General features: G+C 58.1%; 45 protein-coding genes and 7 pseudogenes (1 of these 52 running past the window's edge). 10 read left to right on the plus strand and 42 right to left on the minus strand.

The window, feature by feature from the left end:
- Together J6524_RS37675 and J6524_RS10045 are read right to left on the minus strand one after the other, a co-directional pair.
- Positions 1-577 carry the 5' end (the start) of a trypsin-like serine peptidase gene (locus J6524_RS37675; RefSeq protein WP_225670166.1) on the minus strand. 611 nt of this gene lie to the left of the window's left edge, so only the first 577 of its 1,188 coding nucleotides appear in the window; the start codon lies at positions 575-577; its stop codon lies beyond the left edge, outside the window.
- A 12-nt stretch (positions 578-589) separates the two neighbouring features.
- On the minus strand, positions 590-2,215 hold the full coding sequence (locus tag J6524_RS10045; RefSeq protein ID WP_225670167.1) for a S8 family peptidase: 1,626 nt from the start codon (positions 2,213-2,215) through the stop codon (positions 590-592).
- 548 nt (positions 2,216-2,763) lie between these two features.
- Between J6524_RS10045 and J6524_RS10050 the strand changes: the two genes are divergently transcribed.
- A complete protein-coding gene (locus tag J6524_RS10050) occupies positions 2,764-3,033 on the plus strand; it encodes a hypothetical protein (RefSeq protein ID WP_225670168.1) in 270 nt (89 codons plus the stop codon).
- Between the two features lie 90 nt (positions 3,034-3,123).
- The gene (locus J6524_RS10055) at positions 3,124-3,735 is read left to right on the plus strand and encodes a hypothetical protein (protein ID WP_225670169.1); all 612 of its coding nucleotides are present in this window, start codon (positions 3,124-3,126) and stop codon (positions 3,733-3,735) included.
- A 40-nt stretch (positions 3,736-3,775) separates the two neighbouring features.
- On the opposite strand, the gene J6524_RS10060 is transcribed toward J6524_RS10055, so the two are convergent.
- Together J6524_RS10060 and J6524_RS10065 are read right to left on the minus strand one after the other, a co-directional pair.
- A complete protein-coding gene (locus tag J6524_RS10060) occupies positions 3,776-3,922 on the minus strand; it encodes a hypothetical protein (protein ID WP_225670170.1) in 147 nt (48 codons plus the stop codon).
- A gap of 11 nt (positions 3,923-3,933) precedes the next feature.
- Positions 3,934-4,377 (minus strand): hypothetical protein, encoded by a 444-nt coding sequence (locus J6524_RS10065; protein ID WP_225670171.1) that lies wholly within the window; start codon positions 4,375-4,377, stop codon positions 3,934-3,936.
- Between the two features lie 254 nt (positions 4,378-4,631).
- Here J6524_RS10065 and J6524_RS10070 point away from each other — a divergent pair, with 254 nt between their 5' ends.
- Positions 4,632-5,237, plus strand: coding sequence for a helix-turn-helix domain-containing protein (locus J6524_RS10070; protein ID WP_225670172.1), 606 nt, complete (start codon positions 4,632-4,634; stop codon positions 5,235-5,237).
- Here the strand turns inward: J6524_RS10070 and J6524_RS10075 are convergent.
- The 8 genes and pseudogenes from J6524_RS10075 to J6524_RS10105 all read right to left on the minus strand — a co-directional run bounded on the left by J6524_RS10075 (position 5,230) and on the right by J6524_RS10105 (position 13,895).
- Positions 5,230-6,122, minus strand: a pseudogene (locus tag J6524_RS10075) (AbiJ-related protein). The gene J6524_RS10070 and the pseudogene J6524_RS10075 overlap by 8 nt on opposite strands.
- Positions 6,123-6,127: 5 nt before the next feature.
- Positions 6,128-7,006, minus strand: a complete 879-nt coding sequence (locus J6524_RS10080; protein WP_225670173.1) for a toll/interleukin-1 receptor domain-containing protein — start codon at positions 7,004-7,006, stop codon at positions 6,128-6,130.
- A 192-nt stretch (positions 7,007-7,198) separates the two neighbouring features.
- The gene (locus J6524_RS37345) at positions 7,199-7,321 is read right to left on the minus strand and encodes a hypothetical protein (RefSeq protein ID WP_283843289.1); all 123 of its coding nucleotides are present in this window, start codon (positions 7,319-7,321) and stop codon (positions 7,199-7,201) included.
- Positions 7,322-7,447: 126 nt separating this feature from the next.
- The gene (locus J6524_RS10085) at positions 7,448-8,083 is read right to left on the minus strand and encodes a hypothetical protein (RefSeq protein ID WP_225670174.1); all 636 of its coding nucleotides are present in this window, start codon (positions 8,081-8,083) and stop codon (positions 7,448-7,450) included.
- Positions 8,080-10,080 (minus strand): Eco57I restriction-modification methylase domain-containing protein, encoded by a 2,001-nt coding sequence (locus J6524_RS10090; protein ID WP_225670175.1) that lies wholly within the window; start codon positions 10,078-10,080, stop codon positions 8,080-8,082. Before J6524_RS10090 ends, J6524_RS10085 begins: the two co-directional genes overlap by 4 nt.
- Entirely contained in the window at positions 10,017-11,174 is a 1,158-nt protein-coding gene (locus J6524_RS10095; protein ID WP_225670176.1) for an N-6 DNA methylase, read from the minus strand. The genes J6524_RS10090 and J6524_RS10095 overlap by 64 nt, the downstream gene beginning before the upstream one ends.
- Before the next feature lie 637 nt (positions 11,175-11,811).
- Positions 11,812-12,855: pseudogene (locus tag J6524_RS10100) on the minus strand (IS5 family transposase); the annotation flags it as partial.
- A gap of 93 nt (positions 12,856-12,948) precedes the next feature.
- Positions 12,949-13,895: pseudogene (locus J6524_RS10105) on the minus strand (IS630 family transposase).
- A gap of 157 nt (positions 13,896-14,052) precedes the next feature.
- Here J6524_RS10105 and J6524_RS38230 point away from each other — a divergent pair.
- Positions 14,053-14,483, plus strand: a pseudogene (locus tag J6524_RS38230) (BP74-related protein).
- A gap of 120 nt (positions 14,484-14,603) precedes the next feature.
- Here the strand turns inward: J6524_RS38230 and J6524_RS10120 are convergent.
- Positions 14,604-17,198: a caspase family protein gene (locus J6524_RS10120; RefSeq protein ID WP_225670179.1), complete on the minus strand. Its 2,595-nt coding sequence runs from the start codon at positions 17,196-17,198 to the stop codon at positions 14,604-14,606.
- 1,963 nt (positions 17,199-19,161) lie between these two features.
- Here J6524_RS10120 and J6524_RS10130 point away from each other — a divergent pair.
- Positions 19,162-19,857 (plus strand): outer membrane protein, encoded by a 696-nt coding sequence (locus tag J6524_RS10130; RefSeq protein WP_225670180.1) that lies wholly within the window; start codon positions 19,162-19,164, stop codon positions 19,855-19,857.
- 782 nt (positions 19,858-20,639) lie between these two features.
- On the opposite strand, the gene J6524_RS10135 is transcribed toward J6524_RS10130, so the two are convergent.
- From J6524_RS10135 to J6524_RS10145, 3 genes are all read right to left on the minus strand, one after another.
- Positions 20,640-21,647, minus strand: coding sequence for a cytochrome-c peroxidase (locus J6524_RS10135; RefSeq protein WP_225670244.1), 1,008 nt, complete (start codon positions 21,645-21,647; stop codon positions 20,640-20,642).
- Positions 21,648-22,107: 460 nt separating this feature from the next.
- Positions 22,108-22,830: a helix-turn-helix transcriptional regulator gene (locus J6524_RS10140; protein ID WP_225670181.1), complete on the minus strand. Its 723-nt coding sequence runs from the start codon at positions 22,828-22,830 to the stop codon at positions 22,108-22,110.
- A 284-nt stretch (positions 22,831-23,114) separates the two neighbouring features.
- Positions 23,115-23,309, minus strand: coding sequence for a hypothetical protein (locus tag J6524_RS10145; protein WP_312002373.1), 195 nt, complete (start codon positions 23,307-23,309; stop codon positions 23,115-23,117).
- Positions 23,310-24,436: 1,127 nt separating this feature from the next.
- Between J6524_RS10145 and aepX the strand changes: the two genes are divergently transcribed.
- Positions 24,437-25,306 (plus strand): phosphoenolpyruvate mutase, encoded by an 870-nt coding sequence (aepX, locus tag J6524_RS10155; RefSeq protein WP_225670245.1) that lies wholly within the window; start codon positions 24,437-24,439, stop codon positions 25,304-25,306.
- Positions 25,307-25,723: 417 nt separating this feature from the next.
- A pseudogene (locus J6524_RS10160) lies at positions 25,724-26,373 on the plus strand (phosphocholine cytidylyltransferase family protein); the annotation flags it as partial.
- Between the two features lie 786 nt (positions 26,374-27,159).
- Here J6524_RS10160 and J6524_RS10165 read toward each other — a convergent pair.
- The 22 genes and pseudogenes from J6524_RS10165 to J6524_RS10270 form a co-directional block, all read right to left on the minus strand.
- The gene (locus tag J6524_RS10165; RefSeq protein ID WP_225670182.1) at positions 27,160-27,951 is read right to left on the minus strand and encodes a class I SAM-dependent methyltransferase; all 792 of its coding nucleotides are present in this window, start codon (positions 27,949-27,951) and stop codon (positions 27,160-27,162) included.
- A gap of 897 nt (positions 27,952-28,848) precedes the next feature.
- A complete protein-coding gene (locus tag J6524_RS10170; RefSeq protein ID WP_225670183.1) occupies positions 28,849-29,316 on the minus strand; it encodes a hypothetical protein in 468 nt (155 codons plus the stop codon).
- Between the two features lie 563 nt (positions 29,317-29,879).
- Positions 29,880-30,818: a sugar phosphate isomerase/epimerase family protein gene (locus J6524_RS10175; RefSeq protein WP_225670184.1), complete on the minus strand. Its 939-nt coding sequence runs from the start codon at positions 30,816-30,818 to the stop codon at positions 29,880-29,882.
- Positions 30,819-31,315: 497 nt separating this feature from the next.
- The gene (locus J6524_RS10180; RefSeq protein WP_225670185.1) at positions 31,316-32,032 is read right to left on the minus strand and encodes an ABC transporter permease; all 717 of its coding nucleotides are present in this window, start codon (positions 32,030-32,032) and stop codon (positions 31,316-31,318) included.
- A 110-nt stretch (positions 32,033-32,142) separates the two neighbouring features.
- The gene (locus J6524_RS10185) at positions 32,143-33,111 is read right to left on the minus strand and encodes an ABC transporter permease (RefSeq protein WP_225670186.1); all 969 of its coding nucleotides are present in this window, start codon (positions 33,109-33,111) and stop codon (positions 32,143-32,145) included.
- Complete coding sequence (locus tag J6524_RS10190; protein ID WP_225670187.1) at positions 33,108-34,760, minus strand: ATP-binding cassette domain-containing protein; 1,653 nt, start codon at positions 34,758-34,760, stop codon at positions 33,108-33,110. The genes J6524_RS10185 and J6524_RS10190 overlap by 4 nt, the downstream gene beginning before the upstream one ends.
- Positions 34,761-34,768: 8 nt before the next feature.
- Positions 34,769-36,322, minus strand: coding sequence for an ABC transporter substrate-binding protein (locus tag J6524_RS10195; protein WP_225670188.1), 1,554 nt, complete (start codon positions 36,320-36,322; stop codon positions 34,769-34,771).
- Positions 36,319-36,510: a hypothetical protein gene (locus J6524_RS10200; RefSeq protein WP_225670189.1), complete on the minus strand. Its 192-nt coding sequence runs from the start codon at positions 36,508-36,510 to the stop codon at positions 36,319-36,321. The genes J6524_RS10195 and J6524_RS10200 overlap by 4 nt, the downstream gene beginning before the upstream one ends.
- A 95-nt stretch (positions 36,511-36,605) precedes the next feature.
- Positions 36,606-37,781, minus strand: a complete 1,176-nt coding sequence (locus tag J6524_RS10205) for an alpha-D-ribose 1-methylphosphonate 5-triphosphate diphosphatase (protein WP_225670190.1) — start codon at positions 37,779-37,781, stop codon at positions 36,606-36,608.
- A complete protein-coding gene (locus tag J6524_RS10210) occupies positions 37,768-38,475 on the minus strand; it encodes a phosphonate C-P lyase system protein PhnL (RefSeq protein ID WP_225670191.1) in 708 nt (235 codons plus the stop codon). Before J6524_RS10210 ends, J6524_RS10205 begins: the two co-directional genes overlap by 14 nt.
- 8 nt (positions 38,476-38,483) lie before the next feature.
- Entirely contained in the window at positions 38,484-39,305 is an 822-nt protein-coding gene (locus J6524_RS10215) for an ATP-binding cassette domain-containing protein (RefSeq protein ID WP_225670192.1), read from the minus strand.
- On the minus strand, positions 39,305-40,216 hold the full coding sequence (locus J6524_RS10220; RefSeq protein WP_225670193.1) for an alpha-D-ribose 1-methylphosphonate 5-phosphate C-P-lyase PhnJ: 912 nt from the start codon (positions 40,214-40,216) through the stop codon (positions 39,305-39,307). The genes J6524_RS10215 and J6524_RS10220 overlap by 1 nt, the downstream gene beginning before the upstream one ends.
- A complete protein-coding gene (locus tag J6524_RS10225; protein WP_225670194.1) occupies positions 40,213-41,289 on the minus strand; it encodes a carbon-phosphorus lyase complex subunit PhnI in 1,077 nt (358 codons plus the stop codon). The genes J6524_RS10220 and J6524_RS10225 overlap by 4 nt, the downstream gene beginning before the upstream one ends.
- Complete coding sequence (phnH, locus tag J6524_RS10230) at positions 41,289-41,825, minus strand: phosphonate C-P lyase system protein PhnH (protein ID WP_225670195.1); 537 nt, start codon at positions 41,823-41,825, stop codon at positions 41,289-41,291. Before phnH ends, J6524_RS10225 begins: the two co-directional genes overlap by 1 nt.
- Positions 41,822-42,259: a phosphonate C-P lyase system protein PhnG gene (gene phnG / locus J6524_RS10235; RefSeq protein ID WP_225670196.1), complete on the minus strand. Its 438-nt coding sequence runs from the start codon at positions 42,257-42,259 to the stop codon at positions 41,822-41,824. The genes phnH and phnG overlap by 4 nt, the downstream gene beginning before the upstream one ends.
- Before the next feature lie 31 nt (positions 42,260-42,290).
- Complete coding sequence (gene phnF / locus J6524_RS10240) at positions 42,291-43,046, minus strand: phosphonate metabolism transcriptional regulator PhnF (protein ID WP_225670197.1); 756 nt, start codon at positions 43,044-43,046, stop codon at positions 42,291-42,293.
- Positions 43,047-44,279: 1,233 nt separating this feature from the next.
- Positions 44,280-45,638, minus strand: a complete 1,359-nt coding sequence (locus tag J6524_RS10245) for an IS701 family transposase (RefSeq protein ID WP_225670198.1) — start codon at positions 45,636-45,638, stop codon at positions 44,280-44,282.
- Positions 45,639-45,668: 30 nt separating this feature from the next.
- Positions 45,669-46,841 carry a phosphonopyruvate decarboxylase gene (gene aepY, locus J6524_RS10250; RefSeq protein WP_225670199.1) on the minus strand — a complete coding sequence of 391 codons (1,173 nt, stop codon included), beginning with the start codon at positions 46,839-46,841 and terminating at the stop codon, positions 45,669-45,671.
- Between the two features lie 115 nt (positions 46,842-46,956).
- Complete coding sequence (locus J6524_RS38260) at positions 46,957-47,463, minus strand: ParB N-terminal domain-containing protein (protein WP_225670200.1); 507 nt, start codon at positions 47,461-47,463, stop codon at positions 46,957-46,959.
- 89 nt (positions 47,464-47,552) lie between these two features.
- Positions 47,553-49,739: an NADP-dependent isocitrate dehydrogenase gene (locus J6524_RS10260; protein WP_225670201.1), complete on the minus strand. Its 2,187-nt coding sequence runs from the start codon at positions 49,737-49,739 to the stop codon at positions 47,553-47,555.
- Between the two features lie 40 nt (positions 49,740-49,779).
- Positions 49,780-51,144 (minus strand): DUF6002 family protein, encoded by a 1,365-nt coding sequence (locus J6524_RS10265; RefSeq protein WP_225670202.1) that lies wholly within the window; start codon positions 51,142-51,144, stop codon positions 49,780-49,782.
- Positions 51,145-51,231: 87 nt separating this feature from the next.
- Positions 51,232-52,023: pseudogene (locus J6524_RS10270) on the minus strand (isocitrate lyase/phosphoenolpyruvate mutase family protein).
- A 784-nt stretch (positions 52,024-52,807) separates the two neighbouring features.
- On the opposite strand from J6524_RS10270, the gene J6524_RS10275 reads away from it, so the two are divergent.
- Positions 52,808-53,014, plus strand: a complete 207-nt coding sequence (locus J6524_RS10275) for a hypothetical protein (RefSeq protein WP_225670203.1) — start codon at positions 52,808-52,810, stop codon at positions 53,012-53,014.
- 128 nt (positions 53,015-53,142) lie between these two features.
- Here the strand turns inward: J6524_RS10275 and J6524_RS10280 are convergent, their stop codons facing one another.
- A complete protein-coding gene (locus J6524_RS10280; protein WP_225670204.1) occupies positions 53,143-53,304 on the minus strand; it encodes a hypothetical protein in 162 nt (53 codons plus the stop codon).
- 505 nt (positions 53,305-53,809) lie between these two features.
- Between J6524_RS10280 and J6524_RS10285 the strand changes: the two genes are divergently transcribed.
- Positions 53,810-54,526, plus strand: coding sequence for a LuxR family transcriptional regulator (locus J6524_RS10285; protein ID WP_225670205.1), 717 nt, complete (start codon positions 53,810-53,812; stop codon positions 54,524-54,526).
- 133 nt (positions 54,527-54,659) lie between these two features.
- Here the strand turns inward: J6524_RS10285 and J6524_RS10290 are convergent, their stop codons facing one another.
- From J6524_RS10290 to J6524_RS37915, 3 genes are all read right to left on the minus strand, one after another.
- Positions 54,660-54,827 (minus strand): hypothetical protein, encoded by a 168-nt coding sequence (locus J6524_RS10290; RefSeq protein ID WP_225670206.1) that lies wholly within the window; start codon positions 54,825-54,827, stop codon positions 54,660-54,662.
- 865 nt (positions 54,828-55,692) lie between these two features.
- Positions 55,693-56,172, minus strand: a complete 480-nt coding sequence (locus J6524_RS37350; RefSeq protein WP_312002377.1) for a helix-turn-helix transcriptional regulator — start codon at positions 56,170-56,172, stop codon at positions 55,693-55,695.
- Positions 56,105-56,353 carry an autoinducer binding domain-containing protein gene (locus J6524_RS37915; protein WP_376712008.1) on the minus strand — a complete coding sequence of 83 codons (249 nt, stop codon included), beginning with the start codon at positions 56,351-56,353 and terminating at the stop codon, positions 56,105-56,107. The genes J6524_RS37350 and J6524_RS37915 overlap by 68 nt, the downstream gene beginning before the upstream one ends.
- Before the next feature lie 106 nt (positions 56,354-56,459).
- On the opposite strand from J6524_RS37915, the pseudogene glnQ reads away from it, so the two are divergent.
- Positions 56,460-56,699 (plus strand): annotated as a pseudogene (gene glnQ, locus J6524_RS10305) (glutamine ABC transporter ATP-binding protein GlnQ); the annotation flags it as partial.
- Between the last annotated feature and the right edge of the window lie 972 nt (positions 56,700-57,671).

Raw genomic sequence — 57,671 nt, forward strand, 5'->3', positions numbered from 1 at the left:
CCAGCCAAGCGGTCCCCTGGACCCAATTTGGTTGAATGCCCATACGATCCTTCACCATCACTGCGCCTGTGGCGCTCGCAACGCTGACCAGATCGTTTTCGTAATCGCTGCGGAACGTCAGCCAGAACTCCGAGCCCGGATGCTTTTGGCCATCGATTGGCTCGATGGAATCGCCCTCGACATTCAGCGCGGGACGGCCGCGCACTCGCATGACAGACTCCAAGGCGTAGGCGCCCTCGGCGGACACCTCCCCCAGCGAGCCGCCGGCACGCAGCTGTGCCAGCACTTCGTTCGCACGAGCCACGAGTTGGGCCGCGATCGCATCGGCCTCGATATTGAGATCTCGTCCGGCAACCGGGCCGGCCGCCGCGGCGTGCCGCCCTGACTCGCGCTTTAGCGCGTCTGCGATTGCCCTGGCGTCTGCGTCGTTTGGCAAGCCGGCGCTACTACTCGACTGCTGCACGCCGCCGCCAGTCGATTCGAGCGTGCTCTCTCCCGCGACGCCGAACATGCGGAACGCCCGCGGGGCGACGCGCTCCAGACGTCCCGCGATGACTTCGTCGATATTGATGGGCACCGGCCAGGCTCCTCAACTTAAGCGCAGTATGTCGAGTCCAGTTCCGAGCTTTGCACGCAACGCGGGCGACAGTAACGGTGGCGGCATGCTTTCGACATGGGCCCGCAAGGTCCTTACCGCGCGTAGTCGATCGAATGCGGCGCAGGCAAGCTCAGCGGCATGCTGACGGTCGTCAACTACCGGGCCGACGGCCTCCACCCCGATACCAAACGTCCGAACGAGCAGATCCTTCAATTCGTCAGAACTAGGCCCCGCAGCGGCCTCCGTTCCGCCGTAGGCAATCGCAACGGACGGATCCGCCTTCAAGAGGGCAAGCGCATCAATGATGCCGGCGCCAAAGTTCTCGCGATCAAAATCGCCTGGCACCTGAGCCGTTGCGGCCACGAGCGAGCGAAACAGCCATTGAAGCGAACGGCCTTCGGGCAGCTTCGCAATGAGAGCATCTCGTCCGTGAAAAGCGAGCCACAGCGCGGCTATACCGGCGGTCAACGCCGTCGCAAACGAGGTGCCCTGCCCGCCGCTCGCGGCGAGCTCGCCGCTCGGATGTTTGGCATCGGCCCGCAACACGAATTCGGCCGGCGCCGAGAACGCCACTGCTGGCCCGAAGCACGATCCCCTCCACGGTTTGAACGCTTCGTTGATTCCGCCCAGCGCAATGACCTCGGCATAGCGAGCAGGCCAGACCACTTCGTTCACGCAATTGCCCGCCGCGGCGAGCACGATGATGTTGTTACGAACAGCCTTTTGGACGGCAGCGTGGAGCGCGCGACTTGGGATGCCGCCAAGGCTCATTGTGATGACATGGGCGCCTTTCTCAACCGCGTGATTGACGGCCTGTGCGACCGGACTCTGGTCGAGCACCGAGACGCTTTCGGTGCATCGAATCGGGACGAGGGTTGCAAGCGGTGCCGAACCGGTCATTGCACCCGGCTCGGGGCTTGCTACGACGCTCGCAGTACCGGTGCCGTGCCCCGGATTTAGACCAGTTCTCAGAGGATCGATCGGGCGTTCGCCCACCTCAACGAAATTCGCAGAACGAGGGTCGGCGTCAAGGTTGGGTGGCAGTTCTGCATGCTGTGGCGCTACGCCGGTGTCGGGCTGAAACACCAGCACATCCTTGCCCTTGGCAAGGCGTCCTTCCGAAATCGCAAGCTCCCAAGCCTGCTTGACCAAGGATTTGTTAATCGCCCAGTTTCGGTCGGCCGGCTTGTCCTTCTCAGAATCGGCCCAGCACCAAAACGTCCAATCAGCGCTTTCCGGCGCACCTGGATCCGGAGGCTCACAGTCGCAGTCAAAGTAGTTGGTCCCAAGATCGGGCTCGACCGTTTCCGCACCAAGCAGATCACGAAGCCTTGTCGCCGCTTCAAACAAGTCGGCACGGTCTGGACGCGTGACATGAGGAACGGAAAGGCGCCGAAACTGCGCCAAATCCGATGCATTCGGGAACAACGGAAAGACGCTGACCTGGATCGACAGAGCTTGTTGGACGGTACGGACGATGGCCTCGTCGCTGACCGGCTGACGCAGCTCGATCACGAATCGAACCGGGCGCCCGGCTCCGCTCTGGCCGGCCTGCTCTTGACGCCACGCCGTCAACAACGCCGCCAAGTCGGCATTTTCAACCGCCACTTCAGTCACTGGTAATCTCACTAAAAATAATTTGGATCAGGCACTCCCAACATATTTCCACGAGTCTCATACAACTTCAAGATGCTCCGACGCGACGAAACTAAGTTGCGTTCCAGCTCCCAAACGTACGAGGCGACGGCAACGGCGATGATTTCCAGCAAATTTCAAGGAGAATGGCACAAAAACTGCGCCCTTCCTTCGTGAGCCGCTGCTTGAGCCTGATTACGGGGTCCGGACCAGAAACGACGTCGCGAAGGCGCAACTAACGAAACCGAAAGACGCTGAAAAATCGAGCTCGGCGAGTTCACGGATGTGCTCAATCGTCCACACGGTCGAGCTCATCGGGGTCCTGAGAACCTTCCGGCACGTCTGTCAAATCGATCGACACCGAACCGAACAACGCTTCGGCTATGGCCCGAAGACCGGCCGCTGGAAACCGCTGTGATTAAGCTGGCACAGCTTCATTGATGAAGTGGCTGGATCAATTTGTAGGCCGTAGCACTCAAAAGCTTCCGAACGGACCGCATGCCCTTTTGCTTGCATAGGATCTCTGTTTCATGCTGTTCGAGATTCTCGATCGCGAAAATCGATATCGCCTAGCCCCAGGGTTCAGCGATGCCAACGCAGACAGCGCTCCCGCCCTCCCTTGCTCCCCGACTCATCAGTCGCGAGGCTGCCGCCGCTACATCTGCGTGGCACCCGACACGTTTAACGAGATGGTGAAGACGGAAGCCAAAAAAGTGAAGTCGCGCTTCATTGAACTGAAATTCGAAGGTGGAAGTACAGCCATCGGCGGTAACGGCAGCGGTGCTGCATACGAGTACTAGAACATTCATACAACAAACGGTTGAAGCTACTCAGCACTGCGATAACCCCGTCCCATTGCCATTCTTTATTCGTCAGCGGAGGGCTCCGCCATGATGTGCGCCCGGATATTGCCTGTTTTTTTATTCGTGCTGTCGGTGACATGGGCTAGCGCAGAGGAAGCGCAAACCGATTTCGTCGCGGCCAACATCAAAGTCGATCCGGTTATGCAGCCGAAGCAGCCAGGCGACGCCTTCAAGGAATGCGCTAACAACCCGGCATGCAGCGCGGTCCTCAAGGGCGCGGCGTCATATCTCAGTGTGTCGCCCACCTTGATCACCGCGGTGCTCGCCGTCATTCCGCAGGCCAAGAGAGAGGGCGAAGAAGGGCATTTCACTATCCAGTTGCCGCAGGGATACGTCTACTGCCGGGCGTCGATCCGCACCGTGTCTGTGGTTCCGGCGACAGGAGACAGGGCGTCGCTGATGTCCGCGACGACTAACGATCATGGCGTCGGCATCTACACATGGGCCCCGAAACAGGGCGTGGGGCAAGGGAGAAGCTGGGTCGAGGCTGATTATACAGTCTGCGGTGTAAAAACTGACCTTGCCGACAAATACCGCGCCGAAGGCAAATGCAAACCGCCCGGCAAAAATATCATCAACTGCCGTGGGGCAACGGGCGTCAACCACGGCCTGCCCGCTTGCGGCTCGGTAGATGACTGACGACATTATTTGCGACGGTACATCGATCGCGGAAGGCGGCCTATTTGAAATAGCGTCCAGGCGCATTGGGCCGCCCAAGCGCAATAATTCCGATCGGCTCGATCGTGGGAAAGAAGCTCACGCCGTCGGGCTCGGCGATGCGAAAGCGCTCGTGCAAGGCCCCGTCGGCCTGGATGGCCGATGTCATGGAGTGGAAAGTCAGGTCTTTGAAGACTCCCTGGCGACCGGCATGGACCACAGTTCGTCGATGAAGTGCACCGCGATACACGCGGGCGCGATTATGAAGAGGACATACACAAATAGTTTGATCGCTTTCGCGAGGCTGTCGCGCGGGTCCGGCGGATCGACGAATGCGCCGGGGAGTTTGTTGTACCAGGGTAGATTTGCATGGAGGCGCCAGTGTCGATCCACGATCATAAGTAGGAAATATGAAACGAGCGGTATTGCGAGCACACCGATCAGGATCGCGGAAGCTGTTTTCGAGTGCGGCACGATCTGCTTGATGATGGGTGCGCCGGTCCGCTCAAGCCAGAACAGATTAAAGAAAAACGAAAACAGGGCCGCGCCGACCACACCATACACTAGCGCCGGACTATCCACTTTTTGCCCCTCATCAGGATCGCGCGATTCTTGCATCGGCAATGGGATTTGGCAATCGGCTGGTCGTGCTTTTATCGCCGATACCTCTGGGTGTGTTATTGATTAGAGCGGCTTGACGGGCCTTAGGAATGAGAGACACAGGTGGGCCTTCGACCGCTCGCCGCGGGCTCGTGGGCGGTCCAGACTGTGCGAGGGGCACGCGTGAGCTTAGGGTTTCCCGCGAATGAAGGGTTTTTCGGTCTCTTTTGGCCGGCGAGGATCATGCATCCTTTTCACTCTGAAAGGAGCCCGTGTTGATGACGATGCAAGACCTGTTAGACAAGATCACACCACTGCCGGGGAGAGTTGTCGATGTCCCAACGGTGCCGCCCATCGAACTGGTGGATTTCGTGGTGCGGTGGAACCGCGGGCTGCGGCCATGGAAGGCGACGACACTCGCCGGCCTCTCCGGCGTCTCGATCTCGACCGTGGAGCGGATCGAAGGCGGCGAGCGCGTGAGCGACGACGCTCTGGACAGAATCGCCCGGGCGTTCGGCTATGAGGCGGGATATTTCACGGCGCCGAGGTATCCGACGCCTACGAGGATGATATCGCGCGTCTGCAAGAAGGGCTCGATCTCGCGTCATTTATGCTGTCGGATATCGCCGAGCCCCCCGCCGTCGGAGCGAGGTCGGCGCGATCTCTACAACGAGATCCTCACATGTGTCGGCAACCTCGAGCGGCCGGGGCCTGACCGACCTGTCGGGGGTGATGCCGGCTCCGCAAGAGCGTTTGCCCGGGACTGGAAGTTCGCGGTCGTCTCGATCTCGCCGCGGCTCACCGACCCCGGCGCGACGAAGCGGCGGCACCTGATGGTCGACCGCCGCGTCGTAGGATTGCCATCAGGGCCAAGGACTACGTGACGCGCCTGCCTCTTCGGCCAGCGAGAATTGCAAGCATATTGACGACCGACCAGGTTCCTTCGGCGCACAATGCAGCGGTTCTGAAATCGGCGAACCGCTTATGCTGCAGCGCCAACGCCAGGCGGACCGCCGCCTTGGCGTGAGCGCGCGCTTCTTCGTTGCTCGAACCTTTCAGCTCCGCTTCGAAAATCGCCTCGAGCATCCGCTTGGCATCGGTATCGCTCGGGGTCTTGTCGTCGATAAGCGGATGCCGGGCGGGATCATAATGCTCTTGCGCGACGGAGATCAGCACCTCGCGGCAGAGGAGCCCGACGGCCTGATATTGCTCCTCCGTCTCGGCGCCATCGAGCCGGAGCCGCATCTCCTGGAGCTGGCGGTCGACTTTCTGCCACCCGGTCGGCTGCTCGAAGACAACCGCGCGGCGGGCGGATTGCGCGACAAAGATCGGCCTGCCGGAAATGGTCTTTCCGGGGACGATCTGATAGCCGTCAGGTGTCAGCGCCTCGTTGTAGCCGCGCACGAGCATTGACACTGCATCGTCTGCAGGCCGCACGACCGGGTGTACAGTCTCGCAGAGAAAGCGGAGAAACTCTGCGTCCGGTCCATACATCAGATGAACCGTCGATCGTAGAATACCCAGTCTGAATCCCAATCGCTATTGCGCACACAATGCTGATAGATGTCGCCGGCGGCGTCTTGGTAGCGACGGTCGAACGATGGCAGCTTCGATAAATCGTAAATTCTTGCCAGGAATTCGTCGTCCTGCAGCCGGCCGGCCCAGCTTACTTTGACAATGCTGAAATGATCGACAATGGTGCGGCGCGTAACCTCCGAGATCTCCTTTGGAGCTTCTTCCGCATCGTAGGTCATCGATGTTTTGTCCATAGTGACTAGGCCGGCGCGAGCACAGCCAAGCGCTCGCAGATGAATTGTGCGATCTGCGACGGGCTGAACCTGCGCGCGTCGACGTAGCCGTCGGTCTTGAAAATGCCATCGACAGCGCCGTCGTCGGTTCGCACGAACATTATGCGGGCATTGCCGCGCTCCATAATAATCTCCCTGATCGCCCTGAACTCAATGCCGCACCAGTCCTTCCTTTGGTAGTCGGCCCCGAGGAACACGACGATCAGCTTCGAGCGGCGCCGATAGATCTCTTGCAGCAATGTGTCGAGCGACGGCCGTGCCAGTTGCGACACGTAGTTGCTGTCGTAGAAGTAGGAGTTCGGCCCGATTCTTCTCTCCAGCTCGCGCGCGACTTGCTCGACGATTGCCCTCACCTCTCCTGGAAAAGAAAGCGCCACGTCGAAATTATGTCTGTTTATATCGACGGTCTTGGTCGCCTGCCCGGTCCATGACGGCAGCGTAATGCGCCGCGCGGTATGCAATTCCTTCGCAAGGTTGACGTCCTTGACCGCCCAATGCGTTCGGTTCATCTCCCATTTGCCAATATCGAGCTCGAAGGTGAGCTGTTCCAAATCGTCCGCGGACAGAAAGGAATCGATCGGCTGAAGCTCGTATTCGATGCGCACCTGCCCCTGCCGTTTGGCGATATCACGGATCAGGCCGAAATTCGGCGCGAGCTGGTTGAATGCTTCATAGGCGAAGATACATGGCAGCCGCTTGAGTTCCGAGACCGCGGCTTCGTCGAGCGCTCCGAACCGCTCGGTGATCGCGTTTTCGGTGTATTCGCGGACACAGCGCGAGAATTCGATGTGCCAGGGCTCGCCATTCCAGGCCTCGGCATTGGAGGAAACAAGGAGATTGTACATCGAGACGACCGTTGTTGCCGGTTTGGGGATTGGGCTTGGTGCTTGGAGGCGTCACCGGGGGGTCTTATCGGAATTTTCACGCCCGCGCACTGATTCGATAGTCCAAGCTTCGACGAAGACGAACAGAAATCTCCGCTGAGGCCGTTCGGCTGAGGCGTTCGGCAAGGACAAGCGCAGATCGCCAGTGGCCTATTAGGGGTCAAATAGCCCATCGAGTCCGGGCCATTCGTCAGAACCCGCCCGGCTCTCGCGCTGATGATCGCCGGAGCGATTGGCGCCCGCCAGCGGCACGATACCGTAGGGCACAAAGAGCATGGCGACAGATCTCCAGCCTTGGGTTTGAAGCATGGCAGCGGCCCGCGCATTACCGGAGGCCTCAAGCGTGTCGCGCGGCACTTTTCTCTAGCCGCACGGATTTGGCCAAGCTCTTGATCTTTACCACTAAGCGACGAAAATGTGATGGATGAGAAAAGCGCCTAGGGTTCCGCCGCGCTGGTGTGGTGTCTCACGCATGTGCGGATTTGTTGGTTCTATGGATGAGGGCGTGAGCCGCACCGGTTGCGTCGTCCCGAGGTCAGTCGCGTGACGAACGATGGCCGCTAAAACGTTGCCGATGGCAGCATCGACTTTGCCGTCGAGTACATACCCCAGCATCCCTCCATGGCGCACCACGGCACCATATTGCCCGGTCACGAACCGCATCATACCAAAGACAACGTACTCGTTTGCGTAGGTTCGAACGCCGGGATTTTGTGGAACGTTGAGGCGCTTACATTCTAGGCAAAAATAAACGTCCTCGCGGTTCACGAGCGGAGAAAACGCAATATCAAGCCTTCCCTGATCTTGGCCTGCAGCCGGTTCAAGCTCGACCATCTGTGTATCAATCCGGAAGGGCAAGTCGCTGGCATTCCGATTCTGTCTAAGTACCTTGCAAAAGGCCTCGGTCGCGGGATCTTCCAATGCGTCAGGTGCTAAGGGCGGCATGGCTCGCCATGAGGCGGCAACCAGCTGAAAAATATTGGGAAGGAGCGAGTCAATGAGGCCGATCCACTGTGAAGGATTACCGACAACAGTCATGCCATGACCCGGTGGCTATGCATCAGAATCGTCCCAGCAATCTCGTCCGCGTCGTTGAGTGCGGCCGTCTCGGTCCAATAACGATGACCAATGCTTTTGAGCAAATACAGCTTGTCCTGGTCGAATACAGTAATGCCGCGAGCGGCGGTCACGGCCCGCTCAATCGGATTGGCTGCCTGTCGCAATCGGTAAAAAGTGTGCAACACGTCCGCTTCCACCGGTTGGGCCAAAGCATCTGAGCGAGGCGACTTGCGCAATACCGCGATACCGATTCCTAATTGGTCTGAAGCCACGGCGAAGCCTGTCACGATGTACTCGGTTCCTCGTACCCAGCTATTCAAAGTTTCGCATAGTCGCCGGGTGTAGAGATCGCGTTGCTGTCTCGTCGAATGCGCTACCGTCGGCACCGGCATCTTGGCCTTCGTAGGCTGGATGCTGGGGATGACGACGTTTACTGTGTCGGACAGAAGAACTTGTTCGTTTGGCTGGATGTCGAAATAACTCTCAATCAAAGGATCAATCGCAGCACTGGCAGCAGCGACGGCGCTGTCGCGAAGGATAAGATTTTCCATTGCGCGCCTTGTATGGGTAGCGATTAGGCGCGCAACTTCGGCGACGATCTCGTTGTGCCGGGACGACTCTTTGAAGTCTTCAGGAAAAGGCATTGGTAAGCGGAGGATTTCTTCGACATGTCCTTCCGGACGGTACATCCCCCAGCTCGCTGCGGTATGAAACATATAGTATTTCGCGAGTCGCGAACGTAAGTAGGCAGCGAGGAACATGAGAAGCGTGCGGTGCTTGTCGGGGCCGTGGATGCCCCTCAAGGCGTGTCGAAAGCTCACCGGAAAATCGCAGAAGGCAATTCGCTGGAAGCCCTTTGTGATCAAAACGTGAGGCGCATTGAAAATTTCGGTGCTGGTATTGGATCGGCTCCGAACTGTGACATTGGCTGAGCGGAGCGTTTTGCATTCTTCCGGTAGCAGGAAGAGATCGATCGCCGGGCTCGTCGCATCGATGAAGAGCTTCGACGGCAGCCGCACCACTTTCGCTTTCTTTGGATCATCGTTCTCTCCGAGCGGTTGGAATCCTTCAGCCATCACCCACGGTTTGTCGCCCCCCTCACGTGGACTCTTCACGCGATCGCGCAGCCGCGAATAAAGGGATAGGCGATCGATCAGCCGCAGGTCGCGTGGCGTTGCCCAAAAATGTTGTTTCCAAGTCTGCGGCGCGTCGGGACCGTCTAAATCCTTCACCAATTCGGCCAGCGAAATGGACGAGCGATCGATTGGCGAAACAGAGATGATTTCCGCCTGTGTTGCGGCCCAATCGACTTTGGGGGCGAGATATTCAATTTTGCTGTTAAGGCTCGTCGGGCGCTCAGGCCGGTACCGGACGACGATCGCTGGGTGGATGGCCTTCTCGAAAAGGAAGAGCCGATAGTCGGCGAGGTTGAGGACCCTTGCGACGCCATGCTCCGTGAGCCAGGCCTTTTGGAACGCAACTGCTTTGCCGCCGTGATTGAACAAGGTGCCGTGAGGCAGAACGAAGCAAACGCACCCCTCTTCCCTGACCGCTTTTGCAGCCTTCCAGACAAAAGCGGCAGCGATTTGTTTATCCGGAAGCGGCTTCCCATTTTCGGCGCACCAACGTCCTGCAGGCGTGTCGGGCCCCGCAATACTGCCCCACGGAGGATTGCCGACAACAACCGACGGGACCGCAGAAAGCTTGAGGTTGGACGAGAAGAAGTCCACGCATTGAATGTTTGGCGTTTGATTGGGTGCATCCGAAGAGACGAGATGAGGTAGAGCACGGCCCTTGCCCTGCAGGTCCCGGATGTCCCGGGGGGTCAGCTGATCGAGGTAAGCAAGATAGAGGCTAAACGCCGTGATGCGGCAAGCTGTGGGGTTGATATCAACGCCAAACAAGCTGTCGGTCAGAGCTGCATCAGCTCTTTTGCCCGTCGATCGTTCCTCGCGTTCGGATTGGCAAACTTCCACTCCTCAGCCATGCGATTGAATAGACCGACCAAAAAAATTCCAGAACCACATGCTGGATCAAGATACTTCTTGCCGATCAGTGGGCCACTTTGATGCAGGGCTACATCGAGGACAATCTCCGCCAGAAAACGGGGCGTATAAAACGCGCCTGTTTCATTGGTCGCCTTCAGAAAGTGCTCGTAGATGGCGCTGATGGTTTCAATTGGGATCGCGCTGAAATCATAAGGCCAAAAGGTCCTCTGACCGCTGCGAACATGAGTGCCCTCGAAAAAATCTCGTAGCGTTCTGACATGTTGGTGCGTGATTTTCCGCGCCTCGGCTTCAAGATCGTCGCTAAAGAGGTCGCCGTTAAAATCGTTCTGCAAGTGCGAGAAAATTTCGTAGAGCGCTGTCTTGGCATTCCGAACAGGCTGGAGGCTTAGCACGTCACGAAGGTGCGAAGCATTTTCGATACCGATGGACGAAAGGTATTTTTCGCCAATCACCTGCCTGTCGAATAGGTAGCAAGTAAATACGACGCGGCAGAGCAACGCGTCGAGAACCTCAGGAGAGATATTCCTGTTTGTTATCTCGTCGAGGACATCACGCGTGTCTTTGAGGTTGCTTAGAAGGTCCCGGTCGATACGTTGGTTGGGATCGAAAGAGCGAACGTATTGTCGGAAAAAGTCACCGGACTCCACGGACACGATGAAGCTTTGAAGCCCTTCGGCTACACGGTCGAGTTCGGCGACGAGGCTCGGCGGCCGATCGTGGATTTCGTGCTCGGGCACGGGCCGGGACATTGCGGAGTAGACGTGAATCTTGTCGCCCGAGACGAGAACGAGGATCGGTGCGCCGCCGTGGTTCCAAAACTGCCGCTGGATGGGAACAATCGTGTTGAGCGCGAGGCTTTCAACAACCTTAAAATAGATGAGTGGCGTATTTTCTGCGCAAAGAATTCCATCGAGCGCGAGAAGGTCGAACGCGCGCCGCAAGACATGGGCATGCGGCATCGTCGCGCTAAGCCCATCCTTGCTATTGAAGAACACGGGCGGCGCTCGATCGGCCAGGCCGAACTCGGAGATCCAGCTTGCAGAAAGTGGCTGCTGAATCATCTGCTTCGTTCTATTGCGCGTTCGTGCCGCATCCGTGTCTCGTCTTTTGAGTCTCTAGAATTATGATAGACGGCGCCTCGGCGCCTGTCATCGACTGGATCGGAAGCGGCGAAGCGGCCGCGGTCACAACCCACCTCTCAAGGCAGGTCTTCCTTTTCCACATCGCGCTTTAGATTCGATCAGCCGCTCGTCGGGTGTGGCTCTTGGTGGGCGGTCGCCCCGTCCTGGCGGCGCCCATCCCATTTTACGCTCTGCGGCCGCGGTCAGGATCACGCGGCTTGCCTTGATATGCACGGCTGCAATTACGCCTCTTTGCCTTGGCAGCCGAGCATGGAGACGCCCAGGATCGCGGCCATACGCAATGATGCAAAGCTTGCCGCAAGGCTGGGCTAGCCGCGGCCATTTACGATCTCCTCGACAGTACAATTCGTTTGTTCTATCTTTGTTCTCTTCGGCGAGAAAGTCAATGGCCTTTGCGAGAACCCGCACTTCGGCGGGTTTCAGCCCAATCTGGCGGGGTTCCTGTTTCAATACCTGGACATCGACCGATGCTGACAACCGACGAACGTCTCAATGGTCTGCGATGGGACAAAACCTTGCGGGTTTTCGGCGGCCTTTTCGCGATTTGAGTTTGCCATGAAGCAGTGCGGCTAAAGGCCCATGCGACGCGATCACGGCCACGGAAGCGGGTCTTCTCTTGCCCCGCAATCGTCTTGATCCAGCCGAATGCCTCCTCGATCCGCTTGCGGATGCGCTGGCTGACGGCATAGCCGCCGTGCCGGGTCGTTCGCCCGTCAATCGCAGAGCTACGGCCGCTGGTGTTCTGTGCCACATGCGGCGTCACGTTCATCGAGCGCAGCTCGTTGACGAAGTCTTCCACATCGTAGGCTTTGTGGGCGCCAAGCGTGATCGCTGTCGGCCGGTCGGCACGAGGCTCGATCATGTGCAGCGCGGCCACCCGCTCGGCATGCCCATCGGCTTGCGTCAGGCAGGCGTCCACCAGCAGATCGTGGCGGTTCTCCATCAGCCCGTGCCCAATGAAGCACAGCTTCGTCTCCTTGCCTTTGCCCTTGCGATACAGCCTGGCGTCTGGATCGGTGGTCGAAGCATGGGTGTCATTCGAGCGTTTCTGGCCGTGGAAGTCCGCATCGGCATTGCAGCCGCCGCCTTGCGCCGGCGGCTCGCCGGAGCCGTCCTTCGGCTTGACACTCTTCATCGAGGCCCAGGCCTCGATCAGCGTGCCATCGACCGAGAAGTGATCACTCGATAGAAGCCTCTTCACCCTGGGCTGCGCCAGCATCGCCGCCAGGAACTTCGCCGCGATGTCGCCTTCCAGCAGCCGGTCGCGGTTCTTCGAGAACACCGAATAGTCCCAGGCTGCGTCGTCGACGCCGATGCCGACGAACCAGCGGAACAGCAGGTCGTATTCCAGTCGCTCCATCAGAAGCCGCTCCGAGCGGATCGAATAAAACGCCTGCAACAGCATCGCCCGCAGCAGCTTCTCCGGCGGGATCGACGGCCGCCCAATTGGCGAATAGAGCGCGGCAAACTCTCGCTCCAGCGCCGACAGCGCTTCGTTCACAATCGTCCGGATCGCTCGTAGCGGATGATTACGCCGCACCCGCGCCTCCAGGTCGACGTAGCTGAACAGCTCGCCCGTTCGATTGTCGCCGCCGCGCACGCACCATCTCCGAATCTCGTCGGAGCCAATGAATTACGGTCGCCGGTCGGCGGCGAGCGCCTTTTTTCAACGGCCTGCTAGAGCGGGATGAGATTAGGTTTGGTCATATCCAGCGTTGGCGAAGTAATTGGCGCATTCGGCCGGTGAGACGGTGTTGAGGATCGGAGCGATAGCATCGTAGACCGCCTCGGTGGTTCGCTGTGCGGCTTTGCGCAGCCAGTGTTTGAACTTGGCGAAGAACTGCTCGATCGGGTTCAGATCGGGCGAGTATTTGGGCAGATAGAAGAGCCGGGCGCCGACGGCACGGATGGCGCGACGCACGGCAGTGGACTTGTGCGAGCCGAGATTGTCCATGATCACGATGTCGCCGGGCTGCAAGGTCGGGACCAAAACCTTCTCGATGTAGAGTTGGAAGGCTTCGCCGTTGATCGGGCCCTCGATGAACCACGGAGCGGTGATGCGATCGTGGCGCAAAGCGGCCATGAAGGTCATGGTTTGCCAGCGGCCGTGCGGCACCTTGGCTTTGATGCGTTGGCCGCGCGGTGCCCAACCCTGCAGCGGCGCCATATTGGTTTTGGTCCAGGTCTCATCGATGAACACCAGGCGGGAGGGATCGATCCGATCCTGATACTTGGTCCACTGTGCCCGCCGACGGGCAACGTCGGGACGGTCCTGCTCGGCGGCAATCAGCGTCTTTTTTTGTAACTGAGCTTCTCCGCGTGGACGAACTCCTACATCGTGCGGTAATCGACCTTGAGGCCACGCTCAGTGAGCTCGCCCACCAGCCCGCGCACGGTAAAATCCGCCTCCCGGCACCGTTGCATCAGCCATTCGCGGTGCGCTCCCGCAATCTTCTTTGGCCTATAGCCACCGATCTGGTCCGGCTTGACGCTGCCGGTCTCGCGGAAGCGCCGTACCCAGTTGATCGCTGTGCTGACGCCCACCCCAAACTGGGCCGCCGCCTGATGCCGCGACAAGCCGCCCTTGATGACGGACCTGACCACCCGCTCGCGAAGATCTTCCGAATAGGCTCGCCCCATCCATGCTGGCCTCCTTCCCAGCCAGCATGTTGAATCAGAACCGACCTGATTTGGGAATCCTCAATCGATTCAAACTAGACCCATCCCGCTCTAGGTTTGAATCCTTCCCCTTTGGGCTACAGGACTTCCTCGACGAAAGGCAATCGCGATGTGGAGAATGCTTCTGCCAGCGGCGTCAATCGCGTGGCTTGCAGCGCTGACGGTTGCCGAATCTGCCGCGCAGCCGACGACCGACGTTGCCCGTTTCTCGTTCCGCCAAACCGGAACGGACAAACAGATCAAGCACTTCATCTTCGAGGTCCGCGGAAAGCCGGCCATCGACGAGATGCGGACGATCTTGGCCGACCCGAGCTCGACAAAGCGAAATGTGTCAGGCGTGATCGATCAATCTCCGGCAGTCTACAACCCGCAATGGCATTTCATCTGATGCCGGAGACCGTGAAGCCCTTTGAGCTGCAGATCGAGGTCTGCGACGCCAACGTGATGTACGTCGAAGCCCATCTTGACGAGGTGGGAGGAGCATTCCTGCCGAAATCGTTTTGGTGTCCCTGGTCTTCGGAATTGGAGTTCGAAGTGCCGGTGCATTGATGAGGCCCACCTCACCCTCATTTTCTTGCGGTGCCCTGGGTTACGTGGCTGGCAGAAGCTGAGCCGGAGTGCGGTGGCAGTCATTCGTAGGCCCGCTTGCAAATGCGTGTCGTCGTGGAGTTAACCGCAACCCTCGCAGGCCTTTCGAGTCCATGCGATCACCTTGGCCAACGCGATGCGCAGCTCAGGCTCGGCTTCGTCGTGCCACCGCCCGAGAATCCTAGAGAGTACCGGCCGCCGGAGGCTCTCATCCAGCAGCGATAGCCGAGCGGCCGCAACGTCGGCTTCAAAGTTGCGGCGCTCCGCATCGTGCCGGGCGCGCACAAGCCGACCAATCACGGCTCCGTCCAAGGCGGGTGCGCTCACGCCACGGTACCACTGGAGCGCCAAACCGCGAAGGACTGCTGCCCTGGTCGAGAGGTCGGGCCGACCCATAGCGGCATTTGCGAGTCGCTGCGCAACCTCTTCGGGCAAGTCGGTCACGGCTGCAGCCCTACCAAGAGCCCCAAGCGCGTCCTCGTCACCGGCGATGATCACCATCTCACCACGATAATTGCTCGCCCGCGGTGGAAACCGCGATGCCGGTGACAGCCTTGCAGTGAGGATCGCGAGCCTGCTCGGGCTCAGCGCGCCATCGAGCGCAGCCAGATGTCCGAGGCCCCGATGGAAGTCGCTCATGGTGCGCTGGGCGCTCTCCTGTTCGGCAGCCCATCGGCGGATCTCGGCGACCGAATTCCGGTCGAGATGGTTTACGTTCGCGGCGAGTGCCGCGAATGCGGCAACCGGTGCAAAATCATCCATTCCCGACGAAGAGGTCATCCGCTCGATCAAGGCCGTCACAAGGCCGAGCGTTAGCGGCTGACCTGGCGCGATCGCCCGTATCAGTTCCGATACAGGCGATGCCTTCGACAGGTCGAGGCCCTCTCGGCGCCCGACGGTTTCCAAATATTCGAGGGTCTGGCCTGTCAACAGACCTCGCCGCCCCATTTCAGCGAGAGCAAGAGCGGCGAACTGCTGCCCTGCGTTCGCCGGTTCACCAGGATCGGCTTCGGCGAGACTTCGAAAGTCGTTCAGAAACAGGGTTTCGATGCGCCCTCGTCGCTGCTTGTCCTCGATCAGGAGGGCGGCGGCGAGCCGGCCGTGGGCTGCGCACCAACCACGGTCCAAAGCGTCCAGCGCGGACGTTAGCGCGTCCTTAAGTGTAGAGCGGCTCGGGGCGTCCGAAAGGATTCTCGCTAGGGCATGAGCATAGGCCGAGAACTCCGACGCACGTCGATCCGGATCTTTCTGATGCGCCCACCGATATGCCGCGATGCGGCTCAGTTCGAACACACTGGCCGCACGCCCGTTCGCGTCCAATGGCGCGGTTGCCGCGAGCCAAGTTGCATCCCTGGCGAAGACCTCCGTTTCGGCCGAGAGAATCCTAAAATCCATATCACTAGCGGGCGTGGCGGAGCAGTCGAGGTCTGGTTTCCGATTCAGAGGATAAACCTGGCCACCAATCACCACCGTGGAATCGCCAGACAGTGAGGCCAGGAAAACCACTTCATCGCTCGGAGGCGCGTCGTCGTCGGGCCGAAGGGCGGCGGACTGACCGGCAGCCATCATCGACGCGGACGCGAACCGCGGGCGCGCGAGGCCGCCCTCCAGATCGCGCAACCAAGGTCTGAGGCCGCGCGAATCGAGGTGACCGATCAGACCGCGCATGGAGGCCCTGCCGAGCGCGGCGGCAAAACTATCCGCAGTCGGTTTCAGGTCGGCCAGAACGAAACCGGTGTCGACTTCAGCCCCGAGGTGAAGCGGGAGGGCCACATAGGTCGTGCTCAGTCCCGGACGGACCAGGATTTCGCCCGTTCCCGAAACCGCAAGATGGTAGACCATGCCGTCAATCGCCACGATCGTGACCGCGGCGGCAACTGCGCCGATACTGAGAATTCTGCGCACGCGCCGACGGACCGTTTCGGCAACGGACAGTTCGCGTCCGAGCGACCGGCTCGCCACAACGGGAAGTTTTGTGGCGGACACCGACAGCCCACCTGCAACGGGTTCCTGACGCTGGCCCGCCTTGAGGGCAGCAGCATTCAGCGGGACCTGCTCGCGAAGTCGCGGCAAGAGAGCCGCCTCGAGATCGACCAGGCCCATGCTGTCGGCTATATCCGAGTCCGTTGAGAGGGCTCGGATGAGAACGTCAGAGAATAGGGAGCGCCTTAGCTTGTCATCCTCCCAAGCAATTTGGTCGGCCCGCGACGAAGCAATCACCAAACGGGCAGCGCTACCGCTCAAATTCGAGAAAAAACGAGCTCCCGCGGCGATCGATTCTGCGTGGCAGCAATCTATCAGCACGAGGATCCGAGCTGCACGGACCGAGCCCAGCAGGGCATCAATCATTGGTCCATCCAGGCTCGCGGAGCCTGGATGGGCGTCGGCAAGACAGAACCAGCCATCGATCTCGCCGTGGCCGCACATGTAGACGAGAAACAGATCGAATGCGCCGGCGCATGAAATTGTCGCGAAAGCCGTTTCGACGCCGCGCCTTGTCGGCTCACCCTCCCTAGGGAGGACGATGTGAACGTGGTTGCTCCCGCTCCAAGCAGCGGACGCGTAGCGGTGAAATGCTTCCGCATCCTCCACCGCGTATTTGAGCCGCATCGAGCTGCTGCGGTAGTAGGCGTCCTGATAGTCGACGATCCCTATACTGATCGAAGCGCATCGCATCGCGCTCTACCACCTGAAAAAGCCTACCACGCTGGGGTGGGCGCCGTGCGCGCCGATCGGAGCTAAGATCGTCGTGAGCTTCTGGAGGATGAGCGGCGTCGAGAGCCCGACATGTAATGCAACGATGCCATCCGCTCTGGGCCCGAAGTAAAGCCAGGCTATCAGCCCTCCGGCGAGCGCCAACAGCATGGAGACGATCCAATAGAACGGGTTCCGAGTATAGGAAGGTAGCGTTCCCTCACGGAGCAAGCCTCTCCAGTGCAAAAGTTCAAGTAGAACACCTCCCACCGTCCCTACCATAAACACCTGCCACGCAGAGGTCAGAGACATAGCGATGCTCCAGATCAGAGACCGGGTCCGACTGGCCAAGCTTCAGCGCACCCGCGCAATCGTGCGGCCCAGGCGCTCTGTTCGAAACCGGATGTCCTTCATATCTCTGCGCGAAGGTCTTCGGCACTGGGCATCTCCCTAGGTTCGGTAACAGCTCCAGCCGGGAAAACTGGTTACGGCCTTGTCGTAGATCTCGATGTGGCGAACATGCAGCCGAAGGAACGCACGGCGGATTGAGCAACAGAACTCAGCTTTGGCGTGTGCGAAGGCCCTTCAGATGTTTATCGCGCTGCCTGATCGAGCCCTCTTCAGATTGGCGTGAGCTCGATGTCCAGGGCGAGTTCCCGGTACGGCGCGGCCTGTACCCACCGATTCAGAAGGTTCATTGCGAGGGAACATCACCGCCTCGAACCGGGTCGTCACCGATGTCACCTACATTCAGACCGCCGAAGGCTGTATGTACCTGGCTGCCATCGCGGACCTCTTCAGCCGCTAAGATCATCGGTGGTGCGATGCACGGCCACATGCGGATCGAGCTCGTCTCCTCCGCGCTATCGATGACGATCCGCTAGCGGCGGCCCGCTGCCGGATTGATCAGTCATTCGATCGCGGCGTGCAGAGCGGATTCACAGGAGTGTCGCGCCGCCCTCGTCCCGCCGATATCACCGCTTGTCTTCAGACGAATTTGGCCGGGCGTTCAGACGGAGGGCATGATTGAAACGCTTGCATGTTTCGTTACCTCGAGAACCGAGAGTGCTGGTGCTGGCTTTCCGTCACATTAAGAAAGCCCAACAAAATGATCCGTCGTGACTGGCCTCGAATGCGGATCGAAGCGTCAACATACGGCCGTCGAAGATGAGCACCGCCGCTTAAGCCGGCGGCTTTCCCGAGAAATTTGAACGACAAGGCATGCGCCTGCCTCGTATATTGTTGGAGGACCGCCATCCGAGGGTATTTGCGAAGTATCGAGCATATCGCCCCTTCCCGGCCGCCCCTCCGGTATCGAGTGGCTTCGATCCAAGTATTCAAGACTTTTTGAACCGACTGCGATCGTCCCGGTCAGTTTGTTGTAATGCAAGTCGCACGGAATCTTCTTTATTCACCCGCAATTAAGAATTCGAAAAATCTCATCGGACAGACCGATCTCACCTGACAAAAGGTAACCGAAACTAACGTGCGAGTTCCTCCTGCTTCGGCCAGATTCATTCCGCTCTCGCACACCTAGATGGCCCGATCACGTAGATGAAGCGGCTCTGCGTGAATGAAATCGATGGCCGGCGTCGCCTCTACCGTTGATCAAACGATGCTCAGAGCGGATGCGGCCGTTCTGGTCATAGAGTGGAAGCAACACTCAGCCAGACGATCCGATACAGTTTCTCGCTGCACGCGCGTGCACTGTTAGCGAGCTTCGATTCAAACACCCCTCTCTCCAATGGCATTGACGCGCATCTCTCCCATACGCGATCAATTTTTGCGCTGTGCATATTTGATCATAATTTCCACGCTACAACCTAACGCAGCGTGAGCTTCAAGCTGTTTCTTTCGAGCGAGTGTTGCGCTGCCGTTACAGCAATCTCCGATGACGTTGCTAAGACGCGCGGCCTGGGGGCCATCTAAAGGAAAGAAACTGGAAATGAAGAACTTGTTGCTTGTGACCTGCAGCATCCTCGCGCTTGGCGCGGTCGCACCGGCATTGGGCGCGGATCTCGCTGCGCAGCCCGTCTATAAGGCGCCGCCGCCACCGCCGCAGGTCGCGGCCGCGATCTACGACTGGAGCGGTTTGTACATCGGTATCAACGGCGGTTGGGGCTTCAGCGATGTGACCGGTGGCACGGTGGGTGGCCAGATCGGCTATCGCCAGCAGATGGGCCAGGCGGTGTTTGGTCTTGAAGGTCAGGGCAACTGGGCTGATTTCAGTGGCTCCAATGTCAGCACAACCTTCCCGCTCAATACCAACCGCAGCACGATCGACGCGTTCGGCCTGATCACTGGGCTGATCGGGTACACCTCCAACAACGTTCTGCTTTACGCCAAGGGCGGTGCTGCGGTGACGAGCAACACCTATCAGGTCACCTCAACCCTGACCGGCGCGCAGGTGGCGAGCACCGATAATACGCGCTTGGGCGCAGCGGTTGGCGCTGGTGTGGAGGTCGGATTTGCGCCGAACTGGTCGGTCGGCGTCGAGTACGACCACCTGTTCATGCCGGACACCAACGTGAGCTTCACCACGGCCGCTGGAGTGGTCGCGACCGATCGCATCCGCCAGGATTTCGATCTCCTGACCCTGCGGCTCAATTACAAATTTAGCCCGCCGGTTCTCAAATACTGATCACTTCGCTTTCAAACGGCGGATGAAAGCCCCGGCCCTTAGGCCGGGGCTTTTTTACCGCCACCTAACCGCGTTCTGTTTTCCGGTTCTACGCAAGGATTCTGTCTGCAAACCGTATTGGTTGAGTATTTTCAAGGTGACCCAGCCAAACTCGAACGCTCGAAGGCTGGCAAGGCGAATCTGACACGGTCCGGCACAGTGGTGATGCATGATCGAGGATGAGCACGCAGACGGCCGGACAGCCTCCCCCCGGTCAAGAGCGCGTCCATGCCCAGGCCCACTTCCATTTCTGAGGTCCGCAACGCACTGTTCAGCTTACGAATCTCACGTTTGGGAGCGCCGGATCGGCTTCAGCCCGCTCACACGATCCGATTGTTAAGAGAATGGTAATGCTTGTGCGCGACGTCTAGGCATTCTGCGAGCGCCGGCTGCGCAGAACGCTTGCTTCAACTTTTGTTTGCCCCCCTGGGTTCGACACGCGGAGGCACGGCAAGAGGAATCCGTTTATGTCTTTTGACGATTCAGGCCTAATCTGAGCTACTGTTTGCCTACGTTAACAGCCCCGTCATATGCGTTTAGTCTTTAGCCTTCTGGACCTGGTTGTAGCAGACGCTTTGTCATAGCTGCGCCTCATCGGGAAGCTGATCGGGCAATGCTTTCATGTCCCCGTTCCCATCCTGCTCCGCCTCTGCGACTTTATGAGTCGCAGACAACCGAATGCCAGCGCCTTGTTCCTTTGCATACAAAGAACGCGCAATGCCCGCTACGGTGGAAGAACCATGCTATTTGCCTAAAGAGGGCCGCGGCGTCGCGTCGGTACGCGTGGGCAGTTTCGGATACTCAATCTTAGGCAGCTGCCCCGTCAGCGAATTCAGAAACGCAACAATATCGTTCTTTTCCTTATCGCTGAGCTCGATGCCAAGCTGGGTTTCACCCATCACGCCAACCGCTTGCTTGAGGCTCCAAACCTGGCCTGAATGGAAGTATGGGGCCCGCAACGCGACATTGCGCAACGGCGCGGCGCGGAAAACGTACTCGTCGCTGGCCGCCTTAGTGACCGCGTATCGGCCCTTGTCAGACGCCGGAAGCAGGGTTGCTCCCGGTCTTTCGATCACGCCGAACGGGAAGTAATCCTGTCCGCCAACGTTGATTCCGTTGTGACAAGAGGAGCACCCCGTTTGAATGAAGAGCTTCAATCCTGCCTTCTGCTGATCATTGAGAGCAGTCGAATCGCCTTCAAGGTACTGATCGAATGGAGCAGCGGGTGTAATTAGAGTCGCTTCAAAGGCCTCGATCGCCTTCGCGAAGTTGTCAAAGGTGACCGACGACGCCTCGTTCGGGAACGCCTTCTTGAACATGACGACATAGTCACTCATCGAATTCAACGTATCAAGCACATGATCTGGGGTCGCGTTCATTTCGACACGCGCCTGCACGGGTCCCTTAGCTTGCGCCTTGAGGTCTGCGGCACGTCCATCCCAGAACTGCGCGAGATTGAATACCGCGTTATAGACAGTTGGCGCCCGACGTGGACCCTGCTGCCAGCCATGCCCGACCGAGGTCGGACCGGCATCGACTCCGCCGGTAGCAAGATTATGGCAGCTATTGCAGCTGATGATCCCGCTAGCTGACAGCCGCGGATCGAAGAACAGCATCTTGCCCAGTTCGACCTTGTCGTGAGTGACCGGATTGTCCTTCACAGCAGGCATGATCGAGGGAATCGGTTTGAAAATCTGCCTAGCAGCTCTCATCCAATCATCTTCGGGGCTAGCCTGTGATGAGGCCAACATTACAACGGCCGCAACGGATAGCTTGCGTACAAGGTGAAGCTCCCACGCTAACTTTTTCACAATACCTCTCATCGGCACCAAACAGGACGGCATCGTCCCTGTTTATGTCACGCACTCACGCTTGCCCGAGTGATGGCTGCATCTACTAGCAACCGCCGTGCCAGTGGCGCTCGGCAAAAACTAAGCTGCTGATTTAACTTTCAAAGCAATTGCGACCAGCGGATAACGTTAGATGTCTTGAACCTGACAGAAGCCGTGCGGTGCCAGAAATGCGACAGCCACGAACTGGCGGCGGCCTATTCGCGGGCGAACGGCGCAGGCCTTTTGTGATTATACCGATGCGGCATCCAGCTCGCTGTCTATTCTCAACGAGATTGGATCGTCATGCCATCGAGAAACCTGCGAGCGGACGCCACACGCTCAGGTCAGTTAGCATCAGTTGCCAGCGCTGGCGCCGCGCCTAGGATTCAATGAGATTGAGGCGAATCGCCTTTACGATGGCCTGGGTGCGATTCGTCGTAACCAGTTTGCGCATCACGTTCTTAAGATGAAAATTGACTGTATTGTCGCTGACCTTCAGGATCCTCCCAGTTTCCCAAGACGATTTTCCCTCTGCCACCCAGCGCAGGCAGTCTTTTTCGCGCTCAGATAGGATATTTTTCCTGTTGCAGCTGCTATTCGACGGCCGCGCGATCTCCGCAAACGCCAGATGAAAGTGCCAGGCCAGTGTTTTGAGGTGACTCATACGATATTGAGGATCGGCGTCGTCGAACGGTGATGCAAAGGATACCACAGATAGTCGGCCAAATGCCTCCAACAATGGCACACTCATGCCATGCTTCAGACCTGCCTCTTTGGCCTCGTCTAGTACGCGCTTCTCGCCGGGTTCCAGTTTGGCGAGTTCGTCCCAAACAAACGGCCCCGGAAGCGCTGGTGTCCGCCTGACCACCGGGTCGATGACACGGTAATTGCGTTCAAAATAACGGCGGCACCAGTCTGGCGGGAAGTTCACGGTCCCCGTAGGCGGTAGGTACCCCAGTAGATGAGGCGGCTCCGCGAAGGTAAGCGCTCCGTAAGCGACTTCACTGAAGCCCTCCTCGCTCGCACAGCTCACAAGAAGATCGAACAGCGCTTTAATAGAGCGCGTTTGCTTCGCGCACTCGATGAAGCTGAATAAGTCCATGTGGCGACTCACGAGGGCAGCCAAGAGGGCCGCTATTGCGCCGTTCGATTGAGTGTTTTAAGCGGAGTCTAGTTTTATTCCGCTCAGCGAAGCCCTTGCTCCGCTCTTCATCTAGCCTGAACACTTGCGCGTTACGGCAAATGCTATTCCCGAATTCGTTGACCTGTCGCATCAGGCGCTCAGAAGAGACAGGTGAATCGAAACAGCGGGCACGCCGAGCAAGCAGCGGAGGTGCAGCGGTCACCTAAATTCGAACAGAACACCATAACCGTCGCGCGCATAGCTCATCTCATGTCGGTGGAGGGCTCGCCGAGGACGCAGTAGCCGCCGCATTCGATGCAGCTGTCGAGTGTGATCTCCACCTCGCCCTTGGTCTTCTGCTCGTAACAGCGCGCGGGGTCGACCTTCACGAGAAACAGCAGCTGCGGCGACGCAATTGTGCACGCACACCCCGATATCGGGACCGTGATCGATGACATAGCTGTTATCAACCAGCTTTCGCTTGGGCCAGAGTGAGGGTTCGACATACATGTTTCAGTCTCCGTAGTTGGTGTCCACGATTAGAACGCAAGGTTTCAGTCTCTTGTTTATGCATGATCTCTTTCGAAACCCGGTGGCAACTTTTCCGGATGGTGCGGATTTCTGGCCGCCAGTGTGCCGACGCTGGCGAAGACGCGAGGAGTGACGCAACACGCCGTTGGCGCCGAAGGTCAGTGCCTTAAAGGACTCGGCGGCATCTGGAGGCCCATGATGAGGACGGTGAGCTCGCTGCCGAAGTCGTTGCTTAGCTGCGGCACTGCTAGAAGCGCGAATAGACCGTGGGGGTTGATAATGGTCCGGCTCCCGCTGGTGCATGGAGTTGGCCACGGGGCGCACGCGGATCAGCGCGAAGTCGGAAACCTGCTTGATGCAGACGATATCGTGCATGCGGCTCTCCACAAGTTCCGGGCACTAGGAGGAGAATAGCAAGTCTCGTACCAGTTGCGGCGCTCGCGAGAATCAGGCGTGAAGACAAAGGATTGAGAGAACTGGCGATCGCTTACTTTGCGTTCGGCCATCGAAGCAATTGCGACACACGTTGGAAATGCGACGCCGCCGTTTGCATTAGCTGCGACATGAGTTGATATAGATCAAGAATGCGCGGCCCGGATGCGTCTTGCCGCCTTCCATGGACGATGGTTCACATCGCCAAGAGCAAGTCGAGACATCGGATCGCAACTGACCTCGAGCAGAGCAAGGAGTGCTGAGTTGGTGAGGTTTTCCGATTGTCGATGCCTGCGTTCTTGATTTCCGCTCAGAGTGAACATCTCGTGATTGTAAGTCTTAGCCCCGGCTGCCCAGGGCATTCTATCTATAGTGGATTTGCAACTATTTGCGATCCAGTCAACTACCAAGGCTAGTAATTGCTCGAGATGCCAGAAGGATGCCACCTATCGCTTGAGCTGCGGGATTGCCCGAGCGGCTTGCCTCGATCAAGAAACTGGGGTGAAACACGCCCTGAATCTCCGGCCGGTCGAACGCACCTGCAAGGATTGGCATGCAAGATCAATCACAATCTTATCTCGCCAACGGCCCTGATCGATGGGCCGATTCCTCACTTACAGGAATGCTGCGCACCGAGATCTGCTCCAATCGCGACCTCACCTTCCTCATGGAGGCTCATGATGCGCTCTCGGGCACGATCGCCAAGCGAGCAGGCTTTAAAGGTCTGTGGGCGTCGGGCCTGTCTATTGCCTGCTCGCTCGGCTACCGCGATGCCAACGAAGCGTCGTGGAGCCAAATCGTCGACGTGGTCGAGCGCATAGTGGACTCGACTGAGCTACCTGTGCTCGTTGACGGCGATAGCGGCTTCGGCAATTTCAATAATGCACGCCTCCTAGCACGGAAACTCCGTCAGCGCGGCGCTGCCGGCGTCGCGATCGAGGACAGCTGTTTTCCGAAGATGAACTCGTTTGTGGGCGATCGGCATGCCCTTGCCGATATCGATGAGTTCTCCGGCCGGCTGCGGGCAGTGAAAGATACAGTCGCGGACGACCTGGTCCTCGTGGCACGGATCGAAGCGCTGATCGCCGGCCATGGAATGGAGGAAGCAATTCTACGCGCTAGCGCCTACGCGGCCGCGGGAGCCGACGCGATCCTCATTCACTCGCGTAAGAGCACCGCGGACGAGATCCTCTCGTTCGCGAGTGCCTGGCAGAACTGTCTGCCGGTCGTAATCGTTCCAACGAAATACTATCGAACACCGGCATCTAAATATCGGGAAGCCGGCATCTCCACAGTGATCTGGGCCAACCACTCCATGCGAGCTGCAATAGCGGCGATGCGGCACGTCTGCGGCCGCATTATCGCTGAGGAAGGCATTGCCGGGATTGAGACACATATCGCGACGCTCGACGAGGTATTTGATTTGTTGAGGTACGACGAACTCGCCCGTGCTGAAGCGCGATATCTCCACCCCCCTGAGCTACAGCAATAGCTTTCTCATCCCCATAACAACACACTCCTTGTCGAAGGACTGCTGCCATGCAACCGCCTGCCCTATCGTCAGGCTCCGCTGCAATCTTGAACGAAGTATCTGTTTGTCCTCGCTATATTGGACATGTCGTCAAATGGCGCAACGGACCCTACGCGGCCGAACCATGCAGTCCTGCCGTCTCTTGGCTCAATCTGCTCACCTGTTAGACGGCCAGACATCGAAGAACAGCCACGAACTCATTTCTCTTTCGGAGAGCGACCGACGAGGACCAGATCTGTGCCTTTTGAACCGGGGGCTTGCATTTCCAAGGACGCCGGCAGCTGCAGCAACCATAAGCGGCGGCGAGAGGCTGCTCATCGACTCTTCAGCGCCTGGAAACGACGGGCCGAGAAATCCCGCGACGATAGAAGGAATGAAATGACTACCAATGCTCCCAACAAGGCCGTCATTCTCGCGGCCGGCTTGGGCTCCCGCATGCGTCCGCTGACCAATCTGCGCCCGAAGCCGCTGGTCAAAGTCAACGGAACTTCGATCCTTCACGACGCTCGGCGTAATCTGGAAGCCGTCGGCGTGGAAGAGGTCACAATCGTCGTCGGCTACCGGAAGGACGCAATTCAGTATGCCTGCGGCAGCCGGTTTCGCCACCTGGAGATCAAGTAGGTTGACTCGACCGTCTTCGATCGTACTGGCAGCCCTATTCCCTGTGGTTGGCGCGAGACGCGCTTCTTTCCGGAGACTACTTTCTTCTCGACGGCGACGTCTTTTCGAGGAGGATGTGCTACGCCGCCTGATGATCGGAGAGGCGACCGATGTGGTTGCAGTAACTTCCTTCAATGAATTGATGGAAGCGTCGGCAGCCCTGTTGTCGAATAGCGGCTTCATCTCAGGTTTTCGCATGAAGCAAACCACAGCGACGCTTGTCGCCGATGGTCCGCGACTATTCAAGACGATGAACCTGCTACGAATCCCGGCGCGGGCTCTCAGGGCAACGATCGTTCCAGCGCTGGACGATATCATCGGCTACGGAGCTACTCAATACCGAGGAGCTTCTTGCCTATCTGGTGGAAGCGACCTTATGTGCATGAGTCCGTCTACGACGAGCTCTGCAACGAGTTGGTCGCGATAGCGAAGAACATCGTCGTCGACGACGGTTCAAGCGAGGCACGAAGCTCGGGCCGCTGCAGAATGAGAGCAGTACGAGAACGTGAGGGCGTTTCTCGATGACACGCGCAAGAACGGCAACGTCGTTGCCAGCGGTTCCGCCCTCGGCGGAACAAGCGTCCCTGCCGGAACGAAGGTGTTTGCAATTTCCAAGGCGTCCCTGCGGGCGTTCCGCACCGCACTCTTGATATCGAGATGCCGCACCTCTTGAACGCCATCATGCGGCGCTCCTGATAGAGACGACGGCGGAAAGAAATGAACCCGCAGTGGATCATTTTTGTCTATCTGGGTTGACACGGTTCCCGCGATTGAAGAACGGACGACTAAGTTGCTCGCTGGGTAGTTTTGTCTTGCCACGTCGCCGACCGGGATAAGCTCGGAAGCGACTTCCTCCGTGGCCAGAGTGTACCAGTCTGCTGATCGATGTGCTCGCAAAATCGCGGTATACTGCGGGTTCGAACGTGCGGAGGCCGGTGCAATTGTTTTAGATGCTGCCCAGTGCAAGCGCGTGGAGCAGGAAGCGACCAAAGCCGCTACAGCAGCTATTCCATCGGCGCCGCATCTTCTTTTCCAAGCGCGGCTTGCGCTCAACCGGGCCGCACCGAAGGACAAGATCATAACCGCGATTAAGCGTACCGCACAAGCGGCCAAAGCTACATGATCTTCTAACAACAACGAAGCGCAAAGTGTGCCTAAGGTCTATATCCGAGCAACGTGGCGACGTGACCTCGTTCAACAAATAAGCCAGATGGCGAATACGACAGTAATAACCGACGAATACGTGTCGTTAACTCGTCACGGCGAGGTCCGAGGGTGCCGGGCGCGGCCATGGACCTTGAGTAAAGGAAGCCAAGAACGTCGTCGATATTCCAGTGATGCTCGTAATAGTGACGAAGCTCTGTGATTTCACTGAAATCGGAAGCGCGAACGACTTCTCGATCGGACGTCGTCAGAATGGGCCGAACGGCTCCAGGACCTGCCGGAAAGCGTCCGCCCCAAAACTCCTTGATATCGCTCAACATCGCATCATACCATTCGCCAGGTTCCGAGCCATCCCGGTGACGGTTGATGATCGCAACGCAGCCGTCCGGCTCTAGTATTTGGGTTAGCTTTGCCAACACCGTCCCTCGATCCATCCAGAAGAAGGAGCCCGCAATTGTTGCGATATCAAATGACGGCATCGGTTGGTTTAGGTCTTCAGATCTGGACGCTAGAAACTCTACGTTTTTGATTCCCATAGCTTTCGCGATACGCCTTCCTTCCTGGATCATTTCGTCGCTTGCATCGACGGAAAGCACGTTCGCAACTGAGCGTGCCAAGGGAATACCGATCTGCCCCGTGCCGGCACCAAGATCGAGTGCACGGCTGCTGTTCGTGAGGCCGCAGACCCGAACCAATGATCGGAAAAAGTCGTCTGGATAGGGTATCGCGTGCCGCGCATAGTAGGGCGCGGCACCTCGAAACAGCTCGCTCGCTACGATCATGCCTGCCTCGGTACACGTCGTTTTAATCGGCCCGCGGCTGCTCAAGGGAACACCCGGCCAAAGTCGGCGACGACGGCAGTAATGCTAGTTGCCGTATACATGCCGTATTCGCGAAGCTCGGTTAGCGTTGTGGAGCCGAGATAGCAGGCAAGGCCCGCCGCCCACAGATTAAAAGCTGTGCCTTCGGCAATCGACCCAGGAGCCCATCATGCGCGTCAATGATGACGGACAGGTCGGAACCGAGTAGACGCTGATAGCATCGCCTTTCAGCAAAGGACGTGTCAGCGCATCCGTCAGTACTGTTGGCGAGAACACATTGCGGTTGATTCTGCATGCCGCGATCTTTGCAGGTGACGACAGGCGTGACGCTAATAATTGATAAGTTAGCATTCGTCTCTATCAATCAATTACTAACTTTGGTAGCTGACCGGGACACAAAGTCTCGCAGTCGATTGCGCAGCCCGCAGTTGAGCCATTACACTCGCAAAGTGTTCGATCACTGGTGGCCGGCGCCATCGTATAGCGGGATGCAACTAGTCGCGCTCCTGGAGTCAACTATCAATGCCAGCGATTGACCTAGATAACAGAAGGAAGTCAGCTATTGGTCGATGAGCGTGGGGCGGGTCAAGCGTCACCAGCTCGGGCACCCCCCGGGGCCGAGCGGACACAAATGATTGACCGATTGACCGAGGCACGGCAGCTTCCGTGAAGCGACTATGCGAGCTCGCCGGTGTGCTAGCGCACATATGCGCTCCAAGATCTCTAGATCTCTGTTGGTCTCCTCCGTCAGGCAACGCCGAGACGTCCAGCGATCGGGGTCTGGTGTGTGGCCGATCAAGGCGAGGCCGTAGGCGACGGATTCGAACTGATCGGGTGAAGTGACCTGCGGCGCGACAATCAAGGTGACAGCGCGTATTGCCGCATGTATCGATGTTCCCGATGGACTTCCCATCCAGATTGTCGCGCTGTATGACCCGATCCTCGCCAAAGAGTTTCGGCAAATAGGCGCCGCTCGGCCCGCACGAACGACGCGCCGCCGGTAAGGAACACCTTCTCCGCATCGTGTGCGGCGATGCGGGCCTTGGTCTGCACCTCGTCGACCATCGCGCCGAGCCGCGCGATTTCGTCGGCGACCCTGGCTTGAAGATCGTCTCCTTGATGGTCGCGCCGGTGTCGATCGGCTCGCGCTGGAAACGGAAGTCGACGCTCTCGCGGGTCGAAAGCGCAACCGTGGGTCGGACACGGCGCGATACAGCAAAAACCGAGATCGAGGACGATGGTGGTGATGAAATACTGCAGCAGGTCCGGATTCACTGTGAAGCGTGCGTGATGCCGCAGCTGACGCAGGTCGCCGCTGGCCTTCATCACCGCGAGCTGATGACAGCGGCGAGATTGGTGTTGTCACTGATTGGGATCGGCTCCACCTTGCCGCGTGAACAATAGCTGCTGCCCCTGGCAAGCCGCGGCGACGCGACTTGGTCGATGATGCTATAGTCGAGGTGTCGCCGCCGCCACCGGTAAGGGATGGCCCTGCGGGACCGCGCACAGCACGCCGCCAGAGCGCGGGAAACGCAGACCGCGTTACCGCTGACACGTTCGCCGCCGGCGCCAAGCTCCCTCGACGGGCTGGCCCTTCTCGTCGCCACACCAGCTCCGATAATGCGCACCGCGCTGACAGCCAGCGCTTCGCCGCGGCATGGTGATCTCGAAACTCGTGCTCCCAGCTGTACGTTCGCACACATGAGATCCTGGCAAGAATCCCCGACGACATTGTCTGCCCTACTACACGCTTACTGTTGAGTAGGAGTGACCCTGGAGCCTGTGATACAGCACGGGCGACGCCCGTGCTTCGTGAGTTTGCCGTGATCGGAGACGGGGGACCTGTTGAAGACGCGATCAACGCTGCCCACGCACGTTCACGAGAGCTGTCATAGCACGTGCATGTCACTGCGAAAGTTTTTCATGCGCGCGTTGGAACGACTGGCGAGCCGGCGAGCATGCTCTAAGCAGGCGGGTTGCTCGTCAGCAAATCTTTCGGACCCTATTTCCATAATGAGCGTAGTGTCTGGCAGGAAGGAGAGTTCGGCGAAAATCTCCTCCCACGGAATATCGCCCCAGCCGATCGGCAGATGCAGGTCCCCGATACCAAACGCGGTCGCCTCGGCCGGATGATGAAACTTCTTCGTCACAGCTGACAAGCCAAAGCTATCATGAACATGGAGATGTCCTGTAACCGGCGCCATAGCACGAAGTTGCTCTCGGAAATCGAGGTTGCGGTACGTAGATTCGATATAGGCGTGCGAGAAGTCAGTGACCGCCACAACGTTATCGGAGCCGATGGCGCGGACCGTTTCTGCCATCTCGCTCGGTGTCTGGCGATACTGGTTGCGCGCAGTGGTGAAGACGTTCTCGAGGGCAATGCGCACGGCGTAACGCTGTGCCACCAGTGCCATTTCCGCGAGCGCGTCGCGCTCCATCCGATCGAGATCAGCGGGACTCTCACCAGGGGCGAGGATCGCGCCGCCGGAGTGTTGCACCAAGAGGCCTGCGCCGAGACGATTACAGAGCTCAAGGTTGGCCAGCATGATCTTTTTATGAATCTCGAGATACTCCCGATCCATGAAATTGGAAGTGATCGGTCCGTGTAAGGACAGCTTCTTGAAGCGATAGTTTCCAACGATCTTGGCGACGCGAGCGGCACGCTCCTGCATAATGCGGCCGCCGGACACGATCTCTTCGGCATAGATCGCGATCTCGCACGCATCAGCACCCGTGTCGGCGACCTCCCGCAAGGAGGCATCAAGCTGATTTATGTCGCCCGTACTGACTCGTTTGTAGAAACCGACGGCCGCGATGGACTCACTCATGATTTGTTTCCTCTTAAGGACGATAGATTTGTTTAACAACTGCGACCGCGACGGAAGTGACCATATTTCCGCTTTAGCTTGCCGTGGATGCCAACCAGTATGCCGGCCCTAACGCAAGCATTCTTGGACTGCTTGCGGTGCAGGCAACATTGTGGAGTGCCTGCGCACTTTGCGGTGTGACACCTGAGCCAGGAGCGACCGGCGAAAGCGTGTTCTTCGTCCTATACGGCATGCCGCTTGCGGTGAGCTGGAAACAAGCTGTGGCGCCCCTGTTCGACCGACTCGACCCTCCGCCAGCGAATTCCGCTATAGCGGTTCGCAAGCAAGCTCGTTGCAGCTCCTGCTCTGTCGGCAACGCGTCGGCTACGGCAAACTCGTCAGAATCAATATATTCGAGGAGCGAGTCGCGAACATGTGCCAAGTCTCTAGACAAGATAAGAGCCTCCTACTCAGCGGCCGAGACAACGAGCAGAAACACTCGGTATCGGTCTAAACAATCAGTCGCTCTCGACAAAATCGCGGGCCCAATCGCCAAGGATCGAAATTGAAATCGTCATCAACAAAATGATGAATGTCGGCGTCAAAATTACCCATGGGGCGTTGTAGAGCTGATCGCGACCGCTGCCGATTAGCACACCGAGCGATGTGTCCGGCGGTTGAACACCCAGACCCAAGAAACTGAGCGTTGTCTCCAATAGGATCGTCTGCGGAAAATGAATCGACATGTTGACCAGGAGCACCGCCATTGAATTCGGCAAAACGGAGCGTGTGAGGATGCGGAACGCTGAAGCACCTATTACCAGCTGCGCGTGCACGTAAGGCTGGCTCCTTGCAGATAGGCCAATGGCGCGAGCAAGGCGGGCATAACGTTCCCAGCCGGCTAGGATCATAATGCCCGTGAAAGTCACGAAATCGGAGCTCGGCAAAATGACGATGAATGCGAGAATAAGAATCAGTGTTGGAATGGTGGCCTGAAAATCAACCAATACGCCTATGACACTGTCCAAAAAGCCTTCGGTCCAAGCAGATAAGAGTCCAAGCGTTGTTCCTAGGACCGCCCCGCCAAATGTGCCGATCGCCGCAACCGTCACCGAAACCTGGATGCCGCGGAGAATGAGAGAGACCATGTCGTGACCGAGTCCATCGGTGCCGAGGGGGTAATCCCAGCTCCCGCCCCAAAACACCGGTGGCCTAAATCGTGCTTCGAGATTCACCTCAGCGACATCTCGCGGTGAAAGCGGTCCAGCAAAGACCGCAATGAGAAGGACGAGAAGGACAATCACGGTACACAATGTGACGAGTGTTGGGACTCTGCGCAAACTAATCATACCGGCGACTTTTCGGCGTATAGTCTCGTGACTGTTGATAGGCGTGACCGGCGCGAATCTCGGATACGGGGATCAACAAAGCCATAAGAGAGATCTGCTAGAAAATTTGCCAAGATCATCGTCGTTCCTGCGCAAAGCAATATGGTTTCCACCACCGCATAGTCACGCGCGGCAACGCTTTCGATCAGTAAAGAGCCTACTCCGTGCCAACCGAAGACATTCTCTGTTACCGCCGCAAAAGTAAGAACACCGCCAAACTCGAGCGCTGTGATTGTAATTAACGGCAAGAGCGCATTAGGCAGTGCGTGAGCGCGGTGAATCAACTCTCGCGTCAAACCGCTCGCCTTCGCCGTCTCTATCATCGGATTTGCCATTACCTCCACCACGGCGGAGCGCGTGAAGCGCGCATAGATCGCTGCGGCAACCGCAGACATGCTACCAACCGGCATGATGTAGGATCTCCAATCGACATAGCCGCTAGGCGGAAGCCACCCAAGCCATATCGAAAAAATATAGATAAGCAGAATGCCGAGCAAAAATGGTGGAACAGCGAGTCCAATCACCGCAAGCATAGTTGTTATTCGATCAGTCATCCGACCATTATGGATGGCTGCGTAGAAGCCAACTGGAACGCCAACCGCAATTGAGAAAAATATTGTCGGCACCACCAAACACAGGCTCGCCGGGACCCTGCTTAAAACAAGATCGAGCGCCGGCCCGCTCGTTCTATAAGACAAGCCAAAGTTCAAGTGCACGAGCCCATCTACGTAAACTGCGAACTGTCTCCATAAAGGAAGGCCGAGTCCCCATTTTTGACGAAACGCCTCAAGCGCAGCTGTATTCGTCTCGGGACCTAATAAGATGACGGCAGGATCACCGCTTGCGGCGAGCGTGAAGAATGCAAAACCGAGCAAAACAAAGAGAGTGAGAAGCGCGCGCCCCGCGCGCATGAGAAACCAGCTCATACCACGACCCGTTGGTTTTCGGGCTCTTGCTCAATGCAATCCGGCAAGACTGGAAGGGCTGCAAGTAATTGTTGCGTGTATGCCGCCTTGGGGTGCTGAAATAAGTCGATAGTCTCGCCCTCCTCGACTAATTCGCCTCGGCGCATCACAAGGACACGGTCACAAATGTGACGGATCACCGAAAGATCATGGCTAATAAACAAAATTGTGAGTCCAAGCCGTTCGCGGAGCTCCATGAGCAGATCTAATATCCTCGCCTGAATGGATACATCGAGCGCCGAAACGCTTTCGTCGCATATTAGGACTTTCGGCTGAAGCGTCAGTGCACGGGCGATCGTTGCTCTTTGACGCTGACCGCCTGAGAGGCTACCAGGCTTGCGAGAAAAAAGAGCTTCATCCAGTTGAGCCTCTATCATCTGTCGATGAGCATGAGCAGTGCGCTCGGCTTTGGGGCCAAGGCGATGAACATCCAGCGGAAGACGCACTTGACTCAGTATCCGCGCTGAGGGATCGAGCGCACCGCGCGGATCTTGAAAGATATACTGGACATCGCGACGCCATCGCATCTGTGGCCTGCGCCAGTCGAGCGGTTCGTCGTTCAGAAGAATGCGCCCGCTCGCTGGGACCGTCAACCCAACGGCAGTCTTGGCGAATGTGCTTTTGCCAGAACCACTCTCGCCAACCAGACCGAGAATTTCACCGCGCCTTATGACGGCTGAGACACCTCGCACCGCCTCCAGAACACTGCCATCAGAGCGTTTGTATTGCACGCAAATCTGCTCGAAACGCAAAAGCGGTTTGCTCGCGATAGAGCCGGAGCGGAGCGCGATGGTCCGCTTGTCAGCTTCGTTGCCAGCAGCTGTCAAACGTCTACCGCGGTGAGCAGGTCGCGGGATGGCCGCCAGAAGGTCACGCGTGTAACTCTCTCGGGGGGCTGTAAGCACAGTATCGACATCACCATGCTCGATGATACGCCCGTCCCTCATCACAAGCACACGATCACAAAGTCGATAGACCACAGCCAAATCGTGGGTGACGAAAATTATTGCCATCCCCCGTTCGCGCGAAAGCTGCCTGAGCCGCTGCAGGATTCCAGCTTGCACAGTCACATCAAGGGCCGTGGTTGGCTCGTCCGCGATCAGGAGCTTGGGACGGCGGGCCAGGGCGCAGGCAATAGCTACGCGTTGGGATTGACCTCCCGAGAGCTGATGCGGATAAGAGTCAAGTACCGTCCGATGTTCATCCAGTCCTGCGCTTCTTAGCAACGTCCCCGGATCATCCTCCGTGCGCAATTCCAAATGACGTCTAACAGTCATCAACGGATCGAGCGCACTCATGGGATCTTGAAAAATCATCGATAATCCAACGCCGCGCAGGTGCGCCAAACCGCGCGGCTTTGATAGCGAAAAGCGTTGGCCTTCGAAGATCATTTCACCTTGGACCCGAGCCCGTTCGGGAAGCAATCCAATGAGAGCCCGACAAGTTACACTCTTGCCGGAACCGCTTTCTCCCACAATGCCGAGTATTTCACCTGGCTTTACGTCAAAGGATACATTGCTGACGGCGATATGCCTGAGCGTCGCGCCAAAGGCGACGCTCAGTTCTCTTAACGAGAATAGGGTCGCAACAGAATGTCGATCCAGGATCATCTCGAAGCCTATTTGAAAGTAACACCGTCAGTCGTCAGATCGAGATACGCATAAGGAAGCGGATCCATAGACAAGCGGTCTTTCCTCATACCCATGAACATAGGCGTAACGTAAAGGATGCCCGCGTGCGGATCTTCTTCGAAGTTTTCGAGCATCTTCGCGAAGATCGCCCGACGGCGCTTCGTGTCGAGCGAAGTCGCCAGTTCGTTACCTAGTGTCAGCATGCTTGGCCCGACTGTAAAAAACTGGCTGTCAGTAAACTCGCCCGGTCCCATACGGCGCCAGAACTGACCCATCGGATCAGGGTAATACGCGCCGGAATCGGCATCGATGATCGCCCGATCCGGCGTGTCCGCGCGCACCTGCGCCCAGTTTTCTTTAAACTCAAGCTTGACGTTGAGGCCGACCGCCTTCCACATTGATTGTAGAATCTGCGCAGTGTCACCCTGTTTGGTGTAATAACCCTGTTGGGTGCGATAGACGATCTGCTGCCCGCTATAACCGGCGTCTTTCAAAAGCTCCCTTGCCTTTTTTGGATTGTATTCTGGGGTCGGACGATCGCTCAAATACATGTCGCCGAATGTTTGCATTTGCCATCCATGGGGCACACTCGTTCGGCCTGCGAACAGGCTTTTGACTAGCGCGTCGCGATTAATCGCGAGGTTCAGCGCGCGCCGAATCCGCGGATCGGCGATCGGACTTCCAATACTGTCGTAGACAAGCCCACGGATGGATTGAACCGGCCCGCCGACAATGGCGCAGCTGGGCTTAGCCTCAATTTGGCGCAATTCATCGGCACCAACTTCTGTGATGATGTCGAACTGACCTGAAAGGAGGCCCGCAATACGGGTCGCAAGCTCCGGAACCACGGTGAAGGTGACTTTATCGGCGGCCGCTTTCGAACTGCCCCAATATTTGTCGAACTTCTTAATGACGATGTCACCACCGAGCTTCCGGCTGACCAAAGAATAAGGGCCAGAGCCAGCATCCACTTCGGTGAACTCTGCGTAGGTCTTCGCCTGCTCTAACGCAGTCGCGGAAATAATTTGGGAGGGATAGGTGGAAAAACGATAAATGCCAACGGCATCGTCACTCTTCATATGAATACGTATGGTCATCTCGTCAACGACTTCGACTCGATCGATCCCTTTGAAGAACGGTTGTGATTGGACGGGAACGGATTTATCGGCACCAATTCTTACTGGTGAAAACGTTGCAACGACGTCCCGCGCGTCGAAAGTATCGCCATTATGGAAAACAACTCCCGGACGTAAGTGAAATTCGATCGTTCTCGGATCAATTACGCTCCAGCTTGTCGCGAGATTTGGTACCAATCTGCCGCCGTTCCGATAGTCGACGCTTACCAGCGTGTCATAGAGGGAGTACATCAGACGCAAGTTTGGATTTGAGTTCTCCGAGACCGGATCGTGATTATCCGGGTTCTTTTGAACCGCGATAACCAAATCATGTGCGAAAGCACTAGCCGCACCGTGGAAGGCGGTAAGGCTGATTGCTAGGATTGGGAGCAGGAGCCTTCTCGGAAAAGAACTTTGCGTTTTCACGTTAGCTGACCCTCGTCTTTTCTGTTGCTGGGTACACACGTTCTTTTGCGCGCCGCTGCTAAGCCTGCGGAGCTGCCGATCACGCTGACGAACTGGCCGGCCGGGACGAAGGGAGTGATCCCGTCGACGGCGAGCGTCGAGCCAAAGCGGCGGCTGACGCCCGACAGGATGTGCGACTGCGTGTTCATGTCGCGAACGGTGCCTGCACCTTGTTACGGTCGGGATTCATTCGAATGAATTTCTGATGACATTCGGATGACTTCTCAGCGGCCAGGATTGTGAGCTAAGCCGCGTCGGTGCAGGCGGTCTCGGTGAGGTGTCCATTGGAGTAGACAGCCCGGCCGCCGCTGAAGGTCGCAACGACGTGCCCGATCCCTCCGTCATCGGCGAGGACGAGGTCCGCACGTTTGCCTGGCAAGATTTCGCCCCGGTCGCGCAGCCCCAAAACCTCGGCGACGTTGGAACTGGCGAGGCGCGCTGCACCAGCAAGTCCGCGCGGATCGGTGTGGGCGAGCTCCAGCAGGGCGGGCAGCATCGCCGAAGGGTGGTAATCCGAGACCAGGATGTCCAGCAGTCCCGCGCGATGCGCCTCGCGCGCGGAAAGGTTGCCGGAATAGCTTTCGCCCCGCAGGGCGTTGGGGGCACCCATCGCGGTGTGCAGCCCGCGTGAACACGCGACATCGGCCGCCTCGAGCGTGACCGGGAATTCGCTGACGACGACGCCGAGCGCAGCCATTAGCCCGACTTTGCGCGGCGTATCATCGTCATGGCTCGCCATAGCGACACGATGGACGCGGCAGGTCTGCGAGATCACGGCAAGTGTGGCGGTCAGCTCCTGCTCTGGGCGGCTGCCCTCCTCGATCTGGCGCGCGACGGTTTCCGCCGCCTCCGCTTGGGAAAGCCCCTTTTGCTCGACGATAGAATCGACGAGCCGTTCGATGTCCCGGTACTGCCCTTGCCCGGGCGTGTGGTCAGTCAGCGAGATCAGGTCGATACTGCCTTCTGCGATCAGTTCGTGGATGACTTCAAGCGCCTTCGGAAATGTGATCTCGAACCGAGCATGGACCTTGTGATCGATCATCAGGCGGCCGCGCATCCGCTTTATTTCGCGGATTACAGAGGAGGTGTGGTCGTAGCTGCGCAGATGGCCATAGGTCGAAGACGGACTAAACGAGAGCGCCGCATAGGCCGTGGTGATCCCGGAACCAGCGAGCTTGCGGTCGAGATCGCGCAGCCCAAGTTCCATGGGCATGCGCACGCGTGGTCGCGGCTCGATCTCGCGCTCGATCATATCGCCGTGCATATCGATAAAGCCTGGCAGCAGGAGCAGGCCCTTGCCATCGATCCCACCTCGAACTGGCCCCTCGACTACCTCCGCGATAAGACCCGCCTCGATCCGGACGGAAGCGCGTTCGAGCACCCTCTCCGGCAGCACTGCCCGGACATCACTCAGCCACATCGGCCATCTCCTTCACCGCCAGCGTCAGTTGCACATCAATCAGTTCGACGACGTCTTCCGGATGGTGGAAGACGCCGATCATCGCCACGCCCTGCGCCTTCAGCGCGCCCAGGCGCCGGATCAGCGCGTGTCGCGCGCCGGCATCGAGGCTCGCGGTAGGCTCGTCGAGGAGCAGCAGGCGCTGAGGCAGCACAAGCGCGCGGGCGAGATTAACCTTCTGTTGCTCGCCACCTGAGAAGGTCGTCGGATAGGCGCGCCAGAGCTCGCGCTTTACGCCGAACTCGCCAAGCCAGCGACGCGCCTCGTCAAGCGCCCGGTCCTGCGGCCAGCCAGCAAGGCGGAGCGGTTCGGCCACGAGCTCGTCGGCGGCGACCCGCGGCCGGGCGACGAGGAACTGGGTAACGAAACCGATGTCGCGCCGACGCAACGCGGTGATGTCGACGTCCGCCGCGCTGGCGAGATCTATCCGTCCCTCCACCGCATCAAACCAGATATGGCCGTGTTTGGGCACATAGCTGCGGTACAGGGTGCGCAACAGGGTCGATTTGCCAACACCGTTACATCCCCGCAGCAGAAGGAACTGCCCGGGGAAGAGGCGAAAACTGACGTCGGAAAAGGCGAAGACTCGCTGGTCGAGATGATGAACATCAAAGTGCTTGGAGAGGTTCTCGACCTCCAGGAGCGGCTGACTCACGGCGAACCTCAGAGCTTGGCGTGCACGAGCGATTGTGTGTAGGCATGCTGGGGATCCTGAAAGATCTGATCAGCCAGCCCTTCTTCCACTACTCGTCCGCGCCTCATCACTATCACACGGTCCGCCATCGTTCGGATGACGCCGAGATCGTGGCTGACCAAGACCATTGTGATCGGCCGGTCACGTTGGAGGCGCTTGAGCGTGTCGAGCACCATCGCCTGCACAGAAACATCGAGGCCGGTCGTCGGCTCATCTAGTAGGAGCAGCGCCGGTTCGAGCGCTAGGGCCTTTGCCAGTTGCACGCGCTGTTGCATGCCGCCGGAAAGCTCGATCGGCGGGGCATCCATGCGCTCGAGCGGGAATTCCGAAGCGTCGAACGCCTCCCGGGCCCGCGACCGAAGCGCCGAAAAACGCCGTTCGCCGGAGATCAGCAAGCGCTCGGCGACATTGCCGGATGACGAGTTGCGCATCAGCAGGCCGAGGTGTGGATTCTGGTAGACGATTCCGATGTGGCGGGCACGCAGCATCCGGCGCGCGAAGCGGTCGAGCGCAAAAAGATTTTGTGTCGCGCCGGGTATCGCGAGCCTGTAGTCGCCCTGATCCGGAATGTCCTCAAGGTTCATCATCCTGAGCAGGGTAGACTTGCCCGAACCGGACTCCCCGACAATACCAAGAACCTCGCCGGGATAGACGGTGACATCGACGTTGTTCAGGGCTCTGACATCACCGAAACGGTGTGAGACGCTGCGCATCGTCAGGACCGGTTCCGTGCAGTTCAGTTTCGGCGCGTCGAGATCGCGTTTGAACGGAGGGGATTCGATCAGGTTCATTACATTACACCGTTGCGATACCATGTTGGGCCAATCGGCACGTCTTCCCCCGCGGCGCGGCGGAGAGCCTTCTGGCAGAGGCCACTGTCGGACAACTCGAAGAGTGAGCCGCCGTCATCCTGCGGGACCTCGTTCATGAAGTAGCCGTTCAGACCCGAACGGGAGCAGGTGAGATGGGCATGGTCCTCGACCCGGTACGGCACGTCGCAGAAGGCAAGCGGTTCAACCCGGGTGAAGGGCGGTACGGCGTAAAGACGCTTCTCGCGACCTGCTGACAGCAAAGTCAGGTGGTGCGCCATGTGCAGTTTGGGCACGTCCCATCGCGGAATCGGCGAGGGCGACATGACATAGCGGCCGTTCACCAGAGAAGGATATTCCGTGGCCTGCATGATGCGTCCTGTTCGCACCATCTGCTCATAGAGGATCAGCCATAGCCTGGCGTAGTCGGCATCGGCATGCATTTGCCGCGCCGCTGAAATATGGTGCTCGACGGGCCGTAGCGGTTCCGGTTCGGGCACTTGGAGAACGAGGATCTGATCGTTCCGCATGACTTCCTCGGGGACGCGATGGCGTGACTGGATGATCGTCGCCTCACACGTGTCGATGGTTTCGCGAGCACCCGATACTTTGGCCAGGAAATGGCGAATCGAGACCGCGTTGACACCCTCGTCCGCGCCCTGGTCGATGACTTTGACTACGGAGGACGGCTTCAGAAGCGTCAAAGTCACCTGCAGACCTCCCGTGCCCCAGCCCCGCGCCATGGGCACTTCGCGGCTTGCATAAGGGATCTGGCAGCCCGGAATAGCGATCGCCTTCAGGAGTTTGCGACGAAGCTCGCGCTTAGCAGACGAATCGAGAAAGCCGTAGGACATCGGCCGCCACGGCCGCGTGAGTTGGCGGAGAGTTGTCATTCGGCCGGCTCCTTCACGACAGCTTTGGATGCTTTGGCTGCCTGCTTTCGTCGTGCATCACGCATCGCGTCGAGCATGGACTGGAAGGTTACATAGTGAGGCAACTTGAAATGGAGGCAGAAACCGGAGCCCTCGACAGGCTCGGTATGGGAAAGAAAGAATTCCTCCTCGAAGGGCGATCCTTTCGTTGCGTGCTGCGCGTTGAGATCGAGCGTGCCACCGGCAATAATCTTCACCTCATTCCAGCCGAGCGTTGCACAGAAGCCTAGATCGATGTTTTCGATGGCTGCCTTCGAAGCGACTTCGGCCTGGGAAACCCTGACACGACCAGCCGAGAAGACCGTACCGCGCGGATGAGCAATCTCAACGTCTGCTTCGCCCAGTCGAAGCTCGTTGACGGTTGGGTGCGCAGGGCCGTAGCCGCGCATGACCGCATAGCCGAGCGCCATCACCCCGCCGGTGTCAGCGCGCGCAAGACTTTGCAACCTATGCGCCCGGCTTGCTGGGAAGAGCAGCGGTTCTCGTGTGAGATCGGGGATATCGTCCTTGGGGATGTCCTCTCGCGCAAAATCGACGACGAGCCCTTGTGCCTTTTGCCACGATGCAAGCGACGGCTGATGCGGAGGTGCCGGCTCCGCGCTCCTCTCTACGGGCTCGGGGTCGAACGCCGCCCCTTCCAGGATGTCGGTGCGCAGGATGCGATGCGAATAGTCGAGGGTCGGCCCGAGGATCTGGCCACCGGGAATATCCTTGAAAGCCGCCGAAATGCGCCGATGAATAAAGAGCTTGTCTTGGATCAGCGGTTCGGCAACCGCCAGACGCGGCTGCGTCGTTCGCCAGGCCCGCAACAACAGAACGGCCTCGTAGAGATCACCACCCGACTGCGTCAGCGCGAGCGCAGCCAGTTCGGGCGCATAGAGAGAGGCCTCACCCATGATCCGGTCGACGAGCCAAGGAAGCGCGCGCCCGATTTCATCGACCCGTGCCGCATCAATTGTCCCCAGCCGTTCTCGATACAAGCGCTGCGATTGCTCGATCGCTCTTTCTCCGCCGCGTGCAGCAACATAAGCCATCAGAGCACCTCCACCAGAGTCGAACGCGGCAGGCAGACGACCCGGGGTCCCTCGACAAGAACGAGCTCGAAACCGGCCGGATAGCGGATGCGCGCCCGCGTCTCCCAAAATTCCGGACCGATTGCGGGCGCGATCGTTACAACCCCGTCGACTCCGGGGCCCGTCAGCCGCAGACGCGGGCCGTCGTTGAGCGCTACTGACGCAACCACCGTCGCTCCCTGATCGGGATAGAGCGCCGAGCCCGTTGCCACCGAAGCTGCGACGGACGCCGTCAGGTCGCCGGACAGGATCACGTGGTCGGCGCGCTCAAGCGGGACGAGTGCCGCGCCGGTGCGCGCAAGCATTTCGCGAAGCTCTAGATCGTCGCAATAGATGCTCGTCTCCAGATCGACGAGTGAGAGCGCGACCGGCAGCAGACCTTTCTTTGGCAACAGTCGCTCCGTGCCGGGCCTTGCCATTGCCCACATCACCGCCTCGAAGGCGGCGTTATCCTGCCGCTCCTCGGCATCGGGAATCGGGAAGGCGATCGCGTTCATCTGAAGGTCTCCATCTCGACGCGGGTGGCCTCGACCGCACGCAGCGTCTGGCATTCTGTCTTTGCAATGATCGCAGCTTCGGCTTCGATGAAGGCGCGGACCCGGTCCTGCATCAGCCCCGCGAACGCGGCGGCATCGATCAGCGCCATCGCCATGGCGTGTTCGAGGTCGCGGCCAACCACCATCCCATACCCTTCGACGCCTCCCAGCTTCACGTGCGCTTCCGCGACCAGCACCTCACCGAGATGGAAATCGATGCCGCGGACGGTGTCACGCATCGGCAGCATGACCAGGCCGCTGCGGCTCTTGAGCACCTCGACAGCTCCGAGTTCGGGCAAGAGGTCATCCGCGAGCGCCTTGATTCGGCTCGCATCGCTGCGGGCGAGCGTCTCCAGCAGGCGCCGATGGGCTGCCTGTTCGTCGTCAATCATCATTGGTCTGGCCCTCCGGCCGGTTGGAGAAACGCTATTTGACCCTGCCGCTGCGATGGAGGGAGCGGATCGGAATGTCATCCGCTCCGTCGAACACGAATTGGACTCGGCTGGCGGCCCAGATGCCTTCCGAGTGGCCGATCGGCACGCCATCCATGTCGGTATCGACCTTGCGAACGACCAGCACCGGCTGGTCGATGTGCTGTTGTAGGAGCTTTGCTTCCTCCGCGCGGGCCCGACGCGAATGCACGCTGGTCGAGTTGCGGACATAATCGCTGATGCCGTACGTGTGATAGGCTTCCGTGACCGAAAGCCCTTCGTGCCGTAGCTTTGCCCAGTCAGGAAAGCGCGTCGCACATTGAAACGTGAATCCGAGACCAATGGGCACGCCGTCCGCCAAGCTGCGCCATAGCAGCTGATGCACTGGCGCGCCCTCGTCGACTTGCAGAGCTTCCGAGACCGACGCCGAAGCCGGCACAATGTGCTCCGCGAGGGTCTCGTCGACGGGCTCGAAGCCTTGCGACAGCAGGTTCTGCCGGAAGCGGGTCCGCCGACCGACGTGGTAGTTCAGTTTCGGCGCGGCCTCGACGAAGGTTCCGCGCCCCTGCTCTACTCTGAGCTTGCCTTCAACTGCGAGCGCAGCAACAGCTCGGCGTACGGAGTGGCGGCCGGCCTCGAACATACGGCACAGTTCCGATTCCGTCGGCAATTGTGCGCCCGGCGTCAACATACCGGAAGTGATCTTATTCGAGAGTTGGTCCCGAATGGCCTGCCAAGCATCTCTCCCCATGGGACCCCGCTCACATTCATTCGAATGAATTTGCTTTAGATGACGGACATGACGAGTGTGTGACAGCGACCATCATCAGATCGGAGGCGGGAAGCGAGCAGAGGCAGCACCAGCGCGTCCTAGAAAAGAACCGCGATTCCGCTTCCACGGTTCGTGATCTCCGGCGCCGATGCTGGTGTCCGCTCGCCTCACCGGCATCGCATCGACGCTCCCGCGATGCGCCCGGCCGTGGAGCATGACTGGAGGCGCCCGTGCGACAGGTTTCAGTCTAGCTTGGGCCAGCGCCACCGCGCGCCGAGCGATTTTCGTCGGCACAGCGAAGCCTTTGAAGTGCACCGCTCCGCTGTTGAAGTCCCGCTGGGTGATCGAAATCGAGGTATCGTGTGATTACGCTACGGGCCGACGTCAAGGTGGTGCTGGCAGGACAGGCGCCGATTTTCGCAAGTCGGCGCATACGCTGTCGGCGCCGGTGAGTCCGCTGCACACGAGCCCGTATTGTGGCGACGGCTTCGCGTTCCGCCGTTCCGCAGCAAGCGCATAGAACGACTCAAGCTTCTGACGTGGGACGGCAGCAGCATGGTGGTGGTGACGAACCGGCTGCACGAAGAACCTAGCCGGCTATCCGCGACGGCGTGGTGCATCTAAGTGTCTAAGTGCGACGCAGCTCGCGATGCTCCGAAGGCTAGATGTGAACGCGTGTCTCACGAAGGACTGTGAAGCAGCCGTCCGTTGTTGACTAAGAGGTGAGGTCTTCGCTGGAACCTGTGGCGCGCACGTATCGTTGGATCGACGAGAAGCTGCTCGCCGGCGATGCGGACGCTCAAGGGCATGATGTTCGGGAAGCGCTCGGAGCGGCTTGGGGGCTCGCCGTCCAGCTGGCGCGCGAGCTGGGCGACTTGCGGCGGACGCTGCGCCTGGGCCAACCGTTGCAGGAGACAAGGTCGACGTCTCGATGCGAAACGGTCTAGCCGACCATATCTTCAAGAACGCAGCACGACTACGTGCAGTCGTTGCACGCCAAACTGAGAGGTTACGATGAGGTGGCCCATGATGACGTCAGGGAAGGCGCGAAGGATTTCAGCATTCATAACCTTGGTACCGTTTTTTTCGCCTGCGAGGCGTGAGCTTTCCGGCTCTTTCTCGGCCAGTGTCTGTTCGGTCGTCGCCGAGTATGCCACCGCAAGTCAACCAGCACCAGCACTACTTTGGCAGATTTATTTGCGCCGCTGTTTTTCAGGGATTCCTCGTTTGCAATATGGGCATCGCTGAGTTGGCGGTCGAAGAATGAGGTCGACGATTGCGTGGCGTATTGCCGGCAGGCTTGGCTGAGGCGGAGGTCCATTGATTCTTTTTTTTCCGCCCCGCTTGTGCGAGACGACGATGCTGGAGGAAGGCATAAGCGATCATGGTCATGAGTGCGTGACGGTGGAGACCTTGCCAGGATCGGCCCTCGAAGTGATCAAGCCCGAGTTCCTCTTTCAACTGCTGATGCGCCTGTTCGCAGATCCATCGCGCCTTGATCTTGGCAGCCAATGTGCGCAGATCTGTCGCGGCCGGTAGATTGGCGAGATAGTATTTCTTCTCTCCTGAGGTTCTGTGTTCGCCGATCAGCCACGCCTCCTCGCCGGGAAGATGCTGCTGGCCCTTGTCCTTGATACGCTGGGGTGGTCCATCGGCGATCCGCACCCGAACGGCAGCAAAACGGGCTTTCAATCGACCCTTGGTCCCGTTTCGCCAACTCACATTTTGCCACTTGGCATCGGCGAGCATGTCCTCGGCTGCCCTCGACAGAATGTCCGGAATGTATCGCTTGCGGGGGCGGCCCCGCATTGCAACTGGCCAGATCAGCTTGACGCCGACCGGGTACACCTTGAGGTGACGGGGGACGCCAACGGCCCAAGTAAGCCCGCGTGCCGTGAGCCCTTGTCGAAACGGCGCGCTGAGGCCGTATCCCGCGTCCGCCAGCACACAACCGAAGCGCACGCCGGCTCCCATCACGTGATCAATCTCAGCCAGAGCGATCTCTGGCTTGGATCGTGGCGTTCGGTATTCGACCGGTACGCCGGCGCGCTTCAAACGTGCCGTATCACTTGTCCAGTTCTCGGGGAGGAAGAGACGCAATGCGAGCATCACTGGCACTTCACCACGCGCAAGCGTCAGCGACACCAGCGTTTGGCAATTCGCCGTTTTGCCGAGAGTCGATGCATATTGCGCAGCGACACCGACCGAGCGCTCGCCCTTCTTCGGCATTGCGGTGTCGTCGATGACCAGCACGGCATCGTCGCCGCCGACGAGCCGGTCGGCCTGAACGAGCAGTTCCGACTCCAGCGGTGCCGCATCCCAGACGCCGTCAGCGATGAAATGGTGCAACTGATCGTAATCGCCCGCTGCAAAGCGCTCCGCGATCGGCTGAATGCTTTTGCGCTCACCAGGACCAATCAACCCCGCAATGTAACGCGGACACATCCGTCGCCGGGCCTTATGACCCAAGCGATCTAGGAATGGCTTCAACCAACATTCTAGCTCATCTTCCCAATCCGGCGTCGCGTTCCCCATGGTCGGCCCTCCAAAAGCCGACCCCCTATGAATCATTGAAAAATCGATTCGGGAATCCTGATAGGCTCACCAAACCGGCAAATCTGCCAAAGTAGTGCCAGGTTGCGGACTCAATACTTGACGTCCCATTGCGACCAAATAATCCTTTTTGTACTCCGTTAATCGCCGGTCTGGTCGAGGCAGTTTTCCAAAACTCTGGAGGCCGCACCGAATCTCGATGAATCCTGGCCTAGACGAGCTGGCAATTTCTGTGAGCTCCGCTTCCAGGCGACTTTGATTCGCCACGCGCCGCGGATGTGAATACCCCAAGCCTTCCGCAATTTTCACGAAATCCACGGAGTTTGAGCTGGTCGCAAAGCCACCAGCAGAATTGTGGCACCCGTTGTTAAGCACGATATGTCTGAACTTAGTATTTCGAAGTGGGGCTACAGAACTGCTAAGTCCGTGCATTAAGAAGGAACCATCTCCATCGATGCAGTAAACATTCCGGTCGGGATCAGCTTGAGATACTCCTATCGCGAAGCTAGATGTAAACCCCATTCCGCCAACACAGGGTAGATGAACATAGCTTCGTCCACACTCTCTCGATGAATAAAGCATTATCTCTCGAGCCGCGTAACCTGTGCTGCTGAATACAATGCTGCTTTCAGGAATAGTGCGGACTATTGTATCAATGACCGCTAGGCGGTCGATGCTCTCATCGAAGCTAATTAGATGTTCTCTTGCTCTTATCGAACTATCTGTTTGTGAGAGTGTCGCGCCTTTGCTAACGAGCAGAGCAGCGTTACGGCGGTCCCGGACACTTGTCTCAACATAGGCTTGGATAGGGTCCGTGCTCGTATCGGCAGTCACCCTGAGCGGGTCCATGCCTAAGAGCTCCAGAAATTTCAGCGTGTGACCACCCATGACCATGTGCTGTGGCTCATCTACAGTCCCTGGCTCACCACGCCACCCGATGATCAAAATGAGCGGGATATCGTATACAGCTGGTGAGAACATTGACAAAAGCGGATTAAGTGCATTCGGCAGCCCGGAATTTTGCATATAGACGCAACAAGGGCGCCCAGTGGCCATGCTTTGCCCCGCCGCCAGCGACACGGCACTTCCCTCACATGAGGCAATCTGGTGATCAAACATTGGACTGCCGATCACTTCAGCAATGAAGGATTCGAGGGTGGAGTCCGGCACACCGCAGACGTATTGAACGCCCACGTGAGCTAGGATATCAAGCAGTGACATGATTCGAAATCCTCGCGAACGCGATTCCAAGCGTTGGGCCGCTTCTCCACTTTGGTATTGAGACGAGATCCTTGGCCCGAGTATTCCACCACGCGCAATCGCAAGTTCTTACCGACTACGTACGGCTAAGACACTTGAGCTTCTCCCGCGCAGGGAGGCTGTCTTCTACCCTCCTCGTCAGCTCTGTGAGTGGGATCATAACTTCTCCGATCTCCAGGTAGAGGATGTGCCGTGATGTCTTGGGCTGCAGGAGACGTCTGCTCAGCGCCGCATGACGTACAACCTCTTGATCTACTACGACGTCGTCCCGCCAGCTCGAAACAGATATTAGCGAGTGGTCATCATAGTCGACGAGCATCGCCGGCACGCGATTCGCTCCGATGTTATTTGAGAGGGCCCAATACCTATGATGTCCGTCCAGAAGAATCAGACCGTGGCGATCAACCAAGATTGGTGTCGTGAAGTATCCGAACTCGCGAATACTACGACAGAGGCGCCAGGCATATTGGCTGTCAATATGCTCGTGCGGTTTAATCTCGCTCGGCCGCAACAAGTACACCGGCTGGTTGGTTGTCGTCACATAATGAGTTGCTAGTGGGTGAGTGGAAATATCGGGCGTCATCGGGTACCGTGGTTGTGCGCGAGTATCGTCTCTATGCAGCGGGAGGTGTCACGGACCGTAACCAGCCGCTGTCGAGGTGGCATTCGGAATCATCCGGTGAGAGCCGTATTGAAGCTCGTGCTCGGGCGCATCGCCTGGAAAACGGCAGCCTCGTTCAGGAAGTAGTATCCTCCTAGTTCGACAGGTTTGCCGACCGAGCAGGCAAGTTCTCTCAGAATTTGTCCTTGGCGCTTACGGAGCTCGTTTCCTATTTGACTAAAACGCCCTTTGCCGTTCAAGTGAATGGAGAGCCAATTGGCCCAATTCTTAGCTAAAAAGAAATGGATCACGCGTGTGTCCATTGGTGCACACTCAGCGTCCTCAGCAACGCTCTGCCGAATGACGCGCATCGAGTGCTCAAGACCAGCGGCAAGCATTTCAACAGACTGGTCCCTACGCTCACGAGCGATGTGGCGATAGGCGCCAACAAACGCCCATCCGTCGGCAATCGGATTCCACCGAAGAAAATTCTGACGAAGAAACTCTTGAAAGATCCTGGGTGCGGTGCCGCCGGTTCCAACCTCAAAGAGGCAGCCGCCGCGGGACAATCGGGAATACGATTGCACGGCGTGTTTGTTAGTCCCAGCCAACGCAAAGAGCAGTTCCGAAAGATAGTCTCTCAACACGTTTCCTACGGCTGCTATTACACTTTGCCCACTGCGGAGTTGCTGAAGCACGAATCTCGTTGCGTCTCGAATCTCCATAATGCGGACGTCTCTCCGCTCTGACCTATCAAGACTCAAGAATGCTTCGACTTTCTTGATGATCTCGCGATGATGTGGGCGATTGCGGTCGAGCCAGAAAACAGCCGGACATCGCATTTCGCGGGCCTTCCGCATGGTCATCTCTATCCAATCCGCAACGGCAGATGCTGAGGCGGTGATCATGCGCCAAATGCCGCCACACTCTATTCGGTGCTGCGAAAGTATGGCTCCCCTTCCATCCACCACGCGAACGTTACCCGCACCAGTAATCCCGAAGGTCGTCTCCTGTGCTCCGTACTCTTCGGCGGAATCTCTTGTCAGTCCCACGATCGCAATGTGCTGGACCTGATCCGGCCGAAGTAACCCAAAGGTCTTGAAGTCGTCGATCAACGCGTCGTAGAAGCCGGAGTAGGAGCTGTCAGGGATGACAAACTTCGCAGCGCCGGCGATCCCCTCAGTCGCCGAGACCCGGCCTCCGCTGACGATCGCGTCGGCCATTGCTCGTGCAATGCTCGGACCGTTGCGCGCATGCAAATGAGAAACTGCCTCCCCTGGGTTGACCGCTAGCCACGGTCCTTCAAGCCCCGCCGAATAGATCAGCTTCTTAAAGACATCGGCATCAGCAATATGATTAGCTGCATCTGCGACAGCACATAAGCCGAGTCCGGGATTCACATCCCGCGACTCAAGCTCTTCGCCGAAATGCTCGTACACTCGGCGATAATAGGCCTTGACCGCTTCAGCGAATATTTGTTCGTCAGCCTTGAGCGCGTTACATTTGAGCTGAAGCGAGAATACGAGCGAGCGATTCTTTGCATCTTCGAGCGCGTTGTAGAGGAAATGTCTAAGGTCGCTTTGCTGCATAACGGAGAAGGAGGCAACGTCCCCATCTTCCAGCTCGACGCAATCCTTCAGAATCGACACTTCGCCGCTGTCACAGAGGAACTCAATGCGCAGGCTCTGCTGTTGGACGGCGAAAATAGAATGCTCTGTCGATCTGAAATCGCCGCTCTTCATAGAAGCGACTTGGCAACTAGATGCAAGCGCAGGGAGGACGACACTGGTCTCCTGTGCGGTCGCTCTTGCTGGCCGCGCGCTCTCTAACTGACGAACCATCGTTCCCTGGCGAAGCAGTTTGTTTATGACACTTCCGAGCAAGCGGTCGTATCTAGCCTTTGTTAGCGACGCCTCAGTATTGGGAGAAGGGCGGCAATAGTCTTCCAGCGGGAAGCCGACTTCCTGGAGTTCTTTGACCGCGGCGCGAAGCTGGACGGCATTCGCACTGATGCACGGGGGTTTGATCACAACGGACCCCGGATTGGAAACGATCCTGCCGAGCACCGCCTGCAGGCTGCAGGAGTTTTCGCTGCGCGCGCCGCGATAGCCGAATTCCGACAATATTAGCCCACACAAGGACACATCCATCTCTTCGATCTCAAGGTCGACCTCTCTCGAGAAGACCTTGATGATTGGAGATAGCGAATACCATGCCACCAGAGGGCTCTCATCGGTCTTGCAATAAATGACTTTCATCTGAGACCGCCAATGGGGACGAGCTTCGTTCTGAGCCTTGCTACGCTGCCAAATGCGCTGGTCCCGTGGCCTCCACGAGGCTCCGCCTCACATCGGCAGGGCCAGCTATACATTGCACGTAAGAACCAGGCAGGACGGTAAAGTCCTGGCTGCCGTACGAACCCGTTACGTGGACGACTATCTCGCTATTCCGGGGAACTAGATTTCGATCGATGGCATTGAGGACACCCGTCAAGACCATGGTCATCGACCACTCTCGGAGATCTCTGGGATCCGCCGGCAAACTCAATCCGGTTTCCGCAAGTATCTTTCTAAGAACAGGATATCGATGAAGACACTCGTATAGAGACACGACGATCCCCGACCCGCCCTGCTCGGATAGGATCTCGCGGATCAGGTCCCTTGTCATCGGGTTTCGACTATAGAACGTCGAGTCTATGATCTCATTGACTTGGTAAGTCCTGGCGGGAAAGAACGGGGAGGTAGCCTGGGTATACAAGCCGGTATCTGAATCGAACTCGTATTCGGGCAGGCATTCCCTTGAGAGAAGATCTAGCACCAGGTCTGGTGTGCCAAGGTGTTGCACTAACAGCCATTGCCGGCTTTTGCCGATATCCACTCCCATGTCTGAAAGCACTTCCAAACCGAATTGGTGCCCTAGGAGACCAAAGGCGCTTGAGACGGCCTGCGCTTGAACCCGCATCTTTTCAGCTCGGGCGGGGCCCAAATGGTCGAGTTCAAAGAAAGCACGAACCGCGTCGGCCATTCTGTAATTGTTCAAGTCGTATGTATGCCATAGAGTCAAGCCCAGGTTCTCTTTAAGATATTGAGAATTCTCATGAACGAACGCTCGAGTAATTTGCTTTACAAGCGCTCCGTCTTCCGCCTCAACAGAGAAAACCGGATTGAGTCGCCGTAGTACGGGATCTTCGGAAAGTGAGCTGCTCCATAGCTTCGAAAGGCCTGCCTTCGGCACGACGATAGCAATTCGGAGTTGGTGGGGTTCGATGATCTTGCACTCGATCGCTCGTGCGACCGCATCACGAAGCGCGCCGCCCTTATTGCCAGATGTAGGTGTAACGATGAGTACCGACTCGCCGGTAGCTCGGATATGGGCGATCGCTCGAGCTACCATAACGAGGGACGCAAAAGTCTTCGTGGTCCTTGTGCGAGGATTCCCAGATAGGTTCAGGAGCTTTATGTTGCGACCCAGATAGTCTCCAAGACGGTATAATTCGATTTTTGCCACATCAAAAAAGTCGATAAGCTGTCTGTCCAGTGTAGGGAGACTGTAGTCGGGAACGAATCCGGACTCCGCGCTCGGCCGGCCGCTGTCAGGCTTACAAGCGTCGCCGGCCAGCTTTATCTTGTTGTAGTACCTGACGATTGCACTGTCGCTGGCCATTTGCGTCCCTCCGGATTGGACTTGATCCATTTGTTTTCACACTTAACGGGAATCCTGCCCTCTTGCGACGCCTAGAGGGCTATCGACTTACGCTGGCGTGAGCGTCGCAAGGTCGGGCTCAATGCTGGCGACGTCCGCTATGATATGAGCACAGATGCGCCGCATCGCCGCTATTGCGGCTCGCATGGATTGATTGGCCCAGATCACTGTGGAGAAGCGGGCATCACGATAGCAGAGACTGGTGTTCGATAGTATTTCGTGGGAACGAACACGACCGGCAGCCGGTTCTGCCAGGCACTCGTAAACGACAGACTCTCCGCCGCCGTGCTCTTTCGCGAGTGAATGAGAATCGCATCGGCTCCTGCGTCGGCGTAAGCGTGAGCGCGCCGGACTGCTTGGCCCATTCCATGGCCGCCGATAAGCGCTTCGATCCGAGCCACAAGAAGGAGGTCTTTCCGCGACTGTATCTTTCACTGCCCGTAGCCGGCCGGAGAATTCATAGATATCGGCTAGGTGATGCCGCGTGCCAACAAACGAGTTCATCTTGGGAAAACAGCTGTCCTCCAGCGCGAAGCCGGCGGCGCCACGCTGGAGGAGCTTGCGTGCCAGGAGGCGCGCGTTGTTGAAATTTCCGAACCCATTATCGCCGTCGACGAGCACAGGCAGTTCGGTCGACGCCACAATGCGCTCGACCCTATCGACGACTTGGGTGCATGACGCTTCGTAGGCATCGCGATAGCCGAGAGACCAGGCGATTGATAGGCCCGATGCCCAGAGGCCTTTGGCACCGGCGCGATCGGCGATCGCTGCGGACATTCCATCATGTGCTTCCGTAAGGAAGGAAAGCTCGCTGTCGGAGCGGACCTGCGCACGCAGCATTTCCGCAAGCGACGAGCCAGCGCGTCGATCAGATCCGTTACCGAGAACAGATTTTGGTCGACGTTGCATGCCGAATTCCCTGCAGGCGATGTTTGATCGGGCTGACGTGCAATACCCACATGCCGTCCTCTCGATCAATTACTAACGTTGGTAGTTGACCGGCACGCAAGTCGGTGCATCCCCCTATAGGAGTGACGCACGAGCGCGATTGTTGGTCGAAACAATTAAGAGAATGCGCGCATTCGATCAGTGACTGCTCCGCGAGCCCATTGATGCGTCAACGTTGCAGCCCTCCCCGCATTGTCTGGGGCAGCTCGGCGAGGTCCTTGCGCAGCTAATGGTCGAGTGTGATTCCAAGATCGCGACTTGCCCTAGCAATTCAAGGGTCGTTCAGTGAAAATCGGGAGCGGGATTTCGGTCACTCGTTAGCGCTGCGACCGCTTACTTCGCTACACGCCCACTTTTTTCCGCAGATGCGGCGAGCAAGGCGGATCCCGTTTCAGACCGCGCCGTTCTTGGTCCTATGTCAACTAATGCCGCGGCTGGTGCAAACGGCGCTGTAGCATTTCCGACGCATGTCGTAATTGCTTCAATGCGCTTAACGCGCCGCAATCGATGCCCAATCCTCCCAAGTCCTTGTCTTGACGCCCATTGTCAAGAACGCCGCAATTGGTACGACATTTGCTGCTCTCATCCCCGGTGTCCTCGCTATTCTGGAGCAGCGCATGCACAGTGCCCTCTACATCAAGCAGATCCCCTACTCCGCGCAGAGTTGCCTGCATCCATGATCAACACCATCATGCGCCAGGATGGCCGATCATTAACGGTACCTACGATCTATTCGCGCTGCAAGCGGCGCTCGATCTGCGCGACTGGGGTCTCCACACACTGTTTTCTTACGCAGACGCCTACCTTCGGCGCCGATCGCGCCGTACTGCTCACCGATGGCGTCTTCCTCGCGCCGACGCGCTGGCGGACAGCTCTGCGCTAGCGACCGCTATCCGCAAGGTGCCGAGGAAAATGGCGCGCCCGATCTCATTGCCACTGGCAAGCAGACCATCGTCGGTGACACCGCGCAGGTGGAGCCCAGCATCGCCGAACGGCTCTGTATGCTGCAGCTCACATCTCGCGAAGATCAGAGCCCTGGATCTCGTCGTACTCACCATCGAGGCGAAGCGCCTCCCACTCGTGCTGCGCCGCGATTCCGAAGGTAAACTCGCCTATGCCGACGTCGTGGTCGCCGCCGGACTCGAATTGCCAGAGAATTGTCGGTCGATGCACGCGAGTCCGGCTCAGTATTCGGCGCCGAAATGGCTGGTGCAGAAAAGCTGGATCACGTCCGACTCCATATCGCCACCGTCATTTCCCGCCCTATCGAGCATCGGGTTAGCGTTGAGGGCGCAGACTCGTCAACTCAGAACACGCCTATCTTCGATTTCGCCCATATTGGCGTGGTCACCAGTGACATCATCAGCGAGCCGACTGCCGATCGAATGGAGTTATCCGCGCGGCAGCTACGGCGTGCTACTCAAGTTCGAAATGGCCGCTGCACCTCCGCCGCTTGATCGGCGTGCCCTCGGTTTCGGTTCGCCTTCTCCTGCTGGGCGCCTGCTGGAAGAGCCAACGAATTCGAGCGGGTGTTTGCCGCAGCGCGCGAGTGTTCAGGCTGCATGAAGACTGGAGCCAAAAGGCTTCGGCGACCGGAATGGAACTAGGCCCCGCGTAAACAAGCTCAATCGAACCACGCAATACCGGCCCTTTTTGGGTCGGCCTCAAGAGGCGCCACATGGATCTTTTCAGCTTCATCGAATGCGCGAAGCGAACGCAATCCCTTAAAGCGCTATTCGACCTTCTTGTGAGCTGTGCGAGCGACGAGGGCTTCAGTGAAGTCGCTTACGGAGCACTTACCTTCGCGGAGCCGATTCGTCTACCGGAGTATCCACTGCCCGCACTGGCGGTGAAATGGCCACCCGACTGGTGCGACCGATATTTTAAACGCAAGTACCATACTATTGATCCGGTGGTCCGGCGGACACCAATGCTTTCGGGGCCATTTCTGTGGGACCAACTCGCCAAGGAAATTCAACTGGAACCCGGCGAGAGGCGCGTACTAGACGAGGCCAAAGAGGCAGGTCTGAAGCATGGCATGAGCGTGCCGTTATTTGGGCCCTTGGGCCGAGTATCTGTGATATCATTTGCATCCCGGCTCGATGATGCCAATCCCCAGCATCGTATGAGTCATCTCAAGGCACTGGCTTGGAACTTTCACATTGCATTTGGGGAGATCGGGCGGCCCTCAGATAGTAGCTGCAATAGGAAAGCTACGTTATCCGAACGCGAGAAAGATTGCCTGCGGTGGGTGGCAGAGGGCAAATCGCCCTCGGAAATCGGGATGATGATGAAGGTTAGCGAGAATACAGTTGATTTTCATCTTAAGAACGCCCTGCGAAAGCTGCATACGAGGAACCGGACCCATGGCATCGTCAAGGACGATTCGCCTTAGCCTTATTTGAACTCTTGAGGACGCAAGCGTTGCTAAGAACCGCCGCTAACGCAGCGAAGCGAGGTGCGTCTGCGCAGAGGGCTGCTGCGCGAGCATGGTGATCTGAAAATAACAGCAGTTGCATGCCTCATCGCTACTGTTGGTCGGCAACGAACATTGACTTGCTCGATAGCGAGAAATCATCCCGCTCGTTGTTGAACAGCCGGCCGCGTTGATCGGGACGCATCCAGCTCTCCAGCCGCCCCAGGAGATCACCTTCCCCTGCCCTGATGCGCCCCCGCAGCAAGGTCGAGAATGCCATGAGTGTGCGCCCCTCGGGACCGGAGCTGAGCGCCGCTGCGATAACGCTGCGCTCTTGCTGCTCAGAGGCCGAGAGCTCGCGGCCAGGCGCGCATGAAACAACCGTGCGCCTTTCACACGGTGGGCTCGCACGCGGATCAGTGCGCTCGCAATTCGATGAGGACGAATAGCGCGGGCCGTCAATCTCAGGCTGCACGAAGCCACAACGATGTAAGCTAGTGCACCCAGTTGGAAGTGCCATGCCATTGTCCTAAGGCCGGAACTCGATTCTGCCGATCCAGTATCGTTGGGAAGCAATAGGCCCGTGACCGACATCAACTAATGCGATGGACCATCCTGATTTGGCGATGGGTTGCCGTGAGAACCGGCCAGCGTCCAATTCGACTTCTCGGCTAGAGAACTGACTGCGCCACCGATCGCGAGTCATCGGGGCACTGGAGCGTGCCTTAGTGCAGCGGGTGTGCCTCGTGGATAGGCGAATGGGGCGTCTCGTCATTCGCGTGCAATATTGGACGCCGATTGATACACCCAGGCCTCGTCAAGTCGCAGCGTAAAGAGTCTCACCTAAGCCCTTACGAGCCGGTCCTTGAAGACACGGCGCCGCAGCCAATACATCACCGCGAGCAACTCCAGATGACGACCAAATTGAGAGGTGTGAAGTCCGATGGCATGCATAGCGACCTCCTGAAAATTATCGGGAGGCCTCAAAACCAGAAAGAGAGGTGCTAATCGCCTGTCAAATTTTATAGGTTACTCTTTTCAGTTGGATTACGTTAGACCTTTTTGGAACAGAACAAAGACAACATGCCCGGCGCGACGAGCGCCAGGTCTCTTGTGCATCTCGCTAAATAAGAGGGTGTGGATGATTAGGACAACAAACCGCGCCGCAGCGCCTCGGCGACGCATTGGGCAATGGATGCTGCACCTATCTTGCAGCGCGCGTTCTCAAGATGAAACACGACGATGCGCGGCGCAATCTGGACCAGCACCGCGATGTTCGCGATAGTTTTTCCGCGCGCGGTGCATGCAAGGCATTGCCGCTCGCGCTGAGTGAATTCACTTGCGGCGAGTTTACCGGCAGAGGGTACGTCAAGTCTGGCGGTGACATGCCAATGAAAGTGCACTCCGACGAGTTGTACGAAATCTTTCCAGTCGGCCAAGAGCCGCTCCGGGTGAACGTCGCGGTCACCCGTCCCCAGCGTAAATGCGGCCATCCGTCCAAATCCGCCCCTGATCGGGACGGTGATGCCTGATCTGATCCCGAAGGTCGTCGCTTCATCAGAGAACCGGCGCTGCTCGCGGTTTCCGGCCAGGGCCTCGCCTCGCTGAACAGCGGTGTTCGGCACGCGCGCGGCGCACCACGGGATCGAGCTGCTGATATCCAAGCTGGAAATACCGGCTTGTCCAGGATCTTGGATAGGACGAGATCAACATCGGCCTCTCGCCGGTCAGCCGCAGATAGGCAGATCGCTGGAAGCCCAGCCTCTGTGTTAGCCGGGCTGCGATACGCTCGAATTCATCCGCGATGGTTGCGTTTGGATGGCATCAATAAATTCCTGGAAGATGCTTTCGACCGGGCTCATTCCTGCTCTACCATCTTGAACATAATGCCGTACTTTCCAATGACCTCACCGAGCTAACGTCGGCGCTAGACCCAGAGATGATCAAAGAGGTCCTCGATGTCATGACGGAGCTCGCGAAAGACGGCATGACAATGATCTGTGTTACCCACGAGATGGGGTTCGCGCGCGAGGTGGCCGACCGGATTCGCAGGCAGAATCATCGAATCATCGAGCAAGCCGCGCCCTCCAAATTCTTTAGGGAGCCCGAACATCCCCGAGCGCAGCAATTCCTCAGTCAAATGCTGCATTAGATCTAAGCTGCTTGCTAGACGGTGCCTTCGCCGCTCGCGACCGAGCAAATCGACCTTGGGGACTGTCCCCTCTCCTTCGCCTATGGCTGTCCGGATTAGCTCGGAGGTATTATTCGAAACCCCAACCAGCGGAAATGGCGACACGATCGCATCCGGCTCCGCGGATGAGCTAAACTCGCCAAGTGATACGGTTTCGAGTTGATTCCACTTCTACTATTCTGAGCTGAGGCGCTCTTTCGGTTTTTCCTTTCGATCGATGAACATTGCCTGTGTGATATCATCCCTGCGGAACAGCAATTCCAACCTCATTCCGCCGCAGGCGCTTACTTCAATCCCCAGATGCACATCTGCACCTTGTGGCCCAGCAGATGATTTCGATCAGGTGACGCGCATGAGGCAGATGTCCAAGACACGGGTCTTCTCCATGCCGGCGGCTGCCAAGCGGACTTGCAGTGTTTCCCGAGGCGAATTCATTGTCATCCGGCTGAGAGATCGACGGAAACGCGTCACGAGGGGACCTCACTCACTTCAAAACAAGCGGCTCAATCATACTGTTGGAGATAGCTCGGCTCGATCGACAAGCTGCGGCACCAATACCAAGCGGACATCACTCCGAACTCAGCGATCCAAACATCCAGCCGCCAGCCCTGCGGGCTTCCGAAGAGCACAACCATCAGAGCCCGCGACAACCGACTCTGGCGTGAGCGAAGGACGCATCGTAGTGACCGTTTGTCGGTAGCGCTAAGACGGCCAGATGATGCATCGGGGTGCGTGTGCAATCACCGATGTAGACTTGCAGACGTTCGGATCGTTCATATTCCATTGAGATCTGAGCCGCTTCCCACACGTGATCGTGTTCATAGGAATAGCGCCTATGGACGGCTGCGGGGCCCGGTCCTACCGCTGTGGTGATCACGACGTTGTTGTCGTCCGCCCAGTACCCGATCAGTACCCGGCCGCTCTCACTCGGGT

The sequence above is a fragment of the Bradyrhizobium hereditatis genome, assembly GCF_020329435.1.
GTDB classification, from domain to species: domain Bacteria; phylum Pseudomonadota; class Alphaproteobacteria; order Rhizobiales; family Xanthobacteraceae; genus Bradyrhizobium; species Bradyrhizobium hereditatis.

Bases quoted from the DNA above. Each gene is read 5' to 3' on its own strand.
- J6524_RS10050 (WP_225670168.1), top strand. From the start codon at position 2,764: ATGCTGTTCGAGATTCTCGATCGCGAAAATCGATATCGCCTAGCCCCA.
- J6524_RS10055 (WP_225670169.1), top strand. From the start codon at position 3,124: ATGATGTGCGCCCGGATATTGCCTGTTTTTTTATTCGTGCTGTCGGTG.
- J6524_RS10060 (WP_225670170.1), bottom strand. From the start codon at position 3,922: ATGACATCGGCCATCCAGGCCGACGGGGCCTTGCACGAGCGCTTTCGC.
- J6524_RS10070 (WP_225670172.1), top strand. From the start codon at position 4,632: ATGACGATGCAAGACCTGTTAGACAAGATCACACCACTGCCGGGGAGA.
- J6524_RS10080 (WP_225670173.1), bottom strand. From the start codon at position 7,006: ATGTACAATCTCCTTGTTTCCTCCAATGCCGAGGCCTGGAATGGCGAG.
- J6524_RS37345 (WP_283843289.1), bottom strand. From the start codon at position 7,321: ATGCTCTTTGTGCCCTACGGTATCGTGCCGCTGGCGGGCGCCAATCGC.
- J6524_RS10085 (WP_225670174.1), bottom strand. From the start codon at position 8,083: ATGACTGTTGTCGGTAATCCTTCACAGTGGATCGGCCTCATTGACTCG.
- J6524_RS10095 (WP_225670176.1), bottom strand. From the start codon at position 11,174: ATGATTCAGCAGCCACTTTCTGCAAGCTGGATCTCCGAGTTCGGCCTG.
- J6524_RS10120 (WP_225670179.1), bottom strand. From the start codon at position 17,198: ATGCGATGCGCTTCGATCAGTATAGGGATCGTCGACTATCAGGACGCC.
- J6524_RS10130 (WP_225670180.1), top strand. From the start codon at position 19,162: ATGAAGAACTTGTTGCTTGTGACCTGCAGCATCCTCGCGCTTGGCGCG.
- J6524_RS10135 (WP_225670244.1), bottom strand. From the start codon at position 21,647: ATGTTGGCCTCATCACAGGCTAGCCCCGAAGATGATTGGATGAGAGCT.
- J6524_RS10140 (WP_225670181.1), bottom strand. From the start codon at position 22,830: ATGGACTTATTCAGCTTCATCGAGTGCGCGAAGCAAACGCGCTCTATT.
- J6524_RS10145 (WP_312002373.1), bottom strand. From the start codon at position 23,309: ATGTCATCGATCACGGTCCCGATATCGGGGTGTGCGTGCACAATTGCG.
- aepX (WP_225670245.1), top strand. From the start codon at position 24,437: ATGCTGCGCACCGAGATCTGCTCCAATCGCGACCTCACCTTCCTCATG.
- J6524_RS10165 (WP_225670182.1), bottom strand. From the start codon at position 27,951: ATGATCGTAGCGAGCGAGCTGTTTCGAGGTGCCGCGCCCTACTATGCG.
- J6524_RS10170 (WP_225670183.1), bottom strand. From the start codon at position 29,316: ATGAAGGCCAGCGGCGACCTGCGTCAGCTGCGGCATCACGCACGCTTC.
- J6524_RS10175 (WP_225670184.1), bottom strand. From the start codon at position 30,818: ATGAGTGAGTCCATCGCGGCCGTCGGTTTCTACAAACGAGTCAGTACG.
- J6524_RS10185 (WP_225670186.1), bottom strand. From the start codon at position 33,111: ATGAGCTGGTTTCTCATGCGCGCGGGGCGCGCGCTTCTCACTCTCTTT.
- J6524_RS10190 (WP_225670187.1), bottom strand. From the start codon at position 34,760: ATGATCCTGGATCGACATTCTGTTGCGACCCTATTCTCGTTAAGAGAA.
- J6524_RS10200 (WP_225670189.1), bottom strand. From the start codon at position 36,510: ATGAACACGCAGTCGCACATCCTGTCGGGCGTCAGCCGCCGCTTTGGC.
- J6524_RS10205 (WP_225670190.1), bottom strand. From the start codon at position 37,781: ATGTGGCTGAGTGATGTCCGGGCAGTGCTGCCGGAGAGGGTGCTCGAA.
- J6524_RS10215 (WP_225670192.1), bottom strand. From the start codon at position 39,305: ATGAACCTGATCGAATCCCCTCCGTTCAAACGCGATCTCGACGCGCCG.
- J6524_RS10220 (WP_225670193.1), bottom strand. From the start codon at position 40,216: ATGACAACTCTCCGCCAACTCACGCGGCCGTGGCGGCCGATGTCCTAC.
- J6524_RS10225 (WP_225670194.1), bottom strand. From the start codon at position 41,289: ATGGCTTATGTTGCTGCACGCGGCGGAGAAAGAGCGATCGAGCAATCG.
- phnH (WP_225670195.1), bottom strand. From the start codon at position 41,825: ATGAACGCGATCGCCTTCCCGATTCCCGATGCCGAGGAGCGGCAGGAT.
- phnG (WP_225670196.1), bottom strand. From the start codon at position 42,259: ATGATGATTGACGACGAACAGGCAGCCCATCGGCGCCTGCTGGAGACG.
- phnF (WP_225670197.1), bottom strand. From the start codon at position 43,046: ATGGGGAGAGATGCTTGGCAGGCCATTCGGGACCAACTCTCGAATAAG.
- J6524_RS10245 (WP_225670198.1), bottom strand. From the start codon at position 45,638: ATGATTCATAGGGGGTCGGCTTTTGGAGGGCCGACCATGGGGAACGCG.
- aepY (WP_225670199.1), bottom strand. From the start codon at position 46,841: ATGTCACTGCTTGATATCCTAGCTCACGTGGGCGTTCAATACGTCTGC.
- J6524_RS38260 (WP_225670200.1), bottom strand. From the start codon at position 47,463: ATGACGCCCGATATTTCCACTCACCCACTAGCAACTCATTATGTGACG.
- J6524_RS10260 (WP_225670201.1), bottom strand. From the start codon at position 49,739: ATGAAAGTCATTTATTGCAAGACCGATGAGAGCCCTCTGGTGGCATGG.
- J6524_RS10265 (WP_225670202.1), bottom strand. From the start codon at position 51,144: ATGGCCAGCGACAGTGCAATCGTCAGGTACTACAACAAGATAAAGCTG.
- J6524_RS10275 (WP_225670203.1), top strand. From the start codon at position 52,808: ATGATCAACACCATCATGCGCCAGGATGGCCGATCATTAACGGTACCT.
- J6524_RS10285 (WP_225670205.1), top strand. From the start codon at position 53,810: ATGGATCTTTTCAGCTTCATCGAATGCGCGAAGCGAACGCAATCCCTT.
- J6524_RS10290 (WP_225670206.1), bottom strand. From the start codon at position 54,827: ATGGCATTCTCGACCTTGCTGCGGGGGCGCATCAGGGCAGGGGAAGGT.